Annotated in this window: 45 protein-coding genes (1 of these 45 running past the window's edge); 20 read left to right on the top strand and 25 right to left on the bottom strand. The window is 71.5% G+C overall.

The features are described 5' to 3' along the window. Window positions 1-120: 120 nt before the first annotated feature. From F7R91_RS04875 to F7R91_RS04865, 3 genes are read right to left on the bottom strand one after another with little or no spacing between them, the layout of a single operon-like run. On the bottom strand, window positions 121-1,419 hold the full coding sequence (locus tag F7R91_RS04875; protein WP_150944781.1) for an ArsB/NhaD family transporter: 1,299 nt from the start codon (window positions 1,417-1,419) through the stop codon (window positions 121-123). Beyond that, window positions 1,416-1,874 carry a CBS domain-containing protein gene (locus F7R91_RS04870; protein WP_150944779.1) on the bottom strand — a complete coding sequence of 153 codons (459 nt, stop codon included), beginning with the start codon at window positions 1,872-1,874 and terminating at the stop codon, window positions 1,416-1,418. Before F7R91_RS04870 ends, F7R91_RS04875 begins: the two co-directional genes overlap by 4 nt. Further along, window positions 1,861-3,096 (bottom strand): cation:proton antiporter, encoded by a 1,236-nt coding sequence (locus F7R91_RS04865; protein ID WP_150944777.1) that lies wholly within the window; start codon window positions 3,094-3,096, stop codon window positions 1,861-1,863. The genes F7R91_RS04870 and F7R91_RS04865 overlap by 14 nt, the downstream gene beginning before the upstream one ends. A 367-nt stretch (window positions 3,097-3,463) precedes the next feature. On the opposite strand from F7R91_RS04865, the gene F7R91_RS04860 reads away from it, so the two are divergent. The 3 genes from F7R91_RS04860 to F7R91_RS04850 all read left to right on the top strand — a co-directional run bounded on the left by F7R91_RS04860 (window position 3,464) and on the right by F7R91_RS04850 (window position 5,679). Next, window positions 3,464-3,790 carry a PadR family transcriptional regulator gene (locus F7R91_RS04860; protein WP_191971352.1) on the top strand — a complete coding sequence of 109 codons (327 nt, stop codon included), beginning with the start codon at window positions 3,464-3,466 and terminating at the stop codon, window positions 3,788-3,790. Further along, complete coding sequence (locus F7R91_RS04855) at window positions 3,787-4,689, top strand: hypothetical protein (protein WP_150944773.1); 903 nt, start codon at window positions 3,787-3,789, stop codon at window positions 4,687-4,689. The genes F7R91_RS04860 and F7R91_RS04855 overlap by 4 nt, the downstream gene beginning before the upstream one ends. Window positions 4,690-4,806: 117 nt before the next feature. Further along, entirely contained in the window at window positions 4,807-5,679 is an 873-nt protein-coding gene (locus F7R91_RS04850) for a DUF4184 family protein (protein ID WP_191971344.1), read from the top strand. A gap of 484 nt (window positions 5,680-6,163) precedes the next feature. Here F7R91_RS04850 and F7R91_RS04845 read toward each other — a convergent pair whose 3' ends face one another. The 9 genes from F7R91_RS04845 to zapE form a co-directional block, all read right to left on the bottom strand. After that, on the bottom strand, window positions 6,164-6,904 hold the full coding sequence (locus tag F7R91_RS04845; RefSeq protein WP_150944770.1) for an aminoacyl-tRNA hydrolase: 741 nt from the start codon (window positions 6,902-6,904) through the stop codon (window positions 6,164-6,166). Between the two features lie 99 nt (window positions 6,905-7,003). After that, the gene (locus tag F7R91_RS04840; protein ID WP_225320526.1) at window positions 7,004-7,858 is read right to left on the bottom strand and encodes a polysaccharide deacetylase family protein; all 855 of its coding nucleotides are present in this window, start codon (window positions 7,856-7,858) and stop codon (window positions 7,004-7,006) included. Between the two features lie 70 nt (window positions 7,859-7,928). After that, window positions 7,929-9,470, bottom strand: a complete 1,542-nt coding sequence (locus F7R91_RS04835) for an FAD-dependent oxidoreductase (protein ID WP_150944766.1) — start codon at window positions 9,468-9,470, stop codon at window positions 7,929-7,931. A 45-nt stretch (window positions 9,471-9,515) separates the two neighbouring features. After that, window positions 9,516-10,940 carry a PhoX family protein gene (locus F7R91_RS04830; protein ID WP_408056005.1) on the bottom strand — a complete coding sequence of 475 codons (1,425 nt, stop codon included), beginning with the start codon at window positions 10,938-10,940 and terminating at the stop codon, window positions 9,516-9,518. A 90-nt stretch (window positions 10,941-11,030) separates the two neighbouring features. Further along, window positions 11,031-11,807: a slipin family protein gene (locus tag F7R91_RS04825; protein WP_150944764.1), complete on the bottom strand. Its 777-nt coding sequence runs from the start codon at window positions 11,805-11,807 to the stop codon at window positions 11,031-11,033. A gap of 101 nt (window positions 11,808-11,908) precedes the next feature. Further along, window positions 11,909-13,381 (bottom strand): SulP family inorganic anion transporter, encoded by a 1,473-nt coding sequence (locus tag F7R91_RS04820; protein ID WP_225320525.1) that lies wholly within the window; start codon window positions 13,379-13,381, stop codon window positions 11,909-11,911. Between the two features lie 8 nt (window positions 13,382-13,389). Further along, window positions 13,390-13,968, bottom strand: a complete 579-nt coding sequence (locus F7R91_RS04815) for a carbonic anhydrase (protein WP_150944760.1) — start codon at window positions 13,966-13,968, stop codon at window positions 13,390-13,392. A gap of 73 nt (window positions 13,969-14,041) precedes the next feature. Further along, window positions 14,042-14,434, bottom strand: a complete 393-nt coding sequence (locus F7R91_RS04810; protein ID WP_150944758.1) for a hypothetical protein — start codon at window positions 14,432-14,434, stop codon at window positions 14,042-14,044. A gap of 154 nt (window positions 14,435-14,588) precedes the next feature. Next, entirely contained in the window at window positions 14,589-15,701 is a 1,113-nt protein-coding gene (gene zapE / locus F7R91_RS04805) for a cell division protein ZapE (protein WP_150944756.1), read from the bottom strand. 37 nt (window positions 15,702-15,738) lie between these two features. Between zapE and F7R91_RS04800 the strand changes: the two genes are divergently transcribed. The 4 genes from F7R91_RS04800 (at window position 15,739) to msrB (ending at window position 19,119) form a co-directional block, all read left to right on the top strand. Then, a complete protein-coding gene (locus F7R91_RS04800) occupies window positions 15,739-16,557 on the top strand; it encodes a pyrimidine reductase family protein (protein WP_150944755.1) in 819 nt (272 codons plus the stop codon). A 147-nt stretch (window positions 16,558-16,704) separates the two neighbouring features. After that, window positions 16,705-17,178, top strand: coding sequence for an indole-3-glycerol phosphate synthase (locus tag F7R91_RS04795; protein ID WP_191971343.1), 474 nt, complete (start codon window positions 16,705-16,707; stop codon window positions 17,176-17,178). Window positions 17,179-17,306: 128 nt separating this feature from the next. Further along, window positions 17,307-18,698: a UDP-N-acetylmuramate--L-alanine ligase gene (murC, locus tag F7R91_RS04790; RefSeq protein ID WP_150944751.1), complete on the top strand. Its 1,392-nt coding sequence runs from the start codon at window positions 17,307-17,309 to the stop codon at window positions 18,696-18,698. Window positions 18,699-18,711: 13 nt separating this feature from the next. Further along, window positions 18,712-19,119 carry a peptide-methionine (R)-S-oxide reductase MsrB gene (gene msrB / locus F7R91_RS04785; protein ID WP_150944749.1) on the top strand — a complete coding sequence of 136 codons (408 nt, stop codon included), beginning with the start codon at window positions 18,712-18,714 and terminating at the stop codon, window positions 19,117-19,119. A 72-nt stretch (window positions 19,120-19,191) separates the two neighbouring features. Here the strand turns inward: msrB and F7R91_RS04780 are convergent, their stop codons facing one another. From F7R91_RS04780 to F7R91_RS04770, 3 genes are read right to left on the bottom strand one after another with little or no spacing between them, the layout of a single operon-like run. After that, window positions 19,192-20,460, bottom strand: a complete 1,269-nt coding sequence (locus tag F7R91_RS04780) for an extracellular solute-binding protein (protein ID WP_150944747.1) — start codon at window positions 20,458-20,460, stop codon at window positions 19,192-19,194. After that, the gene (locus F7R91_RS04775; protein ID WP_225320524.1) at window positions 20,457-21,641 is read right to left on the bottom strand and encodes a hypothetical protein; all 1,185 of its coding nucleotides are present in this window, start codon (window positions 21,639-21,641) and stop codon (window positions 20,457-20,459) included. Before F7R91_RS04775 ends, F7R91_RS04780 begins: the two co-directional genes overlap by 4 nt. A gap of 8 nt (window positions 21,642-21,649) precedes the next feature. Next, a complete protein-coding gene (locus tag F7R91_RS04770; RefSeq protein WP_225320523.1) occupies window positions 21,650-23,962 on the bottom strand; it encodes a serine/threonine protein kinase in 2,313 nt (770 codons plus the stop codon). Between the two features lie 217 nt (window positions 23,963-24,179). Between F7R91_RS04770 and F7R91_RS04765 the strand changes: the two genes are divergently transcribed. The 4 genes from F7R91_RS04765 to F7R91_RS04750 all read left to right on the top strand — a co-directional run bounded on the left by F7R91_RS04765 (window position 24,180) and on the right by F7R91_RS04750 (window position 27,810). Further along, window positions 24,180-24,686: a SigE family RNA polymerase sigma factor gene (locus F7R91_RS04765; RefSeq protein ID WP_150944744.1), complete on the top strand. Its 507-nt coding sequence runs from the start codon at window positions 24,180-24,182 to the stop codon at window positions 24,684-24,686. 10 nt (window positions 24,687-24,696) lie between these two features. Further along, a complete protein-coding gene (locus F7R91_RS04760; RefSeq protein WP_150944742.1) occupies window positions 24,697-25,209 on the top strand; it encodes a cellulase in 513 nt (170 codons plus the stop codon). A 115-nt stretch (window positions 25,210-25,324) separates the two neighbouring features. After that, entirely contained in the window at window positions 25,325-26,548 is a 1,224-nt protein-coding gene (locus F7R91_RS04755; RefSeq protein WP_150944868.1) for a bifunctional glycosyltransferase family 2/GtrA family protein, read from the top strand. Beyond that, entirely contained in the window at window positions 26,545-27,810 is a 1,266-nt protein-coding gene (locus tag F7R91_RS04750) for a glycosyltransferase family 39 protein (RefSeq protein ID WP_150944740.1), read from the top strand. The genes F7R91_RS04755 and F7R91_RS04750 overlap by 4 nt, the downstream gene beginning before the upstream one ends. 4 nt (window positions 27,811-27,814) lie before the next feature. On the opposite strand, the gene F7R91_RS04745 is transcribed toward F7R91_RS04750, so the two are convergent. After that, window positions 27,815-28,912 carry a lysylphosphatidylglycerol synthase transmembrane domain-containing protein gene (locus tag F7R91_RS04745; RefSeq protein ID WP_225320522.1) on the bottom strand — a complete coding sequence of 366 codons (1,098 nt, stop codon included), beginning with the start codon at window positions 28,910-28,912 and terminating at the stop codon, window positions 27,815-27,817. Window positions 28,913-29,156: 244 nt separating this feature from the next. On the opposite strand from F7R91_RS04745, the gene F7R91_RS04740 reads away from it, so the two are divergent. Further along, a complete protein-coding gene (locus tag F7R91_RS04740; protein WP_150944736.1) occupies window positions 29,157-30,107 on the top strand; it encodes a GNAT family N-acetyltransferase in 951 nt (316 codons plus the stop codon). A gap of 3 nt (window positions 30,108-30,110) precedes the next feature. Here the strand turns inward: F7R91_RS04740 and F7R91_RS04735 are convergent, their stop codons facing one another. Next, window positions 30,111-30,494: a hypothetical protein gene (locus F7R91_RS04735; RefSeq protein ID WP_150944734.1), complete on the bottom strand. Its 384-nt coding sequence runs from the start codon at window positions 30,492-30,494 to the stop codon at window positions 30,111-30,113. A gap of 146 nt (window positions 30,495-30,640) precedes the next feature. Here F7R91_RS04735 and F7R91_RS04730 point away from each other — a divergent pair, with 146 nt between their 5' ends. Then, window positions 30,641-34,252 carry a tetratricopeptide repeat protein gene (locus F7R91_RS04730; RefSeq protein WP_150944732.1) on the top strand — a complete coding sequence of 1,204 codons (3,612 nt, stop codon included), beginning with the start codon at window positions 30,641-30,643 and terminating at the stop codon, window positions 34,250-34,252. Between the two features lie 8 nt (window positions 34,253-34,260). On the opposite strand, the gene F7R91_RS04725 is transcribed toward F7R91_RS04730, so the two are convergent. Further along, window positions 34,261-35,736, bottom strand: a complete 1,476-nt coding sequence (locus F7R91_RS04725; protein ID WP_150944730.1) for a sensor histidine kinase — start codon at window positions 35,734-35,736, stop codon at window positions 34,261-34,263. Further along, a complete protein-coding gene (locus F7R91_RS04720; RefSeq protein ID WP_225320521.1) occupies window positions 35,733-36,449 on the bottom strand; it encodes a response regulator transcription factor in 717 nt (238 codons plus the stop codon). Before F7R91_RS04720 ends, F7R91_RS04725 begins: the two co-directional genes overlap by 4 nt. 150 nt (window positions 36,450-36,599) lie before the next feature. Here F7R91_RS04720 and F7R91_RS04715 point away from each other — a divergent pair, with 150 nt between their 5' ends. Beyond that, window positions 36,600-37,937 (top strand): ferredoxin reductase family protein, encoded by a 1,338-nt coding sequence (locus F7R91_RS04715; RefSeq protein ID WP_150944726.1) that lies wholly within the window; start codon window positions 36,600-36,602, stop codon window positions 37,935-37,937. Between the two features lie 69 nt (window positions 37,938-38,006). On the opposite strand, the gene F7R91_RS44000 is transcribed toward F7R91_RS04715, so the two are convergent. Next, window positions 38,007-38,141: a hypothetical protein gene (locus F7R91_RS44000; RefSeq protein WP_331000532.1), complete on the bottom strand. Its 135-nt coding sequence runs from the start codon at window positions 38,139-38,141 to the stop codon at window positions 38,007-38,009. On the opposite strand from F7R91_RS44000, the gene F7R91_RS43995 reads away from it, so the two are divergent. The 6 genes from F7R91_RS43995 (at window position 38,134) to F7R91_RS04685 (ending at window position 42,742) form a co-directional block, all read left to right on the top strand. Further along, complete coding sequence (locus F7R91_RS43995) at window positions 38,134-38,370, top strand: FMN-binding protein (protein WP_331000531.1); 237 nt, start codon at window positions 38,134-38,136, stop codon at window positions 38,368-38,370. The two genes, F7R91_RS44000 and F7R91_RS43995, sit on opposite strands and share 8 nt — an antisense overlap. A 2-nt stretch (window positions 38,371-38,372) precedes the next feature. Further along, complete coding sequence (locus tag F7R91_RS04705) at window positions 38,373-39,107, top strand: FAD:protein FMN transferase (protein WP_150944722.1); 735 nt, start codon at window positions 38,373-38,375, stop codon at window positions 39,105-39,107. An 81-nt stretch (window positions 39,108-39,188) separates the two neighbouring features. Next, window positions 39,189-40,319 (top strand): ABC transporter ATP-binding protein, encoded by a 1,131-nt coding sequence (locus F7R91_RS04700; protein ID WP_191971341.1) that lies wholly within the window; start codon window positions 39,189-39,191, stop codon window positions 40,317-40,319. Continuing rightward, window positions 40,316-40,963 (top strand): ABC transporter permease, encoded by a 648-nt coding sequence (locus F7R91_RS04695; RefSeq protein ID WP_150944720.1) that lies wholly within the window; start codon window positions 40,316-40,318, stop codon window positions 40,961-40,963. The genes F7R91_RS04700 and F7R91_RS04695 overlap by 4 nt, the downstream gene beginning before the upstream one ends. Next, window positions 40,960-41,628 carry an ABC transporter permease gene (locus tag F7R91_RS04690; protein WP_150944718.1) on the top strand — a complete coding sequence of 223 codons (669 nt, stop codon included), beginning with the start codon at window positions 40,960-40,962 and terminating at the stop codon, window positions 41,626-41,628. The genes F7R91_RS04695 and F7R91_RS04690 overlap by 4 nt, the downstream gene beginning before the upstream one ends. Window positions 41,629-41,785: 157 nt before the next feature. Further along, window positions 41,786-42,742: an ABC transporter substrate-binding protein gene (locus F7R91_RS04685; protein ID WP_150944716.1), complete on the top strand. Its 957-nt coding sequence runs from the start codon at window positions 41,786-41,788 to the stop codon at window positions 42,740-42,742. 2 nt (window positions 42,743-42,744) lie between these two features. Here the strand turns inward: F7R91_RS04685 and F7R91_RS04680 are convergent, their stop codons facing one another. From F7R91_RS04680 to F7R91_RS04660, 5 genes are all read right to left on the bottom strand, one after another. Further along, on the bottom strand, window positions 42,745-43,374 hold the full coding sequence (locus tag F7R91_RS04680) for a GTP-binding protein (RefSeq protein WP_150944714.1): 630 nt from the start codon (window positions 43,372-43,374) through the stop codon (window positions 42,745-42,747). Then, window positions 43,361-43,723 (bottom strand): DUF742 domain-containing protein, encoded by a 363-nt coding sequence (locus F7R91_RS04675; protein ID WP_150944712.1) that lies wholly within the window; start codon window positions 43,721-43,723, stop codon window positions 43,361-43,363. The genes F7R91_RS04680 and F7R91_RS04675 overlap by 14 nt, the downstream gene beginning before the upstream one ends. A gap of 1 nt (window position 43,724) precedes the next feature. Further along, entirely contained in the window at window positions 43,725-44,156 is a 432-nt protein-coding gene (locus F7R91_RS04670) for a roadblock/LC7 domain-containing protein (RefSeq protein WP_150944710.1), read from the bottom strand. Window positions 44,157-44,166: 10 nt separating this feature from the next. Beyond that, a complete protein-coding gene (locus F7R91_RS04665) occupies window positions 44,167-46,512 on the bottom strand; it encodes a sensor histidine kinase (RefSeq protein WP_150944708.1) in 2,346 nt (781 codons plus the stop codon). A 200-nt stretch (window positions 46,513-46,712) separates the two neighbouring features. Next, window positions 46,713-47,521, bottom strand: the 3' portion of a protein-coding gene (locus F7R91_RS04660) for a substrate-binding domain-containing protein (protein WP_150944707.1). The gene runs 202 nt beyond the window's last position; the window shows 809 of its 1,011 coding nt (coding positions 203-1,011); the start codon falls outside the window, past its right edge; its stop codon occupies window positions 46,713-46,715.

The following is a 47,521-nucleotide window of genomic DNA, read 5'->3' as shown; positions in this document are numbered from 1 at the left end:
TGGCCTCCCGGCCGACCAGCAGGGGCACGGTCTGACCTCAGAAGTCACGTGCTTCAGGCGATGAAAGTGCTCACCTGCTGGCGGCTACGGCACCGAGTCTCTACGCCCCGGCAAGTCCCATTAGGCGAGCGCGAAGTAGCGCAGCCACACATACGGCACCGAGAGCGCAACGGTGACGACGGTGACCACCAGGCCGTACCTGGTGAACTGCCAGAAGGTGATGGGCTGCCGGTTGCGCTCGGCGATGCCGAGGACGACGACGTTGGCGCTCGCGCCGATCGCGGTGGCGTTGCCGCCGAGGTCCGCGCCGATGGCCAGGGCCCACCACATCACATGATCGCTCGCGCCTCCCATGTTCTGCACCAGGTCGGCGGTGATCGGGGCCATCGTGGCCACGTAGGGGATGTTGTCCACGATGCCGGACAGTACGGCCGAGGCGCTCACCAGCAGCATGGAGCCGCCGAGTTCGTTGTCGCCGATGGCGTCCGCGAGGGAGCGGGAGACCTCACCGATCACGCCGGTCTCGATCAGCCCGCCGATCATGATGAACAGCCCCGCGAAGAACGCGAGGGTGGGCCACTCGACCTCGCCCAGTACCTCGCCGGTCTCGACGGCCGAGATCGCTGTGAGCAGGCCGGCGCCGAGCAGGGCGACGACGCTCGGCTCGTAGTGCAGGACAGGGTGGAGCACGAATCCGAGGACGACCAGAGCGAGGACGACCAGCCCCTGGACGAGCAGCCGGTGATCGCGGATGGCCTCCTTCTCCTCCAGTGCCATGACCTCCTCGGCGCGTGTCTCGTCGTAGACGAAGGATTTGCGGAAGAGGAACCGGCACAGCACGACGAGGACCACGACCAGGATCGCGGAGAGCGGGGCGAGGTGGACCAGGAAGTCGTTGAAGGTCAGGCCGGCGCGGCTGGCGATGATGATGTTGGGTGGGTCGCCGACCAGGGTGGCGGTGCCGCCGATGTTGGAGGCGAACACCTCGGCGATGAGGAACGGGGCTGTGGGCAGCATGAGCCGTTCGCACACCAGCAGGGTCACCGGGGCGATCAGCAGGACCGTGGTGACGTTGTCCAGCAGTGCCGACGCCACTGCCGTGATCACGACGAGCATGACCATGACGCGGAAGGGTTTGGCCCGCGCCCGCTTGACCGCCCAGATGGCCAAGTACTCGAACATGCCGGTCTTCTTCAGTACACCGACGATCATCATCATGCCCATGAGCAGGAAGATGACGTTCCAGTCGACACCGGAGTGCTCGGAGAAGAAGGCCGACTTGTCGTCGGTGGCGCCGATGGCCAGCATCAGCGCGGCGCCGCCCAGGGCGGCGCCCACGCGGTGGATCTTCTCACTGATGATCAGGCCGTACGTGGCCACGAAGACGGCGATCGCCGCCCAGCTCTGCCAGCCGTTCACGATCCTCCGACGAGTCGTTCCATCAGACGGGCGGCCGTCACGGCCCCAGCGAGCCGGGGCTGGTCACCGTCCCGTTCGACGACGGCGACCAGCGGAGTGTGCGTGCGGGCCATGAGCGCGGCGATGTGCATGACGCTCGCGTCCGGACCGACCGTCGGCGGCCGGAACCTGCGGCGCGGCAGCCACTCGGCGACCGTGAGCCCGGCCAGCTTGCCGGGTACCTCGTCGAGTTCCCGGTCGTCGATCACAGCCGCGAAGAGGGGGTCCTCCAGCACGAACTCGGGCAGGAGCTGCGCGATGAGCTGGGAGCCGGGGACGATGGCGTACGGCTGTCCGTCGCGGTCGACCACCAGCAGCGCGGGCAGCTTGTGCTCGGCCAGCAGCCGCGCCGCGTCGGTGGCGTCGTCGTCGGTGGACACGGACGGGTAGGGCTCGGCGAGTTCACGCGCCGACATGGCCGGCCTCCTTTGTGGTGCGAGGTGTGGGGGTGGCGCCGTCCACGCCGGCGAGGTCGTCGACGTGGAACACGCGGGCGATCGGCACATCGGTCGAGCTGTGCGCGATGATCGAGAAGGCGATGCACACGGCGATCAGTGTGAAGGCTTCTTCGCCCTGCGGGATGCCGGCCTGCAGCACCAGCAGCCCGTAGACCACAGAGGCGAAGCCCTTCGGCCCGAACCAGGCCGCGACCAGCTTCTCCTGCCGGGTGAACCGCGTGCCGAGCAGGGACAGCAGCAGCGAGGCCGGCCGGATCAGCACGATGGCCAGGACCACCGCGACGTAGCCGCCGAAGGACAGGTCCCCGAAAAGTTGCGGCGTCAGCAGCGCGCCGAAGACCAGCAGCGCCGCGAACTTCGCCAGCTCCGCCAGCGCCTCGCCGAGCGGCTCGAACGCCTCCTTCGCCTCCAGCGAGCGGGCGGTGAGCATCGCGCCCGCGGAGAACGCGGCGAGATAGGGGTTGGCGTGCGTGAGGTGGCAGACCGCGTACAGGATCACGCCGACCGCCAGCGGCAGCAGCGGCTGCAGCTTGGGCTCGGCGCCCAGCAGCCGGAACCGCACGAGCTCGATCACCACGAACGGCAGGACAACGCCGAAGAGCAGCCCGAGAACCAGCTCCAGCGCGATCTTCCCCAGCGACGCCTCCGCGTGCCCGGACGTCGGTCCGGCCGCGGCGATCAGGATCAGCACGACCGGCAGGGCGAGCCCGTCGTTGATGCCGCTCTCCACGTTCAGCAACTGCCGTAGCTTCGCCGGGACTTCCTTGCGCCCGACGATTGCGGAGGCGAACACCGGGTCGGTGGGCGCGAGCACCGCGCCGACCAGGAAGGACATCGTCCAGTCCAGGCCCACCAGGAAGTGCGTGATCAGCGCCATCCCGACGAACGCCAGCGGCATGCCGAGGCCCAGGGCGCGGGCCGGGTTGCGCCAGTTGGCGCGCAGCTTGGGGAAGGAGACGTGCATGCCGTCGGTGAACAGCACCGCGAACAACGCCAAGTCCGCCGTCACGGACACGATCTCGCTGTCGGGCGTGATGTGGATCAGTCCCAGGAAGCCGTCGCTGACCAGTGCCCCGCCGACCAGGAAGAGGAAGGACGTCGACAGCACGGTCCGGGCGGCCAGCCCGGAGAGCAGCACCGCGATCAGCAGCGCCACACCGAACACCACGACGAGCACCATGACCCGAGCCCCCGATCAGCGAAGAGAGTTGTCCTCAAACGCCGACCAGGCTTCCCGGCACACCGCTGGGAACCCTACACGTTCTTTACGCGGCATTGACAGGTCATTGGCACGCACTCCGACGTGCCGGGCGTTGCCGGGTTCCGGCAGTGCGCCGGGAAAAGTACTGGCTTACCGGGCACCGCCGTTCTGGTGTGACAGGGCACGGTGGCCGCCGGGAGTCCCCGCAGCCACGGGCGGCCAGCCATTCGTGCGGCGGGCACATCCGTCGGACGCCTCGGCCGGCAGCCCAGGCGTCGATGACGTGGCTGACCGCGTTGAGATAGTCCGGCGGAGTGACTATCTTCATGGAGTGAGTGAGCGCGTGATGCAAGAGCCCACCTTGATGGTGTTGACAGCCCTCGCGGACGCACCCCGGCACGGATATGCCATCGCGCAGGAGGTCAAGGCGATGACCGGCGGCCGTGTCGTGCTGCGTACGGGCGCCCTGTACGGGGCCCTGGATCGCCTGCTGGCCGATGGCCTGATCGATGTCGAGCGCGAAGAGGTCGTCGATGGCCGGGCCCGGCGGATCTTCACCTTGTCCCCGTCGGGGCGGGAGCGGCTGGCGGTGGAGGCCGAGCGCCTGGCCGCGACGGCGAGGGAGGCCACTCGCCGCCTGTCCGTCACGCGACCGTCGGCGGACGCCACATGATCGAGCGCGTGTTGCGGCTGTATCCCGCTGCTTACCGACGGGCGCATGGCGGGGAGATTGCCGCGACCTTTCGCGAAATGACCGAGGGTGAGCCGCTGAGCTCGCGGGTGCAAGAAGGTGCAGGTCTGGCGGCGCACGCGATGCGGATGCGGATGGGACTGGGGTCGGCCGCTCCCGTCGCGCAGGTTCTTGCGCTGGCGTATCCCTTCGCCCTGGCTGCCTCGGCCGCCGCGTGCGGCCTGCACCTTCTGCGTTGGTACGCCGGTCTGGTCGCCTCACCCACCCCGTTGGGGATGCAGCTTGGCGTCGACCTGTCGGGGGCGTGGGGTGTGCTGCTCGTCTCGTCGCTGATCGTGTTCGCAGGAGCGGCGTCGGCGCTGGCCGGCCGGTGGCGCGTGGGGGTGCCCTGCACAGTGGCCGGGCTGCTCTGCTTCGCGGTGGCCGCGGTGGTCAGCGGGCCGGCGTTCGGTGACCCGGTCGTCACCCCGGCCGCGGCGGCCCTGGCGGCGGCCGTGGTGCTCGCCTGCCCGCCGGACCGGCGTTTGGAGAGCACTGCGCCGGGGTGGGCGGGCATGGCCGGTGCCGTGATCGCGCTCGTGGTCGTGCCACGGGCGGCCATCGACGCGCACGCGGTGCCGGGGGTCAGCACCGACTACGGGTGCTGGCCGCTGCTCGTCCTCGCCGCGACCGGTGTCGTGCTGACCTGGCGCAGTGGATCACGAGGCGGGCGCGAGCTGGGGGCGATGGTCCTGGCATCCCCGCCTGTGCTCGCCCAGGCCTACACCACAGCGTGGGGCGAGGCTGCTGCTGTCGCGTGTCTGGCAGCCGTTTTGCCGGCCACCGCGGCGCTCGCCCTTCTGGCCGGCCGCCTGGGGCGAACCCGACGCACCTTCCTCTGAACGGCCTGCCGCGGCCGAGCATCCAAACGGGGCGCAGTGGCGTCCGTCGCCCACCGATAGTCCGTTTGGCGTAGCATTCCGTTCGACGGACTATCGGGTCTGCGCGAGAGGATGCTCATGCCGTTTACCCTGTCCCACCCCGCGGCCGTACTGCCGTTGATGCGGCGGCCCTTCAGCCGGGCCGCGCTGGTCGCCGGAGCCGTCGCACCGGACATGCCCTACTTCGTTGTCGCTACGGGCCTGCCCGTCAGCGCGCAGTCCTGGTACGAACCCTTCGTCAACGCCACGACCTCGCACACCGCTCCCGGCGCTGTCACCGTCACCCTGCCGTACGCCCTCACGCTGTGGGGCCTGTTCCGAGCCGGCCATCGCCCGCTGGCGTCCCTGCTGCCCATACGCGTCCCCCCGCCACCGCCCCGGACGGCCCGCACACTGATACGCCGAGCCGGGTGGATCGTCCTGTCCGCCCTGATCGGCATCGCCACGCACCTGCTCTGGGATGCCTTCACCCACCACGACGGCTTCGTGGTCACCCGTGCGCCCTGGCTCACCTCCACGCTGGTGGGCAGCCTCACCTGGGCGCGGGCCCTGCAGCATGCGAGCACGATCGGCGGCCTGGCCGCCACCGCGGTGTACCTGTGGCGCAGGCGAGCGCGCCTCCTTGCTGATCAAGTCCGTACCGGCCTCAGTGGCGCAAAGCGGCGCCTTGTCCTCCTCGCAGTGGCTCTGTTCACGGTCGGCGGAGCCGTCGCCCACGCCTGGTGGTGGCTCGCCGGCCCAGAGGCGGCGACAACCGGACTGCCGCTGAGCGTCGTGGTCGAAGGGGTGCTGTCCGACGCGGCGAAAGGCGCGGGCTCCGGCCTGATCGGGCCCCTGGTCCTCTACGCAACTGTGTGGTGGATCTGGCGCGCCGTCACGGCAGCCCGCTCCCGCGGGAGCGGAGCCGACTCCGTGTACGACGACGCCCCTCGGGCGAACACGACCATCTGACTCGCCACGAGCGAGACCCGGTGCCGCGATGTCCAGGGCCTCGTTGTCATCCAGAGCTCAGACGGCTTCTCAGGGATTCCACGTGGCCCTCGGTCCCGGGTCGGGTCGGGTCGGGTCGGCCCACGGCGGCTCCGCCGCGGTGCTCTCGTCCCAACCGTTTCCCGGAAGATCTGTCACGCGTGGCCGACAGCGTCCTGGTCGTCGACGCTCTCAAAGCCCTCCGCCGACAGCGGCGTGCCGTCCCGGGCCCCGGGCCGTTCGCTGCCCCCCGTCACTTCGGCGGACCTGTCGTTCGGACTCCGAACCTGCAGAGCACGAGGCTCAAGCAGGTTCCCATGCCGCCCAACTGGGTCCGTACGTCATCGGGTTCAGGGGACGACGGGCAGGGCCAACCGGACCTCCGAGGATGGACAGTAGGCGACGTGCGGGCGGCCCGTGGGTAGGGCCAGGCAGTCGCGGTTGTGTAAGCCTGCGTGAAGCTGACCTAACGCTGCGGCTTGGGCGGTAGCGGGCAGAACCGGCTGCCACCTTCGACTGCCACCGTCAGCCCGGGCGCGATCTCCGTGAAGCCCGCGTCGCGCACCAACGGCAGTCCGCCGGTGGTGAGTTCGGGCCAGCGGTCGGCGTCGGCGGTGCGGACGGCGAGGGGGAAGCCCGCGTCGCGCCACCCGGCCCGTTCCTCGTCCGACAGTTCCCACCAGGCCAGTTGGGCACCGTGACCGGCCTGCGCCATCGCCTTGCCGGCGGACATGTCGAGCTCCGGGTTCATCCAGAGCACCGGCGCCGCCCCGTCCGCATCCACCGGCGGCTCCAGGTCGTCGAGGTCGGTGCCGGACACCTGGAGCCGGGCCAGCTCCTTGGGCCAGCCGTCGAGAGGCACGGGCGGAAAGACCCGTACCTCCGCCGACTTTCCCGTCACCGTGATTCCCGGCAGTGTCCCGGCCCGCCGCCACTCGGCCCCGCGGGCCCGCCGCACCACCTTGCGAATCCGCGCGTCCTGCCAGTCCCGCATCGCTTGAGCCCACGCACCGTCACCGAGGGACCGCTCGTCACCGAGGATGGTCAGCACGGCCCGGGCCGCGGTCTCCAGAGCATCGGTACGCGCCGGCGGGGCACCCTTCTCGATGCGCACGACGAGAGGCAGCACAAACTGCGGCGCGTGGTCGCGTGCACTCGGCTCGGACCGAAAGGGGCTGTCGCCCGGGGGCGTTGCATCGTGGCTCACAACGACCAACCCTAAAGGGCGCGGGGCTGCAGCAATGTGCAGCAATGTGCGGCTTCGTCGCGGGAGCGCGGCCAGCCGCAGGCGACCCGCACCTCCGCATCACAACGCACTCCCTCCGATCAACTCGGACACCTTCACGAACCGGAACCCCCTCTCCCGCAGCTCGGGCACGATCATCCGCACAGCCCGTTCACTCACCGGCGCCGCGCTCCGCGTGCAATGCATGACGACGACCGACCCCGCCCGCACCCCGTCCAGCACCTGCCGTGCCACGGCCCCCGCGTCCGTCGCGAACGCGTCCCCGCTCACCACGTCCCACTGCACGGCAGTGACACCGGTGGAGGCCAGCGCCTTGAGGGCCCGCCGGTCGTAGCACCCACCGGGAAAGCGGAAGTACGGCATCACCCCCCGCACCCCCGCCTCGCGGAACGCGGCATACGCCCGCTCCACCTCCGCCCGCATCCGCTCCTGCGGCACGGTCGGCAGCCCGTAGCAGTCGCCGGTGAAGGCGTAGTGGCTGTAGGAGTGGTTGGCGACCTCGAAGAGCGGGTCCCGCCCGATGGACCGTGCCTGGACCGGGTACTGCTCGGCCCATCGCCCGGTCATGAACACCGTGGCAGGCACGCGCATCGCCCGCAGGGTGGCGATGAGCCGGGGATTGTCGAAGTGCTCTCCCGCCGCCGCACGCGGCCCCTGGTCGGCGGTCATGTCGGCGTCGAAGGTGAGCGCGACGGTCTTGTCGGGTGTGCGGGTGCCGTTCTTGAAGACGGGCGTCAGACCGGCGGGGCCAGGGGCGAGGGTCGGAGGCCGGGAGACGACCGGGGACGGCGCCGAGGGGGCCGGCCGGGCGGGGTGGGGAGTCCGGGCGGTGCCGCAGGCGGCGAGTGCGGCGAGCCCGGCGAGAGTGGCGCTCATGGCGCAGACAGCGGTGACACAGCGTACGCGAGAGATCACCGAGTGAATGTATGACGATGTGTCTCATATGCGGGCGGGCATGGCTGGAGCGGACCGGAGGATCACCCGCTCAGATGTCCCGCCGCTCCAGCGGCCGCGTCGCCGGTCCCTGGACGACCTTGCCGTCCGTGTCGAAGCGGGAGCCGTGGCACGGGCACTCCCAGGCACGTTCCGCGGAGTTGAACGCGACCAGACAGCCGAGGTGGGTGCAGCGCGGGGAGACGGCGTGCAGGGCGCCGTCGTCGTCCCGGTACACCGCGAGGCGGTGGCCGTCGACGCGGACCACCGCGCCCTCGCCGGGCGGCAGGGCGTCCACCGGGGGCGCGGGCCGCAGCCGGTCGCCGACGAAGTGCAGGGCGACCTCGGCCTGGTTCTTGAGGAACGAGGGGGCCTCGCGCACCGCCGTGCGCAGCCGGCGCGGGTCGTACAGTTCGCTCCACGCGCACGTCCCGCCGGTGATCAGTGCCGTGAGGAGCCGGCCCGCCATGATGCCGCCGCTCAGCCCCCAGCCGCCGAAGCCGGTGGCGACGAAGACATGCCGCGCCCCGGCGTGCAGTGGGCCGACAAGCGGCACGGTGTCGGTCGGGTCGTTGTCCTGGGTGGCCCACGCGTGGGTGAGATCGACGCCCGGGAAGTGCTCGCCGGCCCAGGCGGAGAGATGGTCGAAGCGGGCCCGGGTGTCGCCCGTGCCCGGGGTGAAGTGCTCCCCGGTGACGATGAGCAACCGCTGCCCGCCCGCCTCGCCGCCTTCGCCGTCCTTGCCGTACGGCGCCGTACGGACCGAGCGCGTGCCCTCGTCCGGCGTGATGTACATGCCGTCCGGGTCCCGGGCGGCATCGAGAGGTCCGGCGACGACCAGCTCGCGGCGGGGGGAGAGGCGGGTGAACAGAAGCGCACGGTCGAAGATGGGGTAGTGCGTGGCGACGACCACGTCCCGCGCGGTCACCGTCGCCCCCGTCCCGGTCGACAGCCGGCACGGCTTGCTCTCGTCCAGGCCATGGACGGTGGTGTGCTCGTACACGCGCCCGCCGTGGGCGACCAGGTCGTCGGTGAGGGCCAGCAGGTACTTGCGCGGGTGGAACTGCGCCTGCCCGGTGACCCGGACGGCGCCCGCAACGGGGAACGGCAGCCCGGTGTCCGTCGTGAACGAGGCCGGCAGCCCGGCCGCGCGGGCGGCGTCCGCCTCGGCCTTGATCTCGGCCACCCGGCCCGCGTCGCAGACGTAGGTGTACGCGCTCCTGCGCTCCCACTCGCAGTCGATGCCCAGCTCGTCCACGAGGGCGGCGGCGTGCTCGACCGCCTCGCTCTGGGAGCGGGCGTACAGCTGCGCGCCGTCCGGGCCGCGGGTGCGCCGCAGCTTGTCGTAGACCAGCGTGTGCAGTGCGGTGAGCTTCGCCGTGGTGTGGCCGGTGACGCCGGCCGCGACCCGGCCGGCCTCCAGCACCGCGACGCCCTTCCCGGCCCGCGCCAGCTCCCGCGCCGTGCTGAGCCCGGCGATCCCGGCACCGATCACGGCCACGTCGACGGTGAGGTCCTCGTCCAGTGCGGGGCGGGGCTCGCCGGGTGCCGTATCGAGCCAGTACGAGCCGCTGACGTGCGCGTTCTCGGTCATACGGGCCGAGTACCCGGCCGTGCCCACTTCAGTGATCGGAGACGGCTACCCGCGCCAGGGCCCCGTCACCGCGAACGTCGTCCCGGGGGTGTAGCAGTTGACATACATCGTCCGGCCGTCGGGGGAGAAGGTGACGCCCGCGAACTCGCCCCACTCGGGTTCCTCCGGTGTCCCGCCCGCCTCGGTGGCGGTCGATGTGATGGCCTGCCGGTTGCGGGCCAGCGCGTACACCTCGCCGCGCCGGGTGACGCCGAAGACGTGCTGGGCGCCGCTGCCGTCCTCGCAGACCATCAGGCCGCCGCTGGGCGCCAGGCAGATGTTGTCCGGGGACTCGCCGGGCAGCTGGAGATCCGTGTCCGGGCCGAAGACGACCACCAGGGTCAGCCGGCGCGCGGCGGGGTCGTACCGCCAGACCTGCCCGTAGTGGTCCGCCGCCGAGCCGTCCGCGCTGTGGGCGAACGACGACACGAAGTACACGCTCCGCCCGCCCCAGTAGCAGCCCTCCAGCTTCTGCGCGTGGGTGATGCCCCTCCGGCCGAAGTCCTGGAGCCGGACCGGCGTTCCGCTCGCCAGCGGATCCGGTACGTCCACCCACTCGATGCCGTCGAAACGGGCACCCGTCTCCTGGACCGAGGACAGGTCGGGCACCCCGGGCACCCGCATGGCCTGGAGCCGGCCGCCCGCGCGCAGGGAACCGGTGCCGCCCAGCGGCCTGTCCGGCAGGAAGCGGTAGAAGAGGCCGAAGGGCTTGAGGAACGCGTCCTCCGTCTCGTAGACGATGCCGCGCCTCGGGTCGACGGCGACCGCCTCGTGCTGGAAGCGGCCCATCGCGGTCAGCGGTACGGCGCCGGTGCGACGCGGGTTGGCCGGATCCACCTCGAAGACGAACCCGTGGTCCTTGGTATGACCGTTCGTGCCCGCCTTGTCCTCGGTCTCCTCGCAGGACAGCCAGGTGCCCCAAGGCGTGGGCCCGCCCGCGCAGTTGACGGCCGTACCGGCGAGCGCGACCCGCTCCGACAGCACAGTGTTGCGGCCGTCCAGGGTCAGCACCGTACAACCGCCCTTGCCCGCCGGGTCGTAGGTGAGGCCCTCGACCGCAGGCACGGGGATCGCGGCGTCGACGCGGTTCTCGTGGTTGCGGACGAGGTGGACGCGGCCGCGGGGGCCGCCGGAACGCGCCGCGAAGGCGGCCATGCCGTCGTGGTGGGAGGGGACCCGGCCCTCGCCGGAGCGCAGCCGGTCGCCCTCGCGGGAGAGGACCTGGTAGCGGAAACCTTCCGGCAGATCGAGCAGCCCGTTCGGGTCGGGGACGAGCGGGCCGTATCCCCTGCGGCCGAGGGTCTGCGCGGCGGCGGTGCCGGCGAAGAGTTCGGACAGGCTCCCGGCGAAGGCGATCGACACGCCCAGGGCGCCGGTGCGGGCGAGCATCTGACGCCGGGTCGAGCGGCCGTTTACGGGCATGGCGGACATGGGGCAGCCTTCCTGCTGGCGGACAGGAACCGTGACCCCGCCGTGTCTATCACCCGCTGTACGCCTCGGGAACCACATGCGTAGCAGGTGTCACCGCTCGGGCGGATGTTCCTGTGCCCTCTCCAGGAACCGCAGCAGCTCCACGGGGAACGGCAGTACGAGCGTCGAGTTCTTCTCGGCGGCGACCGCCACGACCGTCTGGAGCAGCCTCAGCTGAAGCGCCGCGGGCTGTTCGGACATCTGCTTCGCGGCCTCGGCGAGCTTCTTGGACGCCTGGAGCTCGGCGTCCGCGTTGATGACCCGGGCCCGCCGCTCGCGGTCCGCCTCCGCCTGCCGGGCCATGGAGCGCTTCATGCTCTCCGGCAGCGACACGTCCTTGATCTCGACCCGGTCGACCTGTACGCCCCAGCCGACGGCCGGGCTGTCGATCATCAGTTCCAGGCCCTCGTTGAGCTTCTCGCGGTTGGAGAGAAGATCGTCCAGCTCGCTCTTGCCGATGATCGAACGCAGCGAGGTCTGCGCCATCTGCGAGACCGCGAACTTGTAGTCCTCGACCTTGATGAGCGCGTTCGCCGCGTCGACCACCCGGAAGTAGACGACGGCGTCCACCCGCACGGTGACGTTGTCCCGGGTGATGCCCTCCTGGGCCGGCACCGGCAGCGTGACGATCTGCAGGTTCACCTTGTGCAGCCGGTCCACCATCGGAATGATCATCGTGAACCCGGGCGTACGGGCCTCACCCGCGAGCCGCCCGAGCCGGAACACCACCCCGCGCTCGTACTGCTTCACGACCCGCGCCGCCGCGGCGACGTAGACCAGTCCGACGGAAACGGCCGCCACGGCCGCGGTCAACAGCTCCGGGAGCATGACGACCCCCTCTTCGAGAGGCCACGTATGTCTGCTCCTGTAACGATATGCCCGGTAGCCGGTCCCGGGCCATGACGAACCCGTGACCGGCCACCGCGGCTTTACGGCGCCGTCACCCGCACCGGTTCCGTGCCGGCGGAGCTGTGCCGCTCCGCCCAGCTCTCCAGTGCCGTACGGCAGGCGTGGTCGAGGTGGTGCAGCCCGGACAGGTCCAGCTCGACGGGCCGGTCCTGGGGCAGCGCCTCCAGGCTGTCGAGGATCTTCGGCAGCCGCAGGAACGTGGCATTGCCCGACAGATACGCCTGGACGGGACCGGCGCCCTTGTCGATGACCTCCAGCCTGATGTGCGAGGCCTCCCAGGCGGTCTTCGCCACGGCCAGCGCGAGGCCGATGAGCACGCCCTCGAACATGCTGACCGCCACGATCGACACGGCCGTCACCACAAGGATCAGCGCCTCACCGCGGTGCTCCCGCCACAGCGACACGATCCCCCGCAGCGGGATGAGCTTGGCGCCGGAGTGGACCAGGATGCCGGCCAGGGCCGGGAGCGGGATGTGGCCCAGCACGCCCGGCAGCAGGGCCGCGAACAGCAGCAGCCAGACGCCGTGCAGCACCCGGGACGCCTTCGTTCGCGCGCCCGCCTGGACGTTCGCCGCGCTGCGCACGATCACCGCGGTCATCGGCAGCGCGCCGAGCACACCGCACACGGCGTTGCCCGTGCCCTGCGCCACCAGCTCCTTGTCGTACGCGGTGCGCGGGCCGTCGTGCAGCCGGTCCACCGCGGCCGCGCTGAACAGCGACTCGGCGGACGCGATCAGCGTGAACGCGACGATCGTGGCGAGCAGGCCGAGGTCCGCGAGCCCGCCGAACGCGCTCGGGGACGGCGGCTGGACCGACCCCAGCAGCCCCTGCACCTCGACGGTGGCGACCGGCAGGGAGAACACCAGGGCGACGAGCGTGGCGAGGCCGACGGCGGCGAGCGGTCCGGGCACCGCGCGCAGCCGCTTCGGCATGCGCTTCCACAGCACCAGGACGGCGATGGTGCCGACGCCCAGCGCCAGTGAGGCGAGCGATGCGGTGGCCCCGGCGGACTCCGCGAGCGTGGCCGGCAGCCCGGCCAGCTTGGCCGGTCCGGAGGCGGGAGCCTCGGCGTCGGCCATCGCGTAGAGCTGTCCGGCGATGAGCACCAGCCCGATACCGGCCAGCATGCCCTCGACGACCGAGACCGAGATGGCCCGGAACCAGCGCCCCAGCCCGAGCACGCCCATGAGGATCTGCAGCACGCCCGTGGTGAGCACGATCACCCCGAGCACGGGCAGCCCGTACTCCCGTACGGCCTCGAAGACGAGCACGGTGAGCCCGGCCGCGGGCCCCGACACCTGGAGGCTGCTGCCGCGCATCAGCCCGGTGACGATGCCGCCCACGATGCCGGTGACCAGGCCGAGTTCGGCCGGCACCCCGGAGGCGACGGCCACGCCGAGGCACAACGGCAGCGCGACCAGGAAGACGACGAGGGAAGCGGCGAAGTCCTGCCTCAGATGAGGGAACCCGGTCAGGGCGGTGCGGTTGTCCACGGCGGCCCTCACAGTGCGCGGAAGGTGTCGGTGGACACGTCATGGGTCAGCACGGACCCGGTGTGCACCTCGTAGTACCAGGCGTGCAGGGTCAGCCGGCCCTCCGTCAGCTTCTCGCCGATGAACGGGTAGGAGCGCAGTCGGAGCACCTGCGCCAGGACATGCCCCTGCACACCCTCGGCGACGGCCGGGTCCTCGGCCGCCCCCGCGGGGCGCGGCGCGGCCTGCGCGAGCCAGTCCCGTACGGCGGGTACGGCGGTCAGGTCGTCGCCGCGCACCAGGGCACCGACGGCGCCGCAGTGCGAGTGTCCGCACACGACGATGTCGCGGACGCCCAGCACCTCCACGGCGTACTCGATGGTGGCCGCCTCGCCGGTGGGGTGCTCGGAGGCGTACGGCGGGACGATGTTGCCCGCGGTGCGCAGCTCGAAGAGCTCGCCGGGGCGGGCGCCCGTGATCAGGGCCGGTACGACCCGGGAGTCGGAGCAGGTGATGAACAGGACCTGCGGGGACTGGCCTTCGGCCAGCCTGGCGAACTCCTCAGGGCGCTGTCCGAAGGTGCGGGCGTTGTCGATGAGGGGCTGCATGGCGTGGTGACTCCTCCTGGCGCACCTGACGGCGCGTCGGGCTGACAAGGCAGAGTGGGGGACCGCCCCGCTGTCAGCAGCGGAAGACCTGAAGTGCGGCCGCCGAGTGGGCCGTCGGGAGTCTCGAGGTACGAGGGTCCCGGTGTGCCGGCGGTTCGGTGGGGGCCGCCGGGTCCAGGACGAGCGGTGGTCGCTCGGGGTCCTCAGGAGCCGAGTCGACGGCGCGGTGCCGGTCGCGGGAGCGCAGGGGGCCGGTCGGGTCCCCGGAGTGGCCGCAGTGCCGGAAGGTGACGGCTTCGTCGGGCAGCGCTGTGCCGGAGGGTTTGATTCCGGGCGGCGTCTTGGCCTCGACCTGACGGACCGTGTGCGCGGATGCGAAGGACGCGGTGGGTGCGAAGAATGTGAGCGCGAGCAGGGCGGCGGCGAGGAGCGCCAGTGCGGTCCGAGCCGTCTTACCTCGGAACATGCGCCCCCCTCCCGGCAGTTGGCATCTCTTGCGCGGACCAACGGTTGGTCAACGACTGGTCAAGAAACACGTTAACCCTGCAAAGTTGTTTGCAGGGTTAACTAGGCGTTTCGACTCGAAGAGAGCCTGAAAAGTGCGGGTGGCCTGGCGTGAACTAGTCGCTCGGGACGAGGTCCTTGGCGTCCCGGGCCAGCGCGGTGAGCCGGGAGATGGCCCGGAAGTACTTCTTGCGGTAGCCGCCCTTCAGCATCTCCTCGCTGAACAGCCGGTCGAACGGCTGCCCCGAGGCGAGGACCGGCACCTCACGGTCGTAGAGCCGGTCGGCGAGCACGACGAGCCTCAGCGCCGTCGACTGGTCCGGCACCGCCTGGACGTCGGTGAGACAGACGGCCCGCACGCCGTCGGTCAGGGCGCCGTACCGGCTGGGGTGGACCCTGGCGAGGTGCTCCAGCAGATGCGGGAAGTCGTCGAGCGAGGCGCCCGCGGTGGCGTACGCCGCCTTCGCCACCTGCTCGTCGGAGTACGGCGCCGGCGCCTCGGGCAGACCGCGGTGGCGGTAGTCCTCGCCGTCGATGCGCAGCGCCCGGAAGTGCGCGGACAGGCCCTGGATCTCGCGCAGGAAGTCGGTGGCCGCGAACCGGCCCTCGCCGAGCTTGCCCGGCAGTGTGTTGGAGGTGGCGGCGAGCGCGACGCCGGCCTCGACGAGCTTGCCGAGCAGCGTGGACACGAGGACGGTGTCGCCGGGGTCGTCCAGCTCGAACTCGTCGATGCACAGGAGGCGGTGGCCGGAGAGGGTCTTCACCGTCTGCTGGAAGCCGAGGGCGCCGACCAGATGGGTGAGCTCGACGAAGGTGCCGAACGCCTTGAGCGCGGGCTCGGCCGGGGTGGCGTGCCACAGGGAGGCCAGCAGATGCGTCTTGCCGACGCCGTAGCCGCCGTCGAGGTAGACACCGCGAGGGCCGGCCGGGGCCTTTTGGGCCTTGCTCCTGCCGAACCCGAGGAACCCGCGCCGGACGGTGCCGGCGCCGCTCGCGTGCGCCCCGCCGAGCCCCGCGGCGAAGCCTTCGAGGACACGGACGGCCTCGGTCTGGCTCGGCTGGTTCGGGTCCGGCAGGTACGTGCTGAAGCGCACCGAGTCGAACCGCGGCGGCGGCACCATCTCGCCGACCAGCCGGTCCGCGGGAACATGCGGCTCACGCGCACACAGGGACAACGGGGCCGCGTCTGCTATCGGGCTGGTTCCGGGGGCGGTGGTGGAGGAGGACACGGTTGTCAACTGTAGACGGCGTGCCAGACTGCTCGGCATGCGACGCCTGTTCCCTGTGACGGACGAAACAGCAGCCCTGGACTCCGGCGGGGCCTCCGGGGCCGGTGGTGCGGGCGGTGACGGCGGGCGGGAGTGGAGTCTCGACGAGCTCGCCGCCGCCTACGCCTTTCCCGAGCCCGTGCCCGGCGGGACGGGTGCCTGGCTGCGGGCCAACATGGTGTCCACGCTCGATGGAGCCGCCCAGCACGAGGGCCGCTCCCAGCCCATCTCCAGCGCTGCCGACATGCGGATCTTCGGCACCCTGCGGGCGCTGGCGGACGTCGTGGTCGTGGGCGCGGAAACGGTACGGCAGGAGGGGTACCGCCCGGCACGCGCACGTGCGGAGTTCGCGGCGCTCCGGCAGGCCGCAGGGCAGGGGCCCGCGCCGGCGATCGCCGTGGTCAGCGCAAGCCTCGACCTGGACTACTCGCTCCCGCTGTTCACCTCGCCGCTCGTGCCCACCCTGCTCCTCACCGGCGCCGCGGCGCCCCCGGACCGCGTCGCCGCCGCCGAGAAGGCCGGCGCCCGGGTGGTGATCGCCGGCGACGGCGTCGGCGTGGACCCCGACCGCGCCGTCCGCGCCCTCGCCTGGCTCGGTCACACCCGGCTGCTGACCGAGGGCGGCCCCCGGCTGCTCGGGCAGCTGGTCGCCGCCGGGGTGCTCGACGAGCTGTGCCTGACCCTCGCCCCGATGCTCACCGCGGGCGACGCGCAGCGCATCGCCGGCGGGCCGTCGGTCGCGGTCCCCCAGCGGTTCGTCCTGGGGTCCCTGCTGGAGGAGGACGGCTTCCTGTTCAGCAGGTACCGCAGGCCGTGACCGGCCCGATCCACCCATTTGGCTTCCGAAGAGCACACTGAATCTCGCAGCCCCCGTGCGATCGCGGGGAAGGATGGTATCCGCGGGGCCCGGCACGGCCCACGGAGGAGTGAGGGCCCCGGGCCCTCGAAGGAGAAGGGGCGCCTGGTGTTCACAAGCGTTTTGATGATCGAGAAGGCCCTGACGTCCGCCGACGTGGAGTTCGTCACGAGCCTGCACGGCGACGAGCCGGTCACCTTCCATGTGCTGCTCCAGCCGCGGGGGGACCAGGCCGACCGGCTGCTGCGCGCCATCGACGACGTCGCGCTCGGCGAGATCGACGAGGCCGCCCGGGAGCGGGAGACCCCGGAGGGCGAGGCCGCGAAGGGCCCCGCACAGCAGGCCCTCGACGTGTCGCTGATCGCGCTGCGCGCGTCCGGCAACGAGGCGGAGGGCCGGCTGATCGAGGACCATCCGCTGGACGCGCTGAAGATCCTGGTGGACGAGGTGGAGGCGGACGAGGTGATCGTCCTGACGGACCCGCACTACGTGGAGGAGTTCTTCCACCGGGACTGGGCCTCCCGTGCCCGGCACAAGGTGGGCGTACCGGTACTGAAGCTGTTCTCGCACGCCAAGGCGTAGCGGACCACGCCGTCACCGGGCGTGGACGGCACGGCATAGGCTTGGCCGCTGAACGTCCGCAGTGGCACGCACGCCGAGCCACGAGCGCCGTATCACCGCATGCCGTATCACGCACAGGGAGACAACGCATGGCACCCGGCCTTCCCACCGCCATGGACCGACCGCACTTCATCGGCATCGGCGGCGCCGGGATGTCGGGCATCGCGAAGATCCTCGCGCAGCGCGGGGCGAAGGTCGCGGGCAGCGACGCCAAGGACTCCGAGACCGCCGAGGCGCTGCGCGCGCTGGGCGTGACGGTGCACCTCGGGCACGCGGCGGACCACCTCGCCGACGACGCGAGCTGCGTCGTCGTGTCCTCGGCGATCCGGGGGGACAACCCCGAGCTGGCCCGGGCCGCCGAACTGGGCATCCCGGTCGTGCACCGCTCCGACGCCCTCGCGGCCCTGATGGAGGGGCTGCGCCCGATCGCGGTCGCCGGCACCCACGGCAAGACCACGACCACGTCGATGCTGGCCGTGTCGCTGAGCGCGCTGGGCCTCGAGCCGTCGTACGCGATCGGCGGCGATCTGGACGCCCCCGGCTCCAACGCGCTGCACGGCGACGGCGAGATCTTCGTAGCCGAGGCGGACGAATCGGACCGCAGCTTCCACAAGTACGCCCCCGAGGTTGCGATCGTCCTCAACGTCGAGCTCGACCACCACGCCAACTACGCGTCGATGGACGAGATCTACGAGTCCTTCGAGACGTTCGCGGGCCGTATCACCGAGGGCGGCACGCTGGTGATCTCCGCGGACCACGAGGGGGCGCGGGAGCTGACGCGCCGCCTCGCGGCGAGCGACGTGAAGGTGGTGACGTACGGCGAGTCGAAGGACGCGGACGTGCGGGTCCTCTCGGTCGTGGCGCAGGGACTGAAGAGCGAGGTCACCGTCCTGCTGGACGGCAGTGAGCTGACCTTCGCCGTCTCCGTCCCGGGCCGGCACTACGCGCACAACGCGGTCGCCGCGCTGACGGCGGGCGTGGCGCTGGGTGTGCCGGCCGCCGAGCTGGCGCCCGCCCTCGCCGCCTACACCGGCGTCAAGCGCCGCCTCCAGCTGAAGGGCGAGGCGGCCGGCGTCCAGGTGATCGACTCCTACGCCCACCACCCCACCGAGATGACGGCCGATCTGGAGGCGATGCGGGCGGCGGCGGGCGAGGCGCGGATCCTGGTCGTCTTCCAGCCGCATCTGTTCTCCCGGACGCAGGAGCTCGGCACGGAGATGGGCCAGGCCCTGGCCCTCGCCGACGCCTCCGTGGTGCTGGACATCTACCCGGCCCGCGAGGACCCGATCCCCGGCGTCACCAGCGAGCTGATCATCGAGGCGGCGCGGGCCGCGGGCGCGGACGTGACGGCGGTCCACGACAAGGCCGGGGTGCCGGCGGTCGTGGCGGGAATGGCCGGGGCGGGTGATCTCGTTCTCACCATGGGCGCGGGCGACGTCACGGACCTCGGCCCGCGCATCCTCGACCAGCTGTCGAAGTAAGGGGCTGAGGCTCATGTCGTACGACGTCGAGAAGCCGGACGAGCAGTGGCGTGCGGAGCTGACGCCGGGCGAGTACGCCGTGCTGCGCCAGGCCGCGACCGAGCCCGCCTTCACCGGTGAGTACACCGACACCAAGGCGAAGGGCGTGTACTCCTGCCGCGCCTGCGGCGCCGAACTGTTCACCTCCACCACGAAGTTCGAGTCCCACTGCGGCTGGCCGTCCTTCTACGACCCGAAGGACTCCGACGCGGTGGAACTCATCGAGGACCGCTCCCACGGAATGGTCCGCACGGAGGTGCGCTGCGCACGCTGCGGCTCACACCTCGGCCACGTCTTCGAGGGCGAGGGCTATGCGACACCGACGGACCAGCGGTACTGCATCAACTCGATCTCCCTGCGGCTGACGCCCGAAGAAGGCTGACCGGATCGTCATCGCTCCGTCCTGGAAGCTGATGCGGCTCTCCGTCACGGCCTGGCGGTTGCAGGGCCCGGCTCAGCCGGCGGGGCTCGCGCAGATTTCCTCCGGTGGGCGGAACGTGTGGCCCTCCGGTGGGTTCTCGTTCGTCTGGGTGCGGACCGTCTCCAGTTGTCCGAGCAGTGCGTCGAGACGGCGGGACGCGGGATCGCGGAAGAATTCCAGGACCGCGCGGTGGAAGGCGTCCCGCAGTTCGGGCGGCATCACGTCCGAGGCGTCGAAGCACAGGGTGCGGGCGCTGCGGGTGAGCAGGGTGTCGATGTGCCGCTCGGTGGGGTGTGTGGGTGCCGGGTCGGTCCGGTTCGGGAACAGGGGGCGCACCGCCGGGGCCGCCTCCTCGCGCCAGCGCTTGCGCCCCGCCGGGCTCGACAGCCGTTGCACCAGTTCCTGGGCCGCCGGGTTGTCGCTGAAGACGGCGGCCATGTCGCCCGCGACCTCGTAGGTGTCGCGGTACTCGGCCGGCCCGTCCAGGAACCGTGCCGACGGCTCCAATGCGATGTCGGTGCCCGTGTACACGTACCGGATGAAGGCGCTCTGATGTTCGTGCGTGCAACGGAAGCCGGGGGAGTGGAGCAGGCCCCGCGGGCCGTTCGGGCCGGATGTGCCCTCGTAGGACGTGGTGAGGGAGCGCTCGACCGAGGCCGCGGAGCGTACGCCGAGCAACTGTGCCCAGGTCGTCCAGGCGCCGCGGACCGCCGGGGCGCGCCAGGTGAGGCGGCTCGTGGCCCACTGGGTGTAGACCGCCGGGCCCGCCTGGTGGAGGAGGATGTCCTCGATCCAGTCGGTGCCGGGCCAGCCCGAGGTGGCCTGCGAGGCGAGCCCCACGCACCAGATGGGAGCCTTGTCCGACGCGTCCTTCCTGCTCCACACGAGGCTCTTCAGGTCGACCTTCAGCGGCACCCAGTACGTGCGGCGCCTGCCGTCCACCAGCAGTGTCGGCGCCCAGGGCGGGTACGCGCGCTCGGCGGTCGCCTCGGCGAGCGGCTTCAGCTTGTCGCGGCGGGCGTACTCGGTCAGTTCGCCGATGCTGTTGAGGATCGCCACGTCCGGCGGATCGTCGGCCTCCAGTTGTGAGACGAGGGTCTCGCGCAGCGAGCGGGTGCCTTCGTAGGTGTACGTCCGGCCGGTCCCGTCGTCGAGCCGTTCCAGGGCCGCTTCGAAGGCCTCGCCCTCCGCCCCGGTCCACGGGCCGAGGACGACGAGCGGGGCGGGCGGGTGCGCCGAGCAGCCGGGGACGAGGGCGAGCAGGCACGCCGCCGCGAGCAGGGCGCGCAGGACACGGTTCATGCGACGACTCCCGGTCGGGCCACCACGAGGTACTCACGGCGGTACGCGTGCAGGGCGCCGCCGATGACGCCGGCGCAGGCCAGGCCCACGGGGAACACGAAGGGGGCGGCCCCGTCCAGGAAGCCGAACCGGCCCTCGGACAGGCCGTCGTCGAGCCGGTCGGCCAGTACATCGATCGCCACCGGATCCGGGCCGTCGAAGGGGCGCTCCTCGGCGGCCGTCTCCGTCTTCGGCGAGGTCCGCTCGGCGAGCGCGTCCGCCACGGGCACGGTCTCCCGCTGCGCGTGCTGGGCGAGCAGGGCGTCGGCTGTCAGCAGCGGTACGGCGAGCAGCGGCAGGGCGGCGGCCGCCAGCGGAACGCTGAGCCGGATCCGGAAGCGGCGGCGCAGGAAGGACAGGGTCCGCCACAGTCCTGCGGCGAGCAGCACGGAGGCGACCCCGGAGACGGCGCCGGCGGCGAGCACGCCGTCTCCCCAGCCGGCCCGGTCCGCGAGCCGTTCGCGCAACTGCCGCTCCAGGCCGGACACCCGGTCCACGATCGAGGTGGCACCCGAGCCGGTCGCGGGCGGGCACGGCGGGTAGCGGTCACCGCTGTCCTGCGGGGCGACGGGCGTGGAGCAGAGCATGCTGCGCGCGTACGCGAGTTCGGCGTCCCTCAGGACCGGGTCCGTGGCGTGTCCCTGAGCCCGGCCGATCCAGCCCGTGTAGTCCACGACCAGCGCGGACACGACCCGCAGCTCCTGCTCCTCGGCCACGGTCAGGGCTCCGCTGCGCGTGACCCGGTTCAGGTTCTGCGTCGCCCGCGCCACCCGGGTCCGGTACCGCTCGCTGAGCCCGCTGAGTTCTGCTGCCCGGCCCTCGGCGAGGTTCTCCTCGGCCTCGCCCTGCGCGATGAACAGCGAGGCCCGGACGCCGGCGAGGCCGACCAGCGCGGGCGCCAGCCGGTCCCGCGCATACGCGGAGTCGCCCCGCACGCCGGTGTAGGCCCAGCCGAACGCCCCGAAGGCCACGACGGCGAGCAGCGGCAGCGCGACGAGCCGGTCCCGCAGATACGCGCGGTTGCGGCTGCCCGCAGTGGACGGCCACGCGTAGCGCCGTACCCGGCGGGCGAGTTCGGCGGCGACGGTGAACACGGCCCGGGCACCGCGCAGCAGGCGGGCGGCCGAAGGCTTCGGCGGCATGGCCCGGTTCATTCGCGGGCCGCCTCGGCGCTGCGGCCCGGCGACGGCGTGCGGGCGAGCGTCCGGAGCCAGTTCGTGACTCTCCTGCCGAGCCATGGGCTGTCCCTGTGGTGACGGAAGGCGAGCGGGCGGACCTCGTAGGCGAGATCCAGCAGGGTCTCGGCGACGGCGGCGTCCTCGGGTGCGGCGGAGCGGGCCGCCTGGTGCGCGAGGGAGAGGCGGAGGCGGGACAGGCCGGTGCGCAGACCCGGCTCGCCGGACGGCAGACCGAGCCGTACGTCGGCGCCGGCGGCCAGCGCGGCGAGGCCCGGGGCGTCGAGGGCACCCCGCGCCAGCGCGCCCAGCGCGGCCTCCCACACCTCCGCCGTCATCCGGACCCGGGCCTGCTCGTCCGTCAGCCCGTGCGCATGGAAGAGCCGGGCCAGCCGCTCCAGCACCTCGCCCAGCCGCTCGGTCACCTCCCCCGGGTGCTCGGCGGTGCGTACGTGCTCGACTCCGATGCGCACCGCGGCCGTTCGCGCGGCGGTCCGGTGCCGTGAATGCTGCGGGACCGCGTCCAGCGCCCGCACCGCGTCGTCCAGCGCCCGCTCGCCGCCCAGCGCCAGGTGCGCCCGTACCGCGCCGAACGCCGCGCTGCCCAGCGACGGGTTGCGCAGCCGCACCGCCTCGTAGAACGTCAGCGCCTCCCGCCACCGGCCCAGCCGCTCGGCGCAGTGGCCGAGCGCGAGCTTCGGCGCGTACTCGCCCGGGATCGCCGCGTAGACGCGGTCGAAGTGCCGCCGTGCCGCGTCCACTTGGCCCCGGACGAGGGCGAGCAGCCCGCGGTGCCAGTCGAGCCGCCAGTCGTACGGTGCGTGCTCGGGCCCGATCAGCGCCTCGGCGGACCGCAGTTCGCGCTCGGCCGCCTCGGCGCCGCCGCGGGGAACCCGCAACCGCAGGCGGCAGCGCAGCAGATGGACCTCCGGCGAGTCCCGCCAGTCCGCGGTGTGCTGCAACAGCGCCTCCGGAGCCGCGTCGGCGAGCCTGCTCAGCTCCGCGTGCTGGGCGTCGTACGGATCGGGCCGCGGGACGGGCAGCCGCCGGGCGACCTCGGCGGGTGACGGCGGCGTGTGCACCGCGGGGGTACGCCGCGCCGCCCAGCGTGCGAGGGGTGGCGCGCTTCCGAGCGCCCCGTCGAGCGCGTACGGCGACTGGAGGAAGAGCGGCGACGGCTCGAAGGTCTCCGTCCCGGTCCGTAAGGAGCGCAACTCCCGGAACACGCCCCGCAGTTGCTCCTCCATCTCAGGGGCGGTCGCGAACCGGTCGGCCCGCTCGCTCCGGGTGGCGCGGTGCAGCACCCGGGCGAGCGAGAGCAGACCGAGTCCGCGGGGCGGGGGCGCCGTCATCTGCTTGGCCTGCGGGAACTCGGGAGAGCCGTCCTCGCCCAGTCTGTCCAGCATGTCCAGGGAGCCCAGCTCCGCCAGTTCCCCGGGCGACTGCCCGAGCCCGCTCAGCCTCCGCAGCGTCTCGCCCAGGCTGAACAGGTCGTCCTGGCCGGTGGATTCGCCGCTCGGGCCGGCGGTCGGGGCGCGGAAACCCTCCGTGGTGAGGCCGGGCAGCCCGGCCGCGCGGACGCTCCCCACGTCGATGATCTTCGTCGTGGTGCCGTCGTGCATGACGTTGTCCGGCTTGAGGTCGCCGTAGACCCTGCCGGGCCGGCCGGAGTGCAGATACCCGAGCGCGGCGAGGAGACGTACTCCGTAGGCGAGCACGAACTCGTGGAAGCGGCCCCCGCCGAACTCGGCCGGGTTCACCCGGGCCCGGGCCCGCACCTCCTCCAGCGTGAGCCCGTCCACGTACTGGAGCACGAGGAAGTCGCCGACCTCGGGGTGGTGCCCGTAGTTGAAGACCCGGATGATGTCGTCGTGGCTGAGGTCGACCAGGGCCCGCCGCTCCCGGGCCAGGGCGCCCGGCCCGGCCGCCGCCTGTTCCGGGTGCAGGATCTTGATGGCGACCTCGCGCTCGTCGACCTTGGTGTCCAGCGCGAGGTGGACCTCGCCCATCCCTCCGTAGCCGAGCCGCCGGATCAGCCGGTACTGCCCGGCGAGCAGCTGCCCCGGCGGCAGCGGAAGCGCGTGCGGGGCGTCGGCCCGCGACGCCGCGCGCTCCAGCAGCTTGATCGTGGGCAGCAGTGCCGGGTCGGGGCTCTCCTCGGGGAGTTCCACCTGCGCGGTGCGCAGCAGCACCGGCTGCGCGGCGACTACGAGCGGCCCGAACGACCCGCTGGAGTCCGGCAGTTCACCGGATGCCTCCCTGCCCGCAGCCCCCGCAGCCCCCTCCATGGATCCTCAGGATAGACGGGGGTGCCGGGAATGCCGCCGGTGCGGCATGGGGAGGTGATGTGTCCGCTCTGCGCGGTGGTGCTCGGGCCCGCCCCGCCGTGGCGGTCGGCCACCCCTGGCGACCGTGACCCGGATCACAGGGGTGGAGTGCATCGTGGCATGGGGGCCGGCGTCTTTCCCTAGGTACAGGGGGCTGGTCGGAGCAGGGACGGTGCGGATGGAGCGGGAGCGGGCCGAAGGGTTCGACGGGTTCGTGGCAGCCCGTTGGTCGGCGTTGTTCCACCTCGCACGGCTGCTCGTCGGGGGTGACCGGCACCGGGCCGAGGACCTGCTCCAGGAAGCCCTCGTCAAGCTCTGGTTCGTCTGGCCCAAGATCGCGGAGGAGGCCCCGGAGGCATACGTGCGCAAGGTTCTGGCCCGGGCGGCGGCACGCTCGGCGCGGCGGCGCTGGTGGGGCGAGCGCCCCGTCGAGCAGCTGCCCGACCTGCCCGAGGCGGGTGACGTGTCCGCCGTCGTGGCGGAACGCTCGCGCCTGGAGGCCGCGCTGGCCCAGTTGCCGCCGCGGCAGCGGGCCGCGGTGGTGCTGCGTTACTACCAGGACCTGCCCGAGAAACAGGTCGCGGAGGTGCTGGGGTGCCCGGTGGGCACCGCTCGATCCCATGCGTCACGGGGCGTGGCGCGGTTGCGCCGGCTCCTGGCCGACGTCATCGAGCCGGTGGGGTGAAGGGGAGGCCATGGATCACTTCGAGAGGGAGCTGTCGCGGATGATGCGCGACGCCCGGGAGCACACCCCCTTCGAGCCCGCGCACCAGGCTCGCCTCCGGTCCGGCGTACGGGCCCGGCGGCGGGCGCGTGCGGCGCAGAAGGCCGTCGGCTCCGTGCTGGCCGTGGCCGGACTCGGCATCGGATTCTTCCTGCTGCCCGACAGCAGCGTCGAAACCAGGCCGCAGGCTCCCCTGCCCCGGCCCGCGGCAAGCCCGGCGTCCCCGACTGCGACACCGTCGACGACGGCGGACTCGGCCCCCAGCGCGACCGTCACCGCGCCGCCCACCGGGAGCGAGACCTCCGCTCCGCCGGGCGGGCCCGCCACGACCGGGAGTTCGGACACGCTCTCCCCGGACCCGGGCTCGGACCCCACCAACACACCGCCGCCGACGTCCGACGTGACGAGGAACGCGCCGACTCCTGAGGCCACGCCGACGTCCGAGGAGCCGTCGTCGTTCGTGACCTCGACGGACTCCGGATAGCGCACCCCGCCGTCTCCCCGACCGCCCTCCGCAATCCCTGATCGCTGCACCGCCGCGGGTGCCTTCGGCCTGCCCTGCGACAGAACACACACATGGACGCACTGTGACAAACGTTATGGACCATCTGCCGCTCCGCACACCAGTGCCGGCGCACCACCCGGAGCCCGTCCTGGACGTGGTCGTACCGGTGTTCAACGAGGAGACGGATCTCGAGCAGAGCGTGCGGCGGCTCCACGCCCATCTCCGCGAGACCTTCCCCTACCCGTTCCGGATCACCGTCGCGGACAACGCCAGCACCGACGCGACCCCCCGCATCGCGGCCGAACTGGCCGCCGAACTGCCCGAGACCGAGTGGCTGCGGCTGCCCGACAAGGGAAGAGGCCGGGCGCTGCACGCCGCATGGTCCGCGTCACGGGCACCGGTGCTCGCCTACCTGGACGTGGACCTGTCGACCGACCTGACGGCGCTGCTGCCGCTGGTCGCCCCGCTGATCTCGGGACACTCCGACATCGCCATCGGCACACGCCTGGCCCAGGGTGCCCGGGTGGTGCGCGGCCCCAAGCGCGAGGTCATCTCCCGCTGCTACAACGCCCTGTTGCGCTCCACGCTCGCCGTGGGCTTCTCCGACGCCCAGTGCGGATTCAAGGCGGTGCGGCGCGATGTCGCCGAGCGGCTGCTGCCGCTGGTGCAGGACTCGGAGTGGTTCTTCGACACCGAGCTCCTGGTGATCGCCGAGCGGGCCGGACTGCGTATCCACGAGGTGCCGGTCGACTGGGTGGACGACCCCGACAGCCGCGTCGACATCCTGTCCACGGCGCTCGCCGATCTGCGCGGCATCGCCAGGATCGGCCGGGCCCTGGCCCGCGGCACCCTCCCGACGGAGGGACTGCGCCGCGGCACGGCCGACGGGACGCGGGACGGCCTCGCCGGCCAACTGCTGCGCTTCGCCGTGGTGGGAGCCCTGAGCACCGTCGGATACGTCATGCTGTATGCGATATTGCGCCCACCGGCCGGGCCACAGGCTGCCAACGCGCTGGCGCTGCTGATCTGCGCGGTCGCCAACACGGCAGCGAACCGGCGGCTCACCTTCGGGCTGCGCGGCCGTGGCGGTGCGCTGCGCCACCAGGCCAAAGGACTGCTGGTCTTCCTGATCGGACTGACCCTCACCAGTGGCTCACTGGCCGCACTGCACCACCTGGCGCCGGGGACCGCGCGGTCCACGGAGCTCGCGGTGCTCGTCGCCGCCAACCTCGCCGCCACCCTGGTGCGGTTTCTGCTCTTCCGGTCCTGGGTGTTCCCCGCCCGGCGCCGCCGCGGGACGGGAGCCGGCGCCGAATGAACCGGACGACGCTGTTGATCACTTCCCCGCCCGCCGCCGGCCCCCTCGAACCCGCTGCCCCCGCCCCGGCCCTCGACGAGCGTCTGCGCCGCGCTGCCCGGCACTGCCTGCCCGTACTGGCGCTGTACGGCGTCCTGAAGCTCATCGGCTTCTCCGTCTTCATGTACCTGCTGGACTCGGCAGGGGACTTCCGGCGCAAGGACCCGCGCTTCGGCGGCGGCGCCCACGTCTGGGACGTACTGGCAAGCTGGGACGGCTGGTGGTATCAGCAGATCGCCGAGAACGGTTACGACCCCGCGCTGGTCCCGGTTCCCGGAGCCACCGGACTGATCACCCTCGAAGGCAACTCGGCCGCGTTCTTCCCCCTCTACCCGGCGGCGATACGGCTCGTGTCCGTGTGCACGGGTTTCGGTTCGTACGGCGCCGGCATGCTGGTCTCCGTCGTCGCCTCGTTCGCCGCCGCCCTCGGCATCTACGCCGTCACCGCACGGTTCGGCGGCAGGCAGGCCGGGCTCGCCGCGGCCGGACTGTGGGCCGTCTGGCCCGGCTCCGGCGTCGAGTGGTCGGTCTACTCGGAGTCCCTCTACGTCGCCCTCGCCGCCTGGACCTGCCACGCCGTCATGAGCCGACGCTGGCTCACCGCCGGAATCCTCACCTTCACCGCCGGCCTCAACCGACCGACCGCGGTGGCGCTGATCGCGGCCCTCGCCGTCGCCGCGCTGCTCGCGCTCCACCGCCGCCAGGAGGACTCCCCGCGCCCGCTGATCGCGATGCTGATCGCTCCGCTCGGGCTCGGCGGCTATCTGCTGTGGGTCGGCAACCGGATGGGCGACCTCGGCGGCTACTTCACACTCCAGAAGGGAGCCTGGGCCCACACCTTCGACTTCGGTGAGCAGACCCTCGACGTCCTGACCTCCGTCCCCGTGGGGCGCTTCGACTACCTCTTCGCGTACCCCTTCGAGGACACCATCGGCGTGGCCGTCGTGCTGCTGGCCCTGCTGCTGATCCCCCTCCTGATCCGCCTGCGCCCCCCGGCCGTCCTGATCGTCTACACGCTCTTCACCCTCGCCCTGGTCCTGGGCAGCCAGCAGATCTTCGGCAACGTCTCCCGCTATCTGCTGCCCGCCTTCCCCCTGTTCATCCCCCTCGCGGTCCGCCTGCGCACCCTCCGCCTGCCCGTGCTGTGCACCCTGCTCGGCATCCTGGCGGCAGCCTCCGGCTCGTACGCGGGATACGCACTCTTCGAACTCGGGGTGCCCTAGATTCCTACAGCACCTTGCGGTGAATGAGGGCCGAGAGCACCAGCGCGCCCGGCAGCAGGGGCAGCCACACCGTCAGGACGCGGTAGCCGATGACGGTCGTGGTGGCCAGGTCCACCGGTGCGCCGAGTGCGGCCATGGTGAACACCATCGCCGCGTCCACGGGCCCGATGCCGCCCGGGGCGGGTACCGCGCCCACGGCCGTGCTGGCGGCCAGGAACGCGAAGACCACCTGAGCCCAGGACAGCGGCAGGCCGAGCGCGGCCCCGACCGAGGCGATCACGCTCGCCTGAAGCACCGGAGCGGCGGCGGCCCCGCCCCAGAGGGCGAGGATGCGGCTGGGCCTGGTGTGCAGCAGCCGTACGTCCGTCAGGGCGGTGCGGACGAAACCGAGCACCGGACGACGCAGCGGACGTACGGCCGTGACCAGGAGGGCCGTCGCGGTGAGACCGCTCGTCAGGCCCGCGCCGATCAGGAGCAACGTCCACTCGTCCGGCACCAGTTCGGCGAGCCGGAGCAGGCCAGGGAGGGCCGGCAGGAAGGCCAGCAGCACCAGGGTTTTCGCGACCGGTCTGACGAGTGAGTACAGGGCGAGCGACGCGGTGGCCCGCGCCAGGGGTATACCGCGGCCCTGGAGGAAACGCAGGGTGACGGCATGGGCGCCGATGCTCGCGGGGGTCACATGGTTCGCGGCGCCGGCGGCGAACTGTGACGCCAGCAGCAGCCCCGGCGGAAGCTGCTCCGGGATCGCCCCCTGCCGGACGCATGCGGCGCACACCCAGCCCAGGCAGGTGAACAGGACCCCGGCCAGCAGCCACCAGGGGTCGGCGGCGGCCAGCCGGGCGGCACCGTCGGACACGGTGTGCCGGTCGACCACGGCCCACGCCCCGATCAGCAGGAGCGGAAGCACCGTCAGCAGCCGGCAGGCGAGGCGTGCGGCGGAGGAGGGGGATGAGGGGGAGAAGGGAGCGGAGGGGGTGGAAGGAGCGGAGGACGAGGGGGTGGGGGAGGGGCAGCCGACCGGGGTGGGGTCGCAGGCGGGGGCCCGGGCGGGGAGCGGTCCCGGAAGCGGTCCGGGGAGATGGTCGAGCGGGAGCAGGGACACGGCGCACGTCGTCCTTCCGTGACACGTCCCGCGCGGTGAGGCGCGGGACGGACGGTTGCAAGGCGAGGCAGGGGGACGGCGACAACGTTCCCGCCCGGCGTGACGGCACGGTGTCCGGGAGCCGAAGCGGCGCGGGCGACTGGGCGACGCGGTCCACGCCGTGGGCGGCACGGCACCCCTGGTCGTACGGCCGTGGTCGGAAAGTCCGTTGCGGCCCGCGCCCGCCGCACCGGACAGTGGCCCCATGACGACGCCCCGCACCCTGCCGCCCGGGCTCACCGTGCGCCCGGCCACGTTGGACGACGCGACGGCGGTGTGCGCGCTGCTCAACGAGGTCGACCTGCTGGAGGTCGGCCGTGCCGAGACCGAACTGTCCGAGGTCCGGGCGGACCTGAAGCATCCCGAGGTGGATCTGGAGCGCGACTCCTGGCTGCTCTTCGAGGGTGACGGGCTGATCGGATACGGACTGGTGTGGGACGACTCCGGCGGTGAGCGCGTCGACATGGACCAGTACCTGCTGCCCGGCCGCCCCGAGGGCGCCCGGCACCTGTTCGACCTGATGGAGGCCCGGGCGGCCCAGCGGGCGGCCGCGAACGGAGCGGCGCGGGCGGTCCTGCACATGCACGTCAATACCGCCCCCACGACGGATCCCAACGCCATCCGCGCACGTGGGTGGAGCCCGGTCCGCCGCTACAACGTGCTGGTCCGCCCCTTGTCCGCGGCGGACCGGATCCCGGCCCCGCCGCCGGACGTCACCCTGCGCCCCTGCCTGACCGAGCCGGACCGCCGCCGCGCCCACGCACTGCTCCAGGAGTCCTTCGCCGACCACTTCGACTTCCAGCCGCGTACCTACGAGCAGTGGCTGCACGACATCGACGGCGAGAACGCCGACTGGTCGCTCGTGTGGATCGCGTACGTCGACGGCCTCGGCGACGCCGCGGTGCTGCGCAGCCACGACAACCGGACCTCCATGGCCTGGATCGGCCACCTCGGTGTCCTGCGCGCGGCGCGGGGCCGCGGACTGGGCAGCTACCTTCTGCGCCATGCGTTCGCCCACTACGCCCGCGCCGGCCGCGACCGCATCGGCCTGGGCGTCGACACCGACAACAGCACCGGCGCCCTCGCCCTGTACGAGCGGCACGGGATGACGCTCGATTTCGCCGTGGACACCTGGGAGTTGATCAGGCCCTGTTGAGAGCTACTCCAGGTCCACGGGTGAATCGACGATCTCGCCGTCCTTCTTGACGGTCTGCTCCGCGTCGGCCTCGCGCACGCTGACGGGGGAGTCGGTGATGCGACCGCGGCGGGTGGCCCGTTGACGGATCACCGCGCCCTGTCGCCCCGTGACCCCGGAGCGCTCGATGCGCCCGCCGCGGTCGGCCCGGATACGGGCTCGGGTACGTCGCCCCGCAGGAGCAACCGCGCCCTGGACCGCAAGGATGATGCCGACCGCCACCAACACGGCCAGAAAGGCGAACAGCGCCCAACTCCGCTGCTCGGTCAGCAGGTTGGTGACATAGCCGGTGGCGACGCTGACGACGAAGCCGCCGGCGGCGATGGTCTTGGGGCCGAGTGCGGGCATGCCCCGCTCCCTCCGTCAGGTCCGGGGGGGCGTGAAGTACGAAGGAAACACGTCCACCACACGGACGAACTGGCACAATGTCAAGATATCGGCGTGAGGCCGCATCATGCGAGGCGAACGGCGGCGGAGGGCGTTCGATGGGGGACGTGGGGGCATGGTTCACCGATCGTGAGGCGGCTCTGAAGGCGGTGCACCGCCTCCTGAACGGCCCAGGAAATGAACGGGTGTTGCTGCTGCACGGTGTGTCCGGGACGGGCAAGTCGACCGTGCTCGACAGGCTGCAGTCCCGTCCGCCCGCGCGCTGGCGGCCGGTACTGGTGGACGCCGCGGCACTGGTTCCGGGCATGGTCGTGCCCGACGAAGGCGGCGAGGAGGCGGCGCTGGCCCTGCTGCGCCTGATGGCCCGCGGTATGGCCGATCAGACGTCGTGGTGGCGACGGCGCTGGGTGCGCCAGCGGGCCGACGCGATCGGCGTGGTGCGTCCGTGGAGCGTGCAGCTGTGGCAGTGGGCCGGTATGGGCGGCACCATCACGGAGTCGCCCGTGACCGTCTCCGGTGCGCACGTGACGCAGAGCGAGCGGCGCACGGAGTGGGTTCGCGAACTGCAGGTGGTGGCCCGGGCGGTCAGGCGCCGTCGGGTGCTGCTCCTGGTCGACACCTGCGAGCAGTTGGTGTTCTTCGACGACGTCCATGGCGAACAGCCGCGGTCGGGCCGGCCCTTCGGAGTCGGCGGCTGGTTCCTCGGCGTGCTGGAAGAGCTCATACCCCGCGTGCCGGAGCTGCGGGTGGTGATGGCGGGCAGCACCCGGAGCCTGGTCGACCAGGCCGGCCGTTCGGGCCGCGCGGCCGGGCGCTACGTCGTTCACGAACTCTCGCCGTGGACGGAGTCCGACACGTGCACCTACCTCACCCGCCGTGGCCTGACCCGGGCCGCACAGCTGGCCGGACCGGTCGTCGGCGCCGGCGCGGGCATGCCCGCCGTGATCAGCTGGATCGCCGACGTTCTCACCCGAACGCTGGGGGGCGGCCATGCCGGTACCGCGGACGACGGTGCGGCGGAGGAGGACGTACTGTCGGTCGCCCATGAACTGACCAGTGCCACACGGCAGACCTGGTTGCGCGAGCACGTGCTGCGGCGGGTCAGCGAGCGCGTCCGGCGCCTGCTCCAGGCAGCAGCGGTTCTCGGGACGTTCACGGAACAGGCCCTGTTCACCGTCGCGTTCGGGCCCGACTCCCTTCCCGACCCCGGAGACGACTGGTTCTCCCGTATCGCGGGCATGTCCTGCCTGCGCCAACTGCCCGATGCGAACGACGTCTGGCGGATGCACGCCACGATCCGTGCCTGGCTGCTGGAGACCCTGACGGAGGACGACACCCGGCGCACTCCCACGCAGAAGACACTGCCGGGCCTTCACGAGGCCGCGGCGCTCTACTACGAGGCCCTTGTCGACGGGGACTTCTCACCTCAGGCCGCCCACCATCGCTTCGCCCTCGGGCAGGACACCCATGCGGCGTCGTGGACGAGTCACCTCGGCCGGGCGCTGACGGCCGACCCCGTCGACGCACTGCACGCGCAGGCGCTGACGGACGCGGCCCTCACCGCTCCCCGGCTCGAACACACCCTCCCCCAGGTGGCGGCCGAAGCGCACTTCGCCCGTGCCTACGTCGCCCATCTCCGCGACGACGACACGGTGGCCCAGCACCACGCCGAGCAGGCGCTCGCCCTCTTCGAGAAGGCACAGCCGCAACGAAGCGAGAGGGCCTGTACGGCGGCCCGTCTGGCCGGTCAGTCCGCCTGGCGTCGCCGGCGGTTCGCCGAGGCCGCGGCACACTGGACTTCCGCGCTCACACACCACCCCGAAGCGGACACCGAAGCGGAACTGCGCTGTGCCCTGGCCGGAGCGGTACTGCACACCGGCGACCTCGCGCGGGCTCAAGACCTGCTGGAACGGGCTCTCCAGGCAGTCGACCACGCGTCCGTCGGCACACCGACCAGTGCCGCTCCCGAGGTGGTCACCCCCTCGGGCGTCCTGCCTCCGATCGCCCTGGCCGACCACTTGGCCGACCGGGAGCGCCGCGCCCACATACTTGTGGAGAGCGCCGTCTGCGCCTTCCGGCGTGCCGAGGGGGATCAGGCTCAGGAGTACGCCGCCCGCGCCCTGGAGCAGGCCACCGGCGATCCGCATCACACCGCACTGGCCAACGACATCGCTGCCAGGATCGCCCTTCATTCCTGGAACGTCCCCCGCGCCGACCGGCTGGTGGAGGAGGGGCTGACCGCCGCCCGGGCGTGCTCCGATCCACGGTGCATGATCCAGTTGCTTCTCACCCAGGCGGATCTCGCGGAACGACACGCGGTGTGGACGTCCCCGGACAAGCTCGTCGACCGGCCTGCCTCCGTGTCCCCGGCCCCTGGCGTCGGTGTGGACGGCAGCAGGAGTGTCGTCGTGGTGACGAGCAGTACGAGTGTCACCCAGAGGGTCGAGGCACTGCGCCGGCGCGCTCTGGCCAAAGACCTGCGGGGAGAAGCCCACGCCCTCGCCCTGCAACTCCAGGACGATCATGTCCTGGCGGTCGTGCTGTACGAGCAGGACGCCGCTGAAGCACTGAGACTCCATCGCCTCAGCGGCGACCGGACGGGTCAGGTCGGCGCCCTGCTCGCGCTGGAGAAGTCCGCGCGCAGGCGGGGCGACTTCAACGAGGCCCTTGCGCACGCCACTGAAGCCCTGGCCCTGTCCCGTGCTACTGGGTACCGGTCCCGGGAAGCGCCGATCATGCAGCGTCTCGGCGCCAACCTGAGCCGTATCGGAGAGGTCGAGCAGGCGGAGCAGTACTATGCGGACGCTCTCGATCTCTTCCGGACCACCGCCGACCGGCACGGAGAAGCCTCGGCTCTCCGGGGCAACGGCGTCCATCAGCGTATCCGCGGCAACCTGGCGCGATCCGACGATTTCGCTCTCCAGGGTCTTGGCCTCTCCCGTTCCCTCGGGGACCGGAGCGGAATGGCCGAATCCCTGCACGACCTCGGCGAGTCTGCCTACGCGCGCGGGGACATCGACGACGCCCACCGATACGCCCTGGAGGCCTTCCATCTGTACCGTTCCACGGCCAGCGAGGACGAAGAGGCTCACGCCCTGCAGGACCTCTCCCGGGTCGCGTACGACCGCGACGGCCCCGAACAGGCGCGTCGGCACCTCATCGATGCCCTCAAGATGGCCCGCGCCGCCGGGGACCGTCACCGGGAAACGCATGTGCTGTATCGGCTCGGCATCATCGCCACCAGGATCGGTCGTCTGGAAGAGGCCCGGCGGCACCTGACGCAGGGCCTTGCCCTGTCACGCGACAACGGTGAAAGCAACGGAATCGCTGAGGGGTTGTACCGTCTGGGCATCGTCGCTCTGAGCCGCCGTGACCTCGAATACGCTCAGCGTTCTTTGACCGAGGCCCTCGCCCTGTTCGGAGAACTCGCCGACCGCCATGGCGAGGCCGGCAGCCGGCGCATGCTGGCCGAGGTCGCCCTCCGCCGTGGTGACCTGCCCTTGGCCGAGCGGTACGTCACCCGGGCCCTGACCGCGTACCGTGACATGGGTGACCGTCGGGGCGAGGCCGACAGCCTCCACTGCCTGGCGCACATCGCCATCGAGCACCGTGACACGAGTGCGGCCCACCGGCACCTGACGCGTGCCGCCGAGCTCTACGAGGCGGTGCAGCAGCACGACTCGGCGCGACTGTGCCGCCGGTCGCTGCGTGAGCTCTAGAGCCTGTGTCACATCCTCTGAGCCCGGGTCAGGACACCGGCCCCGCCGAGCGGGAGCGCGATCGTGAACGTCGTCCTGCCCGGTTCGCTGGTCAGATCGATCGTGCCGCCGTGCGCGCGGACCAGTGACATGGCGACCGCGAGGCCGAGGCCGCTGCCGCCGCGGTCGCGGCTGCGGGCCTTGTCGACGCGGTAGAAGCGGTCGAAGATGCGCTCGCGGTCGGCGGCCGGGATGCCGGGGCCCGCGTCGGTGATCCGCACCAGGGCCCTGCCGCCGGAGACGGGGACGGAGACGGACACGGAGACCTCCGTGCCGGGCGGGGTGTGCACGGCCGCGTTGGTGAGCAGGTTGTCCAGGACCTGTCGTATGCGCTGCGGGTCCAGCCGGAGCCTCAGCGCGCGCGGGCCGGGCGCCACCGTCAGCGGATGCTCCGGGCGGCTCGCGCGGAACGCGTCGGCCGCCTGCTCGACCAGGTCCGCCAGGTCCGTCTCCTGCCGGCGCAGCGGGGCCTCCACCTCGTCGGCGTCGAGGCGGGCGAGCAGCAGCAGGTCGTCCAGCAGGAAGCCCATCCGCGCGGCCTCGGCGCGCAGCCGGGCGAGGTGCTTGTCCCGTTCCTCGGGCGTGTTGGCGGCCGCGTACTGGAAGAGGTCCGCATAGCCCCGTACGGACATCAGCGGTGTCCGCAGCTCGTGCGAGGCGTCCGCGACGAAGCGGCGCAGCCGCTGCTCGGCCTCCGCACGCACCGCGAGCGAGCGGTCGATGTGCTCCAGCATGGTGTTGAACGCGGTGCGCAGTTCCTCGACCTCGGGGCCGCCGTCGCGGCCGTCGGCGCGCAACGGGAGCCTCGCCGCTGACTCGGTCAGATCGTGGGAGGTGATGCCGTGGGCGGTGTGCGCCATGTCGCTCAGCGGCTCGAGGCCGCGCCGCAGCATTCTGCGGCCGAACACCACCAGCGCCAGCAGCGCGAGCCCGAACGCGACCACCTGGATGGCGATCAGCTGGCCCACGGTGTCCTCGATGTCGTCCATGGGCGCGCCGCTGACCAGGACCACTCCGGGCTCGACCTCGCAGCCGCGCAGCCGGTACTCGCCCTCGCCGGCGAGGTTCTCGGTGCGCAGCACCTCGGTGCCCGCGGAGATCTGCGCCCGGGCCACGGCGGTGAGGTCGGCGATGTCCCTGGGCAGGTCGGTGGTTTCCTCGGGTCTGCGGAGCACGGGGGTGCCGTCCGAGACGTCGTACACGGCGTAGTACCAGCGGTAGTACTTGTTGCCCGTGAGGGTGCCTTGCTGCGCGATGCTCTTGGACTGGGCGACCTGCGCGAGCCCGAGTTGGGCGTCGAGCTGGGCCGACAGCCAGGTGCGCATGTAGGTCGTCTGGGCGGTGCCGACCACGGCGAACACCGTCAGGGCCAGTGCCCCGAGCCCCAGCGCCAGCCGGGTGCCCAGGCGCATCCCGCGGTAGGCCCGCCGTATCCGCCCGATCACTCGGCCGCCTGCCGGACCACGTATCCGAAGCCGCGGACCGTGTGGATCACAGGCGTCCCGTTCTCCCCGCTTGCTCCGCGCTCGCCAGGTTCGTCCAGCTTGCGGCGCAGCCGGCTGACGACCAGCTCGACGACGTTCGAGCGGCCGCCGAAGCCGTACTCCCAGACATGGTCGAGGATCTGTGCCTTGGTCAGTACGGTCGGCGACTTGCGCATCAGATAGCGCAGCACCTCGTACTCGGTCGGGGTGAGGGTGAGCAGCCGCTCGCCGCGGCGCACTTCGCGGGTGTCCTCGTCCATGGTGAGGTCCCCGATCCGCAGCACGGACCGCTCGAAGCCGGGCCCGGCGCTGCGCCGCAGCACGGTCCGCAGCCGGGCCATCAGCTCCTCCACCGCGAACGGCTTGACCAGATAGTCGTCCCCGCCGCGGGTCAGCCCCGCCACCCGGTCGGCGACGGCGTCGCGCGCCGTGAGGAACACCACCGGCACCATCGTCCCCAAGGCGCGCAGCCGGTCGAGGACGCCGAAGCCGTCGACGTCGGGCAGCATCAGGTCGAGCACCACGATGTCCGGACGGAAGTCGGCGGCCACCCTCAGCGCCTCCTCACCGGAGTTGGCGGTGGCCGCCTCCCAGCCCTCGTAGCGGGCGACCGTCGCCACGAGGTCGGCGATGGGCGGATCGTCGTCCACGACGAGAAGGCGTACTTTCTCCACCCGCTCATCCTCCTTCACGGAACTCCTGGTGCCAGACCCGGCCGGCGTCCACGACCACTTCGATAACCACTTGAAAGTCAAACGACAGTAGAACGACAGCTCCGGCCCGCCAAGCTCGTAACCCCGGACCCGATCAAGGAGCTGTCGCCCGTGACGACCGTCCAATCGCCCCCCGTTCCCCCCACGGCGATACGGCCCAGGGTGGTGGCCCGCACGGGGCTGTACGCCGTGCTGGCCGCGAACGCGGCCGTGGTGACCTTCTTCTTCACCCAGGCGGGTTTCGCCTCGAACACCCTCGTAGTGCTGGGCCGCCTGGCCGGCCTCTACGGCGCCCTGCTGATGGCCTTCCAGCTGCTGCTGGTGGCCCGGCTGCCCTGGCTCGACCGCCGCATCGGCATGGACCGGCTGACCCTCTGGCACCGCTGGACGGGCTTCGGCATCCTGTGGACCCTGCTCGCGCACGCCGTCTTCATCACCTTCGGCTACGCCGAGTCCTCCTCCCTGGACCCGGTGAACCAGCTGATCGACCTCGCCGAGACCGTCGAGGGCGTGCTCCGTGCCGTCGTCGCGCTGGCGATCGTCCTCGTCGTGGGCGCCGTCTCCGCCCGCTTCGCCCGGCGCCGCCTCGCGTACGAGACCTGGCACTTCATCCACCTGTACACCTACCTCGCGGTGGTGCTCGCCTTCAGCCACCAGGTCGCCGCCGGTACGACCTTCACCTCGTCCCCTGCTGCCACGGCGTACTGGTACGCGGTGTGGGCTTTCGCCCTCGGCTCGGTGGCGGTGGGCCGGCTGCTGCTCCCGCTGTGGCGGAACTGGCGCCACCAGCTGCGGGTCACGGCCGTCGTCCCCGAGTCCGACAGCGTCGTCTCGATCTACATGACCGGCCGCGACCTGGACCGGATGCCCGCACGCGCCGGCCAGTTCTTCCTGTGGCGGTTCCTGACCCGGGACCGCTGGTGGCAGGCCAATCCGTACTCGCTGTCGGCCGCACCCGACGGCCGCACCCTCCGGCTCACCGCCAAGACCGTCGGCGACGGCACCGCAGCCCTGCGGCATGTGAAGGTGGGCACGCGGGTGTTCGCCGAGGGGCCCTACGGCGCCTTCACCACGATGCACCGCACCCGGCCCGAGACCCTGCTCATCGCGGGCGGCGTGGGCATCACCCCCATGCGGGCGCTGCTGGAGGAACTGCACGGCCATGTGGTCCTCATCTACCGGGTGGCCACCGACGGCGACGCCGTTCTCTACGACGAACTGCGGGAACTCGCCCACGCCAAGGGCGCCGAACTCCATCTGATCACCGGACGGGCCGCCCCCGACAAGCTGGCGCCGGGCGAGCTCGCACGGCTCGTGCCGGACGTCGCCGACCGGGACGTCTTCCTGTGCGGACCGCCCGGCATGACCGGTGCCGTGCTGCGCACCCTGCGCGAACTGGGCGTGCCCACACAGCAGATCCATCACGAGCGCTTCAGCCTGGCGGGATGAGAGGGACATCGTGAAGCGAGCAATTCCTGTTCTGGTCCTGACCGTTGCGGGCCTGGTCCCCGTGTGGCGTTATGCGCCGTCGGACGGCACGACGACCACCGAGGCCGCCGCACCCGCCTCGACACCTTCCGCGTCCTCCTCCTCGTCTTCCTCGTCCTCTTCATCCTCTTCGTCCGACGTGGTCGACGGTTCGACGGTGAACACGGAGAAGGGCGCCGTGCGGGTGCAGGTGTCTTTCGAGGGTGGGAAGATCACCGCCGTCAAGCTGCTTCAGCAGCCGAATCATCCGCAGACGACGGCGGCAGTGCCGAAGTTGATCGCGGCGACGCTGGAGGCGCAGAGCGCGGACGTCGACACGGTGTCGGGCGCCACGCTCACGAGCGACGCCTACCGGGAGTCGCTGCAGGCCGCCATCGACGCGAAGGGCGCCTGACCGTGCGCCGCGTCGAACACGTCATGGGGTTCCCGGTGTCGCTCCGTATCGACGACGAGGGCGATTTCGGCGCGGCCGCGGACGCGGTGTTCGCCCGGCTGCGTGAAGCCGACGAGCGGTTCAGCCCGTTCAAGGACGGCAGCGAGGTGTCCCGGTACGGCAGGGGCGAGCTGAAGGCCGGCGACCTCAGCGCCGATCTGGTCGAGATCCTCGGCATCTGCGAGCACTACCGGACCGCCACCGGCGGCGCCTTCGACGTACGGCTGCCCGGCCGCGGCCTCGACCCCTGCGCGGTGGTCAAGGGCTGGGCGGTGCAGCGGGCGGCGGAGCTGCTGGCGGACGCCGGGGCGCGGCGCTTCTGTCTCAACGCCGGCGGTGACGTGGTCGCCGTCGGCGGGCCCTGGCGGGTCGGCGTACGGCACCCCGAGATCGCCGACCACCTGTGCGCCGTCCTCGACGTCACCGACGGGGCCGTGGCGACCTCCGCGTGCTACGAGCGGGGCGACCACATCATCGACGGCCGTACGGGCCGCCCCGCGACCGGACTTCTCAGCCTCACCGTCACGGCGGCTTCCCTGACCGAGGCGGACTCGGTCGCCACGGCCGCGTTCGCGATGGGCGGGGAGGGCGTCGACTGGGCCGCCGGACTGGAGGGGTGCGAGGTCTTCGCGGTGGACGCCGGACGACGGGTGCTGCGCACGCCCGGGTTCCCCGTTGCCGCGCATCAAGAGGTCTAGACTCATCACCCGACGGGCCGCCCGGGCGAAACCGTGGTCTCAAGCGGCGACTTCTGCCAGACCCGAAGGGTATGCGGCGTTTTGATACGGATAGATTCAGTCACCAAGCGGTATCCGGACGGCACGGTGGCGGTCGACCGTCTGTCCCTGGACATACCGGACCGTTCGATCACCGTCCTGGTGGGACCGTCGGGCTGCGGCAAGACCACGACGCTGCGCATGATCAACCGCATGGTCGAACCGAGCGAAGGAACGATCCTCCTCGACGGCCGGGACATCATGCGGCAGCCGGTCAACACGCTGCGCCGGTCCATGGGTTACGTCATCCAGAACGCCGGTCTCTTCCAGCACCGCACGATCATCGACAACATCGCCACCGTGCCCCGCCTGCTCGGCTGGGGCAAGGAGAAGGCCCGCGAGCGCGCCCGTGAGCTGATGGGCCGGGTCGGGCTCGACGCCTCGCTCGCCAAGCGGTACCCCTACCAGCTGTCCGGCGGCCAGCAGCAGCGCGTCGGCGTGGCCCGCGCCCTCGCCGCGGACCCCCCGGTGCTGCTCATGGACGAGCCGTTCTCGGCCGTCGACCCCGTGGTGCGCAAGGGACTTCAGGATGAACTCCTGCGTATCCAGGAGGAGTTGGGAAAGACGATCGTCTTCGTCACCCATGACATCGACGAGGCCGTGAAGCTCGGCACGATGGTCGCCGTGATGCGCACCGGCGGCCGGCTCGCCCAGTTCGCGCCGCCCGCCGAGCTGCTGTCCGAGCCCGCGGACGAGTTCGTCGAGGACTTTCTCGGCGCGGACCGCGGCATCCGGAGGCTGTCCTTCTTCCCCTCCGCGGGACTGGAGTTGGTGACCGCGCCGGTTGTCGCGACCGACTCCACCGCCGAGCAGATCGCCGCCCGCGACACGCCGGACGCCCCCTACCTCCTCGTAACGAGTCCGGACGGCAAGCCACTCGGCTGGAGCGAGCCGCGGAACCTGACCGCCGGGGAGATCGACCCCGCGCAACTCCTGTCGTACGGGCGGCCGTTCGTCGCCGGTACGGACTCGTTGCGGGCCGCTCTCGACTGCGCCGTCCTCTCGCCCACCGGCTGGGCCGTCGCGGTCGACGCGGACGGCCGGGTCGCCGGAGTCGTGTCCCAGCAGACCATCGCCGAGGCGATCCGAGGAGCGCACAAGGAGAGCACGAGCGAGGCGAAGGCCCTGCGATGAGCGGCTTCTTCGACATCCCCAGCGACCTTCAGCACAGCTGGCTCGGGCTGATCGGTCTGCATCTGCGCGAGGCACTGCTGCCGGTCCTCGCCGGGCTGGTGCTTGCGCTGCCGATCGCGCAGCTGTGCGTGCGCTTCCGCTGGCTGTACCCGCCCGTGCTGTGGGTGACGACCGTGCTGTACGCCATCCCGTCGCTGGCCTTCTTCGTCGTGCTCATCGACTACACGGGCCAGACCGAGCTCACGGTGATGATCCCGCTGGCCGTCTACAGTCTGGTGATCCTGGTCCCGGCGATCGTCGACGGAGTGCGGTCGGTGCCGCAGGAGACCCTCGCCGCCGCCACCGCGATGGGCTTCGGGCCCCTAAGGCGTTACGTCCAGGTGCAGTTGCCGATCGCGGTACCCGCGATCATCGCGGGGCTGCGCGTCGCGGTCGTGTCGAGCATCAGCCTCGTCAGTGTCGGCACCCTGATCGGCAACCAGGGAGCCCTCGGCAACCTGCTCGCCGACTCGATGTTCTACCACCGGCCCGAACTGGCCGTTAACTCCGTGGTGACCACCGCCGTCCTGGCGATCGTCATCGACGCCCTGCTGGTGGGCCTCCGTCACCTGCTGACGCCCTGGATGGAGGACACGGCCAAGTGAACGTACTGAACTTCATCAACGCCTTCTTCAGCGACAGCGCCCACTGGAAGGGGTACGACGGCATCCCCACGCGTCTGTGGGAGCACATCCTGTACTCCCTCGTGGCACTCGGCATCGCCGCCGGAATCGGCCTTCCCGTGGGCCTGTTGACCGGACACACGGGACGCGGCGGCAACGCCCTCTCCCTGATCGCCACCGCCGCCCGGGCCCTGCCGAGCTTCGGTCTGCTGGTGCTGATGTTCGTCGTGCTCGGCCTCGGCCTGCTGCCGGTGATGATCCCGCTGGTCGTCCTCGCCGTCCCGCCGATCCTGGTGACCACCTACGAGGCGGTGCGCTCGGTCGACCCGTCCCCGGTGGACGCCGCTCGCGGCATGGGGATGCACGAGTCCCGCATCCTGCTCCAGGTCGAACTGCCGGTCGCGCTCCCGCTGATCCTCAGCGGTCTGCGCTCCGCCGCCATCCAGATCGTCTCGACGGCCACGATCGCCGCGTACGTCAGCCTCGGCGGTCTCGGCCGCTACATCGTCGACGGTCTCTACCAGCGCGACTACGAGAAGGTCGTCGGCGGCGCCACCCTGGTCGCCGTGCTGGCTCTGGCCACCCTCGGCCTGTTCTGGGCCGTCGGGCGGCTCGCGGTGTCGCCCGGGGTGCGCAGAAGCAACTAGTGCCTGCCGGGGCACCAGCACAATCAGCCACCTTCTGAAGCCAATTGGTAATCAGGCTGCTCTTGACTGAACAAGAACCCGCTGGATTGGATCAGTTCCAGGTCAAGAGAACAGCCAAGAGAACATCCGAGCACCCCCGAGATCCGGAACGGGAATCGTGACTTCTACTGCTTCGCACAGCAGGTCCCTCAGGAATCGTCCCGGCGTGGCCGGCGTCGCGCTCGCCGCTGCCGCGGCCCTGCTGGCGGGATGTTCCTCCTCCGACGACACCACCGACCCGCTCTCCGAGAAGAAGCCGGACGGCGGCACCGTCGTCGTCGGCTCCAACAACTTCGCCGAGAGCATCCTGATCGCCGACATCTACGGCGAGGCCCTGAAAGCCAAGGGCATCAAGGTCAGCTACAAGCTCAACATCGGCAGCCGCGAGACCACTTACGGCCTGCTGAAGAACGGCTCGGTCACGGTTCTGCCCGAGTACAACGGCTCGCTGCTCGCGTACCTGGACTCCAAGGCCCCGCAGGAGTCGGCCGAGGCCGTGAACGCCGCCGTGAAGACCAAGCTGGACTCGAAGCTGACGCTGCTGGACTCGGCGCCCGCCGAGGACAAGGACTCCGTCAGCCTCAACGCCGAGACGGCGAAGAAGTACCGCCTCACGGGCGAGTCCACCCTGGAGGATCTCAAGGACATCGCCCCGGACCTGGTCATCGGCGGCTCGCCCGAGTTCCAGACCCGGCAGCAGGGGCTGAAGGGCCTGGAGTCCGCGTACGGCCTGAAGTTCAAGTCCTTCAAGGCGCTGGACGCGGGCGGTCCGCTCACCCAGGCGGCGCTGACGAAGAACACCGTGCAGGCCGCGGACATCTTCACCACCGACCCGACCATCACCAAGGAGAAGTTCGTCGTCCTGCAGGACCCGAAGAACCTCTTCGGCTTCGCGAACGTGACCCCGCTGGTCCACAAGAGCGGCCTCTCCGAGGAGGGCGTCGCCGCGCTCAACGCGGTGTCGGCCAAGCTGGACACGAAGACGCTGCTGGACATGGACTCCCAGGTCCAGCTGGAGAAGAAGGACCCGCTGGACGTCGCCAAGGCCTGGCTGAAGTCGGCCGGTCTGGACTGAGGTCACGCACCACCGCACGACCCCGGACGACCTTGCGCGGGTGCACCCAACAGGGGGTGCACCCGCGCGATCAACTGGTCGACCAGGGCGATCAGTACGTCCCGGCACGACTCTCGCTCCCGCGCGTCGCACAGCAGCACCTGCACATCCCGCGGCAGTGCCAGGGCGTCCCGGATCTCCTCCGGCGGATAGGGGTGCCGTCCGAAGAAGCCGTTCACCGCGACGACGAACGGGATGCCCCGGCGCTCGAAGAAGTCGACGGCGGCGAAGCTGCTCTGCGGCCGCCGGACATCGACCAGGACCACGGCTCCCAGGGCGCCGATGGCCAGGTCGTTCCACATGAACCAGAACCGCTGCTGCCCGGGCGTGCCGAACAGATACAGCACGAGGTCCCGGCCGATGGTGATCCGCCCGAAGTCCAGGGCCACGGTGGTCGCCCGTTTCCCCTCCACGCCGTCGAGGTCGTCGACGCCCACCCCGGCGATGGTGAGGGGCTCCTCGGTGCGCAGCGGAACGATCTCGCTGACCGACCCGACCATGGTGGTCTTGCCGACACCGAAGCCCCCGGCGATCAGGATCTTGACCGTGTCGGGAGCCGTGACCGCGTCGGCGGCGGGATCAGAGCCGGCCAAGGCCGTCCCTCACTTTCTGCAGCAGGTCCAGGTCCAGGCAGGGGTCACGGCGCACGGGATGCGGCGGGTGGACGATGATCCGGCCCGCCTCCAGCAGATCGCAGAGCATGATCACAACCACGCTCACCGGCAGGTCGAGATGGGCGGCGAGCTCCGCCACGGCGACCGGCCGGGCGCACTGCCGCAGAATCCGTACCTGCTCGGGCTGCGGCCGGGCGGCCCGCTCGGGCGGCGGATCCACCGTGGTGACCGTCGTGATGAGGGTGAAGTCGGCGCGGCTGGGCCGGGTCCGGCCGCCGGTCAGGGTGAACGGTCGTACGAGACGGCCCGCCGAGTCGCCTTGGTCCACCTCACACGCCGGAGCCGGCCACGGGACCGATGCCGGCCCGTGGTGCGGCGCTGAGGTGCTCGCCGATCTTCTTCACGAGCATGTTCATCTGGTACGCCACCACGCCGACGTCCGCGCCCGGCCCGGTGAGCACCACGAAATGGGCGCCGGATCCGGCCGAGGTGAGGATCAGATAGCTGTTGGCCATCTCGATGAGCGCCTGGCGCACCGGACCGCCGCGGAAGTCCATGCTCACGCCCTTGCTGAGGCTCATCAGGCCGGACGCGGTGGCCGCCAGCCGTTCGGCGTCGTCGCGCAGGAACCCCGTGGACTTGCTGACGACCAGTCCGTCCTCGGAGAGCACGACGGCGTGGCTCACGTCCGCGACCCGGTCGACGAGTCCGGTGAGCAGTTGGTCGAGCTGGGAATGGGTGGCCGGTGCGGGGCGTGTCATGGCGTGTCCTTCATGAGCGGTCGGCGGGTGGGGTCGAGGGAACTGCTGTGTCTGCGGCGGGGACCTCCGCGCGGTGGTCCTCCGGTGTGGTGGCCTCCTCCTGGTCGTACTGCGTCGGCGCGTCCTCGTCACGCGCCCGCTGTGTGCCGCGCTGGAACCCGGCGAGCGAGGACGCGGCACGTTCCGCCGTGAAGTCGTCCGCCGCGCCGTCCTCCTCGGCCGAGGAGGACGGCGCGGACTCCGCACGCAACTCGACGGCCAGACTGGTCTGCGGGACCCGGCGGGGGAGCGGAACGAGGCCGTCCAGCCCCGCGACGGGCACCGGGGCAGGGGCAAGGGCAGGGGCGGCGGCGGAGGTACGGACCGGGGCGAGGGGCCCGCCCTCGCGTGCGGGCTCGGAGGCGGAGTCCTCCGGGGCGGCCGGTTCGGGGGCCTCGCGCACCACGATGTCGTGCGGAAGCAGCACGATCGCGGTGGTTCCGCCGTACGGCGAGGGGCGCAGCGTCACGGCGATGCCGTGCCGGGTGGCGAGCCGGGCGATCACGAACATGCCGAGGCGCAGATCGTCGGCCAGCGCCACCACGTCGAACTTCGGCTCCTCGGCCAGCTGGGCGTTGAGCGAGGCGTAGTCGTCCTCGGACATGCCGAGGCCGCGGTCCTCGACCTCGACGGCCAGCCCCTTGGCGACCAGCGCGGCCCGTACCCCGACGGGGCTGGGCGCGGGGGAGTAGGCGGTGGCGTTGTCGATGAGTTCGGCCAGCAGATGGATCACGTCCGCCACCACCGGCGGGGCCAGACACAGGTCCTCGTCGGTGTGCACCTCCACCCGCTGGTACTCGGCGACCTCGCCCACGGCGCTGCGCAGGATGTCGATCAGCGCGACCGGCTCGGTCCAGCTGCGCCGGGGCTGCTCGCCGCTGATGATGACCAGGTTCTCCTCGTAGCGGCGCAACTGGCTGGCGGTGGAGTCCAGTTCGTACAGGCCCTCCAGGACGTCCGGGTCCTGGTGCTCGCGTTCCAGCGCGTCGAGCCTGCTGAGCTGGAGGTTGACCAGGTTCTGGCTCTGCCGGGCGATCCCCAGGATCACCTTCTGGAAGCCGCGCCGGGTGTCGGCGAGTTCGACCGCGGTGTGCACCGCCGTGCGCTGCGCCGTGTTGAACGCCTCGGCCACCTGGCCGAGTTCGTCGCGCCCGTAGTCCAGCGGGGGCGCCGCCAGGTCGATGTCGACCTTCTCCCCCCGGTCCAGCCGGGCGACCACGTCGGGCAGCCGCTCCTGGGCGAGGCGCAGGGTGGCCATCCGCAGGCCCCGCAGCCGCCTGGACAGGGAGCGGGTGATCCGCCAGGACATGCCCACGCAGAGCAGCAGGGCGGCCAGTCCGCCCGCGCTGAGCGAGCCGGCCGTGACCAGCAGGCTGTCCGCCTTGTCGGCGCTCCGGGTGAGCAGTTGCTCCGTCTGGGCCTGGATCAGGGCCGTGTACTGGTCGGCGACCTTCTCCAGCGCGGCCCGCCACTCCCTCTCCGAGGCAGGCAGCGCGATCCTGCCGTCACGGCCGGCCGGGCGGGCCGCGAGCACCCGGTCCTCGATGTCCATGATCGTCTGCCATTCGCGGCTCTGCAGGATGCGCTCGGTCTGCGTCTTCGCGCTGCCGCGCAGCTGCGGGAGGATCTGGTCCTGGACGAGCCAGCGGCGGCTGTTGACCAGCTCCACGACCTGTGCCCAGGCCTTGTCGTCGATCCGGCCCGACGGCCAGGCCAGCGTCAGCTGCGCGTCCTCCTGGGAGACCAGCTCCGCCGCGTGCTCCAGCGCGACCAGCGGGCCGGCCTGCGAGGTGAGGTCCCCGTCGTCGACCTGGGAGAGCTCCTGGAAGGCGTGCACCTGGTCGTCGATGATCGAGGTGTACTGGTCCAGCGCCTGCTGGGCGGTGATGTCGGTGGGATCGTCCACCTGGCCGCGGTAGTACTCCAGGCTGCTCACCGACGCGATGACCGAGTACAGCCGGTCCGCGACGCGGGCGGGGGCCTCCTCAAGCGCTCCGGACCGGCCGGCCAGCTTCGCCACCGCCGCGTCCGTCCGCTTGCGCTGCGCGTCCAGCGCGGCCCGGGAACCGTGCGGCGAGGCCAGCCAGGCGGCCGACAGACTGCGCTCGCGCTGGAGCGCCAGCGTCGCGTCGGTGCCCATGGCCCCGGTCGACCTGCTCAGCTCCGTCTGGTTACGCAGCCGCAGTCCCTCCGCGAACATCTGCGTCGTGGTGACACCCCACATGGCGGCGAGGGTGACGCCGGGGACCAGCGCCAGGAGGATCAGGGAGAGACGTATGGAGCCGAGACGGCGCCGGGCGCCTGTCCGTTCAGACATCGTCGTCCTAGTACGGGGAGCGGAAGCGGGGAGCGGTCATGGGCGGGGGAAGCGGGCGGAGGGGGGCGGGAGGACGGGTGCGGTGGGTGACCGCGTGTCCGGTACGGCACAAGGGGTGCGCAGGATGTTATCCGTACATGTGACCGTACGCGCCCCGGGTGAACCGATTCTTTGACGACGCCGGCGTGCGGGGTGTCCGGTCAGCGGGTGCCGCCGGCGGCGAACTTCGCGACCTCGGAGACGTTCGTCCTGGTCACGAAGGCCGGTCCGGTGAGCACCGGCGCCACGCCGCCGCCGCTGACGTTGCCGTTGGTCTTGTAGAGCCAGAGCGAGTCCACGGCGAGATAGCCCTGCAGATACGGCTGCTGGTCCACCGCGAACTGCACATCGCCGCTCTGGATCGACTTGACCAGGTCCTTGTTTATGTCGAACGTGGCGACATGGGCCTTGCTGCCGGCCTCCTTCACCGACGTGACCGCGCCGAGCGCGAACTGGGCGCCCAGCGTGACGACTTCGTCGATGCTGGGATCCTGCCGCAGCTTCGCCGCCAGCGCGGCGTTCACCGCGTCCGGATCGGTGCCCTCCACATAGAGCATCTCGGTCCGGCCGCCGAACGTCTTCTTCACCCCGGCACAGCGCGCCTCCAGGGCGACGTTGCCCCGTTCGTGGATGACGCACAGGGCGTGCTCGGCGTTCAGGCCGTCCAGCTTGTCTCCGACGGCGCGGCCGGCGACGCTCTCGTCCTGGCCGAAGTACTGCAGGAGCCCCGCCGTCTGCCAGGCGTCGATACCGGAGTTGAGACCGACCACGGGTATGCCCGCCGCCCTGGCCTCGGCGACCGCGGCTTTCATCGCCTCCGGCTTGGCCAGGGTCACCGCGATGCCGTCGACCTTGTCGCGGATCGCGTCCCGCACCAGCTCGGCCTGGCCCGCCCCCTCGGGCTCGTTCGCATACGTCAGCTCTATGCCGTCCTTGGCGGCAGCCGCGTCGGCGCCCTTCTTCACCAGAT

The sequence above is a fragment of the Streptomyces luteolifulvus genome (assembly GCF_008806595.1).
Classification (GTDB): domain Bacteria; phylum Actinomycetota; class Actinomycetes; order Streptomycetales; family Streptomycetaceae; genus Streptomyces; species Streptomyces luteolifulvus.
The sequence above is the reverse complement of the archived record's forward strand: the minus strand, read 5'-3'. Positions and strand labels throughout refer to the sequence as shown.

Bases quoted from the DNA above. Each gene is read 5' to 3' on its own strand.
- F7R91_RS04825 (WP_150944764.1), bottom strand. From the start codon at position 11,807: ATGCTCCCGGAGCTGTTGACCGCGGCCGTGGCGGCCGTTTCCGTCGGA.
- F7R91_RS04775 (WP_225320524.1), bottom strand. From the start codon at position 21,641: ATGCCGCCGAAGCCTTCGGCCGCCCGCCTGCTGCGCGGTGCCCGGGCC.
- F7R91_RS04855 (WP_150944773.1), top strand. From the start codon at position 3,787: ATGATCGAGCGCGTGTTGCGGCTGTATCCCGCTGCTTACCGACGGGCG.
- F7R91_RS04755 (WP_150944868.1), top strand. From the start codon at position 25,325: ATGGACCATCTGCCGCTCCGCACACCAGTGCCGGCGCACCACCCGGAG.
- F7R91_RS04695 (WP_150944720.1), top strand. From the start codon at position 40,316: ATGAGCGGCTTCTTCGACATCCCCAGCGACCTTCAGCACAGCTGGCTC.
- F7R91_RS04765 (WP_150944744.1), top strand. From the start codon at position 24,180: ATGGAGCGGGAGCGGGCCGAAGGGTTCGACGGGTTCGTGGCAGCCCGT.
- F7R91_RS04815 (WP_150944760.1), bottom strand. From the start codon at position 13,968: ATGCAGCCCCTCATCGACAACGCCCGCACCTTCGGACAGCGCCCTGAG.
- F7R91_RS04830 (WP_408056005.1), bottom strand. From the start codon at position 10,940: ATGTCCGCCATGCCCGTAAACGGCCGCTCGACCCGGCGTCAGATGCTC.
- F7R91_RS04750 (WP_150944740.1), top strand. From the start codon at position 26,545: ATGAACCGGACGACGCTGTTGATCACTTCCCCGCCCGCCGCCGGCCCC.
- F7R91_RS04870 (WP_150944779.1), bottom strand. From the start codon at position 1,874: ATGTCGGCGCGTGAACTCGCCGAGCCCTACCCGTCCGTGTCCACCGAC.
- F7R91_RS04860 (WP_191971352.1), top strand. From the start codon at position 3,464: ATGCAAGAGCCCACCTTGATGGTGTTGACAGCCCTCGCGGACGCACCC.
- F7R91_RS04835 (WP_150944766.1), bottom strand. From the start codon at position 9,470: ATGACCGAGAACGCGCACGTCAGCGGCTCGTACTGGCTCGATACGGCA.
- murC (WP_150944751.1), top strand. From the start codon at position 17,307: ATGGCACCCGGCCTTCCCACCGCCATGGACCGACCGCACTTCATCGGC.
- F7R91_RS04865 (WP_150944777.1), bottom strand. From the start codon at position 3,096: ATGGTGCTCGTCGTGGTGTTCGGTGTGGCGCTGCTGATCGCGGTGCTG.
- F7R91_RS04850 (WP_191971344.1), top strand. From the start codon at position 4,807: ATGCCGTTTACCCTGTCCCACCCCGCGGCCGTACTGCCGTTGATGCGG.
- F7R91_RS04740 (WP_150944736.1), top strand. From the start codon at position 29,157: ATGACGACGCCCCGCACCCTGCCGCCCGGGCTCACCGTGCGCCCGGCC.
- F7R91_RS04665 (WP_150944708.1), bottom strand. From the start codon at position 46,512: ATGTCTGAACGGACAGGCGCCCGGCGCCGTCTCGGCTCCATACGTCTC.
- F7R91_RS04800 (WP_150944755.1), top strand. From the start codon at position 15,739: ATGCGACGCCTGTTCCCTGTGACGGACGAAACAGCAGCCCTGGACTCC.
- F7R91_RS04735 (WP_150944734.1), bottom strand. From the start codon at position 30,494: ATGCCCGCACTCGGCCCCAAGACCATCGCCGCCGGCGGCTTCGTCGTC.
- F7R91_RS04780 (WP_150944747.1), bottom strand. From the start codon at position 20,460: ATGAACCGTGTCCTGCGCGCCCTGCTCGCGGCGGCGTGCCTGCTCGCC.
- F7R91_RS04770 (WP_225320523.1), bottom strand. From the start codon at position 23,962: ATGGAGGGGGCTGCGGGGGCTGCGGGCAGGGAGGCATCCGGTGAACTG.
- F7R91_RS04760 (WP_150944742.1), top strand. From the start codon at position 24,697: ATGGATCACTTCGAGAGGGAGCTGTCGCGGATGATGCGCGACGCCCGG.
- F7R91_RS04810 (WP_150944758.1), bottom strand. From the start codon at position 14,434: ATGTTCCGAGGTAAGACGGCTCGGACCGCACTGGCGCTCCTCGCCGCC.
- msrB (WP_150944749.1), top strand. From the start codon at position 18,712: ATGTCGTACGACGTCGAGAAGCCGGACGAGCAGTGGCGTGCGGAGCTG.
- F7R91_RS04670 (WP_150944710.1), bottom strand. From the start codon at position 44,156: ATGACACGCCCCGCACCGGCCACCCATTCCCAGCTCGACCAACTGCTC.